Annotated in this window: 62 protein-coding genes; 58 read left to right on the top strand and 4 right to left on the bottom strand. The window is 62.1% G+C overall.

What is annotated here, in order from left to right; genetic code table 11:
- The 53 genes from tuf to KGZ40_00050 all read left to right on the top strand — a co-directional run.
- A partial coding sequence (tuf, locus tag KGZ40_00310; GenBank protein MBS3955965.1) for an elongation factor Tu occupies positions 1–585 on the top strand: 585 nt, incomplete at its 5' end.
- 36 nt (positions 586–621) lie between these two features.
- The gene (rpsJ, locus tag KGZ40_00305) at positions 622–930 is read left to right on the top strand and encodes a 30S ribosomal protein S10 (GenBank protein ID MBS3955964.1); all 309 of its coding nucleotides are present in this window, start codon (positions 622–624) and stop codon (positions 928–930) included.
- Between the two features lie 124 nt (positions 931–1,054).
- Positions 1,055–1,678, top strand: coding sequence for a 50S ribosomal protein L3 (rplC, locus tag KGZ40_00300; GenBank protein MBS3955963.1), 624 nt, complete (start codon positions 1,055–1,057; stop codon positions 1,676–1,678).
- 51 nt (positions 1,679–1,729) lie between these two features.
- On the top strand, positions 1,730–2,353 hold the full coding sequence (gene rplD, locus KGZ40_00295; protein ID MBS3955962.1) for a 50S ribosomal protein L4: 624 nt from the start codon (positions 1,730–1,732) through the stop codon (positions 2,351–2,353).
- Entirely contained in the window at positions 2,353–2,646 is a 294-nt protein-coding gene (rplW, locus tag KGZ40_00290; GenBank protein ID MBS3955961.1) for a 50S ribosomal protein L23, read from the top strand. Before rplD ends, rplW begins: the two co-directional genes overlap by 1 nt.
- Positions 2,647–2,792: 146 nt before the next feature.
- On the top strand, positions 2,793–3,623 hold the full coding sequence (gene rplB, locus KGZ40_00285; protein MBS3955960.1) for a 50S ribosomal protein L2: 831 nt from the start codon (positions 2,793–2,795) through the stop codon (positions 3,621–3,623).
- 32 nt (positions 3,624–3,655) lie between these two features.
- Positions 3,656–3,931 carry a 30S ribosomal protein S19 gene (rpsS, locus tag KGZ40_00280; GenBank protein ID MBS3955959.1) on the top strand — a complete coding sequence of 92 codons (276 nt, stop codon included), beginning with the start codon at positions 3,656–3,658 and terminating at the stop codon, positions 3,929–3,931.
- 3 nt (positions 3,932–3,934) lie between these two features.
- Entirely contained in the window at positions 3,935–4,276 is a 342-nt protein-coding gene (gene rplV / locus KGZ40_00275; protein ID MBS3955958.1) for a 50S ribosomal protein L22, read from the top strand.
- A 7-nt stretch (positions 4,277–4,283) separates the two neighbouring features.
- A complete protein-coding gene (gene rpsC / locus KGZ40_00270) occupies positions 4,284–4,982 on the top strand; it encodes a 30S ribosomal protein S3 (protein ID MBS3955957.1) in 699 nt (232 codons plus the stop codon).
- Between the two features lie 2 nt (positions 4,983–4,984).
- A complete protein-coding gene (gene rplP / locus KGZ40_00265; protein ID MBS3955956.1) occupies positions 4,985–5,410 on the top strand; it encodes a 50S ribosomal protein L16 in 426 nt (141 codons plus the stop codon).
- Complete coding sequence (rpmC, locus tag KGZ40_00260) at positions 5,411–5,626, top strand: 50S ribosomal protein L29 (GenBank protein ID MBS3955955.1); 216 nt, start codon at positions 5,411–5,413, stop codon at positions 5,624–5,626.
- A 21-nt stretch (positions 5,627–5,647) separates the two neighbouring features.
- A complete protein-coding gene (rpsQ, locus tag KGZ40_00255) occupies positions 5,648–5,911 on the top strand; it encodes a 30S ribosomal protein S17 (GenBank protein ID MBS3955954.1) in 264 nt (87 codons plus the stop codon).
- Positions 5,912–5,989: 78 nt separating this feature from the next.
- Complete coding sequence (rplN, locus tag KGZ40_00250; GenBank protein ID MBS3955953.1) at positions 5,990–6,358, top strand: 50S ribosomal protein L14; 369 nt, start codon at positions 5,990–5,992, stop codon at positions 6,356–6,358.
- A 15-nt stretch (positions 6,359–6,373) separates the two neighbouring features.
- Positions 6,374–6,697 (top strand): 50S ribosomal protein L24, encoded by a 324-nt coding sequence (gene rplX / locus KGZ40_00245; GenBank protein ID MBS3955952.1) that lies wholly within the window; start codon positions 6,374–6,376, stop codon positions 6,695–6,697.
- Positions 6,698–6,792: 95 nt separating this feature from the next.
- The gene (rplE, locus tag KGZ40_00240; protein MBS3955951.1) at positions 6,793–7,335 is read left to right on the top strand and encodes a 50S ribosomal protein L5; all 543 of its coding nucleotides are present in this window, start codon (positions 6,793–6,795) and stop codon (positions 7,333–7,335) included.
- 64 nt (positions 7,336–7,399) lie between these two features.
- Entirely contained in the window at positions 7,400–7,585 is a 186-nt protein-coding gene (locus tag KGZ40_00235; protein MBS3955950.1) for a type Z 30S ribosomal protein S14, read from the top strand.
- Positions 7,586–7,687: 102 nt separating this feature from the next.
- Entirely contained in the window at positions 7,688–8,086 is a 399-nt protein-coding gene (rpsH, locus tag KGZ40_00230; protein MBS3955949.1) for a 30S ribosomal protein S8, read from the top strand.
- Positions 8,087–8,113: 27 nt separating this feature from the next.
- Positions 8,114–8,650 (top strand): 50S ribosomal protein L6, encoded by a 537-nt coding sequence (gene rplF, locus KGZ40_00225; protein ID MBS3955948.1) that lies wholly within the window; start codon positions 8,114–8,116, stop codon positions 8,648–8,650.
- A 52-nt stretch (positions 8,651–8,702) separates the two neighbouring features.
- Positions 8,703–9,071: a 50S ribosomal protein L18 gene (gene rplR, locus KGZ40_00220; protein MBS3955947.1), complete on the top strand. Its 369-nt coding sequence runs from the start codon at positions 8,703–8,705 to the stop codon at positions 9,069–9,071.
- 13 nt (positions 9,072–9,084) lie between these two features.
- Positions 9,085–9,594 carry a 30S ribosomal protein S5 gene (gene rpsE / locus KGZ40_00215; GenBank protein ID MBS3955946.1) on the top strand — a complete coding sequence of 170 codons (510 nt, stop codon included), beginning with the start codon at positions 9,085–9,087 and terminating at the stop codon, positions 9,592–9,594.
- Positions 9,582–9,791, top strand: a complete 210-nt coding sequence (gene rpmD, locus KGZ40_00210) for a 50S ribosomal protein L30 (protein ID MBS3955945.1) — start codon at positions 9,582–9,584, stop codon at positions 9,789–9,791. The genes rpsE and rpmD overlap by 13 nt, the downstream gene beginning before the upstream one ends.
- 133 nt (positions 9,792–9,924) lie before the next feature.
- On the top strand, positions 9,925–10,371 hold the full coding sequence (rplO, locus tag KGZ40_00205; protein MBS3955944.1) for a 50S ribosomal protein L15: 447 nt from the start codon (positions 9,925–9,927) through the stop codon (positions 10,369–10,371).
- Entirely contained in the window at positions 10,368–11,618 is a 1,251-nt protein-coding gene (gene secY, locus KGZ40_00200) for a preprotein translocase subunit SecY (GenBank protein ID MBS3955943.1), read from the top strand. The genes rplO and secY overlap by 4 nt, the downstream gene beginning before the upstream one ends.
- 39 nt (positions 11,619–11,657) lie before the next feature.
- On the top strand, positions 11,658–12,302 hold the full coding sequence (locus KGZ40_00195) for an adenylate kinase (protein ID MBS3955942.1): 645 nt from the start codon (positions 11,658–11,660) through the stop codon (positions 12,300–12,302).
- A 9-nt stretch (positions 12,303–12,311) separates the two neighbouring features.
- A complete protein-coding gene (gene map / locus KGZ40_00190) occupies positions 12,312–13,058 on the top strand; it encodes a type I methionyl aminopeptidase (GenBank protein MBS3955941.1) in 747 nt (248 codons plus the stop codon).
- 87 nt (positions 13,059–13,145) lie between these two features.
- A complete protein-coding gene (gene infA, locus KGZ40_00185) occupies positions 13,146–13,367 on the top strand; it encodes a translation initiation factor IF-1 (protein ID MBS3955940.1) in 222 nt (73 codons plus the stop codon).
- Between the two features lie 117 nt (positions 13,368–13,484).
- Positions 13,485–13,598 (top strand): 50S ribosomal protein L36, encoded by a 114-nt coding sequence (rpmJ, locus tag KGZ40_00180; GenBank protein MBS3955939.1) that lies wholly within the window; start codon positions 13,485–13,487, stop codon positions 13,596–13,598.
- Positions 13,599–13,611: 13 nt separating this feature from the next.
- Positions 13,612–13,986 carry a 30S ribosomal protein S13 gene (gene rpsM / locus KGZ40_00175; protein ID MBS3955938.1) on the top strand — a complete coding sequence of 125 codons (375 nt, stop codon included), beginning with the start codon at positions 13,612–13,614 and terminating at the stop codon, positions 13,984–13,986.
- A gap of 3 nt (positions 13,987–13,989) precedes the next feature.
- Complete coding sequence (gene rpsK / locus KGZ40_00170) at positions 13,990–14,391, top strand: 30S ribosomal protein S11 (protein ID MBS3955937.1); 402 nt, start codon at positions 13,990–13,992, stop codon at positions 14,389–14,391.
- Positions 14,392–14,411: 20 nt separating this feature from the next.
- A complete protein-coding gene (gene rpsD / locus KGZ40_00165; GenBank protein MBS3955936.1) occupies positions 14,412–15,038 on the top strand; it encodes a 30S ribosomal protein S4 in 627 nt (208 codons plus the stop codon).
- 36 nt (positions 15,039–15,074) lie between these two features.
- A complete protein-coding gene (locus tag KGZ40_00160) occupies positions 15,075–16,013 on the top strand; it encodes a DNA-directed RNA polymerase subunit alpha (GenBank protein ID MBS3955935.1) in 939 nt (312 codons plus the stop codon).
- A gap of 17 nt (positions 16,014–16,030) precedes the next feature.
- Entirely contained in the window at positions 16,031–16,384 is a 354-nt protein-coding gene (gene rplQ / locus KGZ40_00155; GenBank protein ID MBS3955934.1) for a 50S ribosomal protein L17, read from the top strand.
- Positions 16,385–16,400: 16 nt separating this feature from the next.
- A complete protein-coding gene (locus KGZ40_00150) occupies positions 16,401–17,312 on the top strand; it encodes an energy-coupling factor transporter ATPase (GenBank protein MBS3955933.1) in 912 nt (303 codons plus the stop codon).
- A complete protein-coding gene (locus KGZ40_00145) occupies positions 17,309–18,166 on the top strand; it encodes an ATP-binding cassette domain-containing protein (GenBank protein MBS3955932.1) in 858 nt (285 codons plus the stop codon). The genes KGZ40_00150 and KGZ40_00145 overlap by 4 nt, the downstream gene beginning before the upstream one ends.
- Complete coding sequence (locus KGZ40_00140) at positions 18,163–18,960, top strand: energy-coupling factor transporter transmembrane protein EcfT (GenBank protein MBS3955931.1); 798 nt, start codon at positions 18,163–18,165, stop codon at positions 18,958–18,960. Before KGZ40_00145 ends, KGZ40_00140 begins: the two co-directional genes overlap by 4 nt.
- Positions 18,960–19,805, top strand: a complete 846-nt coding sequence (gene truA, locus KGZ40_00135) for a tRNA pseudouridine(38-40) synthase TruA (protein MBS3955930.1) — start codon at positions 18,960–18,962, stop codon at positions 19,803–19,805. Before KGZ40_00140 ends, truA begins: the two co-directional genes overlap by 1 nt.
- 74 nt (positions 19,806–19,879) lie before the next feature.
- Complete coding sequence (gene rplM, locus KGZ40_00130) at positions 19,880–20,314, top strand: 50S ribosomal protein L13 (GenBank protein ID MBS3955929.1); 435 nt, start codon at positions 19,880–19,882, stop codon at positions 20,312–20,314.
- 3 nt (positions 20,315–20,317) lie between these two features.
- Complete coding sequence (rpsI, locus tag KGZ40_00125) at positions 20,318–20,716, top strand: 30S ribosomal protein S9 (protein ID MBS3955928.1); 399 nt, start codon at positions 20,318–20,320, stop codon at positions 20,714–20,716.
- Between the two features lie 77 nt (positions 20,717–20,793).
- On the top strand, positions 20,794–22,128 hold the full coding sequence (locus KGZ40_00120; protein ID MBS3955927.1) for a phosphoglucosamine mutase: 1,335 nt from the start codon (positions 20,794–20,796) through the stop codon (positions 22,126–22,128).
- A 375-nt stretch (positions 22,129–22,503) separates the two neighbouring features.
- Complete coding sequence (gene glmS / locus KGZ40_00115) at positions 22,504–24,330, top strand: glutamine--fructose-6-phosphate transaminase (isomerizing) (protein MBS3955926.1); 1,827 nt, start codon at positions 22,504–22,506, stop codon at positions 24,328–24,330.
- Positions 24,331–24,333: 3 nt separating this feature from the next.
- Positions 24,334–24,831, top strand: a complete 498-nt coding sequence (locus tag KGZ40_00110; GenBank protein MBS3955925.1) for a holo-ACP synthase — start codon at positions 24,334–24,336, stop codon at positions 24,829–24,831.
- A gap of 28 nt (positions 24,832–24,859) precedes the next feature.
- Positions 24,860–26,395: an NAD(P)H-hydrate dehydratase gene (locus KGZ40_00105; GenBank protein MBS3955924.1), complete on the top strand. Its 1,536-nt coding sequence runs from the start codon at positions 24,860–24,862 to the stop codon at positions 26,393–26,395.
- Positions 26,396–26,475: 80 nt separating this feature from the next.
- Positions 26,476–26,943 (top strand): CBS domain-containing protein, encoded by a 468-nt coding sequence (locus KGZ40_00100; protein MBS3955923.1) that lies wholly within the window; start codon positions 26,476–26,478, stop codon positions 26,941–26,943.
- 6 nt (positions 26,944–26,949) lie between these two features.
- On the top strand, positions 26,950–28,071 hold the full coding sequence (locus tag KGZ40_00095; GenBank protein ID MBS3955922.1) for an alanine racemase: 1,122 nt from the start codon (positions 26,950–26,952) through the stop codon (positions 28,069–28,071).
- A 161-nt stretch (positions 28,072–28,232) separates the two neighbouring features.
- Positions 28,233–28,607 carry a hypothetical protein gene (locus KGZ40_00090; GenBank protein ID MBS3955921.1) on the top strand — a complete coding sequence of 125 codons (375 nt, stop codon included), beginning with the start codon at positions 28,233–28,235 and terminating at the stop codon, positions 28,605–28,607.
- Positions 28,608–28,644: 37 nt separating this feature from the next.
- Positions 28,645–30,642 (top strand): hypothetical protein, encoded by a 1,998-nt coding sequence (locus tag KGZ40_00085; GenBank protein MBS3955920.1) that lies wholly within the window; start codon positions 28,645–28,647, stop codon positions 30,640–30,642.
- Positions 30,639–30,971, top strand: a complete 333-nt coding sequence (locus KGZ40_00080; GenBank protein ID MBS3955919.1) for a hypothetical protein — start codon at positions 30,639–30,641, stop codon at positions 30,969–30,971. The genes KGZ40_00085 and KGZ40_00080 overlap by 4 nt, the downstream gene beginning before the upstream one ends.
- A gap of 35 nt (positions 30,972–31,006) precedes the next feature.
- Positions 31,007–31,585, top strand: coding sequence for a V-type ATP synthase subunit E (locus tag KGZ40_00075; GenBank protein MBS3955918.1), 579 nt, complete (start codon positions 31,007–31,009; stop codon positions 31,583–31,585).
- Positions 31,582–32,679, top strand: a complete 1,098-nt coding sequence (locus tag KGZ40_00070) for a V-type ATPase subunit (protein ID MBS3955917.1) — start codon at positions 31,582–31,584, stop codon at positions 32,677–32,679. Before KGZ40_00075 ends, KGZ40_00070 begins: the two co-directional genes overlap by 4 nt.
- On the top strand, positions 32,672–33,004 hold the full coding sequence (locus tag KGZ40_00065) for a V-type ATP synthase subunit F (GenBank protein MBS3955916.1): 333 nt from the start codon (positions 32,672–32,674) through the stop codon (positions 33,002–33,004). Before KGZ40_00070 ends, KGZ40_00065 begins: the two co-directional genes overlap by 8 nt.
- Positions 33,004–34,758 carry a V-type ATP synthase subunit A gene (locus tag KGZ40_00060; GenBank protein MBS3955915.1) on the top strand — a complete coding sequence of 585 codons (1,755 nt, stop codon included), beginning with the start codon at positions 33,004–33,006 and terminating at the stop codon, positions 34,756–34,758. Before KGZ40_00065 ends, KGZ40_00060 begins: the two co-directional genes overlap by 1 nt.
- On the top strand, positions 34,682–36,199 hold the full coding sequence (locus KGZ40_00055) for a V-type ATP synthase subunit B (protein ID MBS3955914.1): 1,518 nt from the start codon (positions 34,682–34,684) through the stop codon (positions 36,197–36,199). The genes KGZ40_00060 and KGZ40_00055 overlap by 77 nt, the downstream gene beginning before the upstream one ends.
- Before the next feature lie 9 nt (positions 36,200–36,208).
- A complete protein-coding gene (locus KGZ40_00050) occupies positions 36,209–36,850 on the top strand; it encodes a V-type ATP synthase subunit D (GenBank protein ID MBS3955913.1) in 642 nt (213 codons plus the stop codon).
- Between the two features lie 4 nt (positions 36,851–36,854).
- On the opposite strand, the gene KGZ40_00045 is transcribed toward KGZ40_00050, so the two are convergent.
- The 4 genes from KGZ40_00045 to KGZ40_00030 form a co-directional block, all read right to left on the bottom strand.
- Entirely contained in the window at positions 36,855–37,196 is a 342-nt protein-coding gene (locus KGZ40_00045) for a hypothetical protein (protein MBS3955912.1), read from the bottom strand.
- A 94-nt stretch (positions 37,197–37,290) separates the two neighbouring features.
- A complete protein-coding gene (locus KGZ40_00040; protein MBS3955911.1) occupies positions 37,291–38,046 on the bottom strand; it encodes a response regulator in 756 nt (251 codons plus the stop codon).
- A 3-nt stretch (positions 38,047–38,049) separates the two neighbouring features.
- Positions 38,050–39,618, bottom strand: a complete 1,569-nt coding sequence (locus tag KGZ40_00035; protein ID MBS3955910.1) for a HAMP domain-containing histidine kinase — start codon at positions 39,616–39,618, stop codon at positions 38,050–38,052.
- Positions 39,615–40,535 carry a PhnD/SsuA/transferrin family substrate-binding protein gene (locus tag KGZ40_00030; GenBank protein ID MBS3955909.1) on the bottom strand — a complete coding sequence of 307 codons (921 nt, stop codon included), beginning with the start codon at positions 40,533–40,535 and terminating at the stop codon, positions 39,615–39,617. The genes KGZ40_00035 and KGZ40_00030 overlap by 4 nt, the downstream gene beginning before the upstream one ends.
- A gap of 425 nt (positions 40,536–40,960) precedes the next feature.
- Between KGZ40_00030 and KGZ40_00025 the strand changes: the two genes are divergently transcribed.
- The 5 genes from KGZ40_00025 to KGZ40_00005 all read left to right on the top strand — a co-directional run.
- Positions 40,961–41,767, top strand: a complete 807-nt coding sequence (locus KGZ40_00025; protein ID MBS3955908.1) for a hypothetical protein — start codon at positions 40,961–40,963, stop codon at positions 41,765–41,767.
- A 25-nt stretch (positions 41,768–41,792) separates the two neighbouring features.
- Complete coding sequence (locus tag KGZ40_00020) at positions 41,793–42,362, top strand: hypothetical protein (GenBank protein ID MBS3955907.1); 570 nt, start codon at positions 41,793–41,795, stop codon at positions 42,360–42,362.
- A 34-nt stretch (positions 42,363–42,396) separates the two neighbouring features.
- On the top strand, positions 42,397–43,089 hold the full coding sequence (locus KGZ40_00015) for a molecular chaperone TorD family protein (GenBank protein ID MBS3955906.1): 693 nt from the start codon (positions 42,397–42,399) through the stop codon (positions 43,087–43,089).
- 4 nt (positions 43,090–43,093) lie between these two features.
- Positions 43,094–45,826, top strand: coding sequence for a molybdopterin-dependent oxidoreductase (locus KGZ40_00010; GenBank protein MBS3955905.1), 2,733 nt, complete (start codon positions 43,094–43,096; stop codon positions 45,824–45,826).
- Between the two features lie 56 nt (positions 45,827–45,882).
- The coding region (locus KGZ40_00005) for a 4Fe-4S dicluster domain-containing protein (GenBank protein ID MBS3955904.1) at positions 45,883–46,327 on the top strand (445 nt) is incomplete at its 3' end.

Here is a 46,327-nt window from a genome sequence, read left to right as displayed (position 1 = left end):
CCCCAGCCTGCCCGCGACATCGAAAAGCCCTTCCTCATGGCCGTCGAAGACGTCTTTACCATCACCGGCCGCGGCACGGTGGCCACCGGCCGCGTCGAGCGCGGCATCGTGAAGGTTGGCGATGACGTCGAGATCGTCGGCATCCGCGACACCCACAAAACCGTCGTCACCGGTGTCGAGATGTTTCGCAAGCTCCTTGACGAGGCGCAGGCCGGCGACAACGTCGGCGTGCTCTTGCGCGGCGTGTCGCGCACCGACATCGAGCGCGGCCAGGTGCTCTGCAAGCCCGGCTCGATCACTCCCCACACCGAGTTCATGAGCCAGGTCTACGTGCTCACCAAAGAGGAAGGCGGCCGCCACACCCCGTTTTTCGACGGCTACCGTCCGCAGTTTTACTTCCGCACGACCGATGTGACCGGTGTCGCGCACCTGCCCGAGGGAACCGAGATGGTCATGCCCGGCGACAACGTGGAGATACGCGGCGAGCTCATCGCCCCGATCGCCATGGAGGAGGGCTTGCGCTTCGCCATCCGCGAGGGCGGCCGCACGGTGGGCTCGGGCCGCGTTATCAAGATATTGAAGTGACCGAGACACGTCTCGTCTGACACGGAGGGTAGAGAGTTGGCGAACCAGAAGATACGGATCCGGCTCAAGGGCTACGACCACGAGATCGTCGACCAGTCGACGAAGATGATCGTGGACACCGCCCAGAAGACGGGCGCGAAGGTCTCCGGTCCGATTCCGCTGCCAACGGAGCGCAATCTGTACTGCGTCATCCGTTCGCCGCACGTGAACAAGGATAGCCGGGAGCACTTCGAGATGAAGACGCACAAGCGTCTCATCGACATTCTCGAGCCTACGCCTAAGACGGTCGATTCGCTGATGCGGCTCGATCTTCCCGCGGGCGTCGACATTGAGATAAAGCTGTAGGCAGGCGCTTCGCATCCGCCGAGCAGTTCTCGGCTGGGTGCGTGCGACAGGAGCGGTCCGCTGGCGAGCGCACTCAAGTGTGCGACCGAGAGGAGCCACGACCGCATGAAGGACGGAGAGAACGATGGTTACGACGATTCTCGGCAGGAAGCTGGGAATGACGCAGGTGTGGAGTGAGGACGATCGCCTCGTGCCGGTCACGGTGATTGAGGCCGGCCCCTGCGTGGTCAGCCAGATCAAGACGATCGCGCGTGACGGCTACGACGCCGTACAGATCGCATTTGGCGACATCAAGGAGTCAAAGGTAAACAAGCCTATGGCGGGTCATTTCGCGAAGGCGGGCGTGACGCCCAAGCGGCACGTTGCCGAGGTGCGCCTTTCTGAGCCAGATAGCGATGTGAAAGCTGGCGATCAGCTCACTGTCGCGATCTTCACGGCGGGCGGCGTCGTTGACGTGAGCGGCACGAGCAAAGGAAAAGGGTTCGCCGGCGTCATGAAGCGCCACAACTTCCGGGGAGGACCCGGCGGTCACGGATCACATTTCCACCGCGCTACCGGCTCGGTGGGACAGGCGTCTACGCCGTCGCGCGTTTTTCGCGGCAGGAAGATGCCTGGTCAGATGGGCAACGAGACCGTCACGGTCCGGAACCTTGAGGTCGTGAGGGTGGACGAGGAGCAAAACCTGCTTCTTGTCAGAGGTGCGGTCCCCGGTCCGCGCGGTACGCTGCTCACCATCAAGTCGGCGTAAGACGGTACAAGAACGGACTTAGGTACCGTCTCTTTCGAGGAGTAGGAAACGATGGCACAGGTAGAAGTTAAGGATACGGCTGGCAAGACGGTCGAAACCGCGCAGCTTGCCGATGGTGTGTTCGGCATAGAGCCGCATGTTTTCGCCATGCACCAGGTGGTCCGCAGTCAGATGGCGGCCCGCCGCTCCGGCACGCACTCGACCAAGACGCGCGGTATGGTGACCGGAGGCGGAAGGAAGCCATGGCGCCAGAAGGGCACTGGCCGCGCCCGGCAGGGAACGATCCGGGCACCTCAGTGGCGCGGGGGAGGCGTGGTATTTGGGCCAAGTCCTCGCAGCTACGCGTTCAAGGTTCCAAGCAAGGTGGTCAAGCTTGCGATGCGCTCGGCGCTCTCGGCCAAGACCGCTGAAGGCGTTTTGCATGTGATCGACGGCTTCGGTTTTGACGAGCCTTCGACCAAGCGGGCCGCCGCAGTGCTCGCGTCTCTCGGTATCGACGGACGCGTGACGGTCGTTGTTGAGGACAGTGATGTCAACGCGATCTTGTCACTGCGCAACCTTCCTAAGGTGCGGGTCATCACCGCGTCCGAGGCAAACACGTACGACCTCATCGACAACGTGGCCGTGCTCTTCACGCGACCCGCGCTGAGCTGGCTCGAAGGGGTGCTTGCATGATGCAGAACAGCGATCCGCGTGCTATCATTCTGCGTCCGGTCGTTTCAGAGAAGTCCTACGACCTGATTGCGCAGAACCGCTATACCTTCGAGGTCGACAAACGCGCAACGAAGCCGCAGATCGCTGATGCGATCGAGGAAATCTTCGGCGTGACGGTCACGAAGGTGAACACGATGAACGTCTCGGGTAAGCCGCGCCGCCTTCGCTGGCGTGCTGGGCATACCCGTTCGTGGAAGAAGGCCGTTGTTAGCCTGAAAGTGGGCGACACGATCGAGTTCTTCGAGGCCCGCTAGGGCCGTACCGGGAACGAGGTGACCGGGTTTCGGTGTGATGCCGGATGGAGCCGCCCGGCACCGTGGTAGTCCGGCGTCGGAGCCGCCGCGCGTGAGTGAGGCGCGCACGTCCCAGGCGGACCGGCCATCGGACGGAAGGAGAGAAGATGGGACTAAAGAAGTATAAGCCGACCTCGCCGGGTCGACGATTCCAGACGGTGTCGGACTTCGCCGACATCACGACGTCGACCCCGGAAAAGTCGCTGCTCGAACCTGTGCACAGGAAGGGCGGACGCAACAACAAGGGCCGGATCACGACCCGGCACCAGGGAGGCGGCCACAAGCGCAGGTACCGTCGCATCGACTTCAAGCGCAACAAGGACGGGATTCCAGCGAAAGTCGCTACTATCGAGTATGACCCGAACCGCTCCGCTCGAATCGCGTTGCTCCATTACGTGGATGGCGAGAAGCGCTACATTCTCGCTCCGCAAAAGCTTACGGTCGGTACGATGATCATGTCGGGTCCAGATGCCGACATCAAGCCGGGTAATGCCCTGCCGCTGAAGGACATCCCTACGGGTACGGTCGTTCACGCGATAGAGCTCCAGCCTGGGAAGGGTGCGGCACTAGCTCGCTCGGCCGGTACCTCCGCCCAGTTGATGGCGAAGGAAGGAGGCTACGCGATCATGCGTATGCCCTCCTCGGAGATGCGCAAGGTTCTCATCACGTGCCGCGCCACGGTGGGCGCTGTGGGTAACGCGGAACACGAGGGCATCTCGATCGGCAAGGCGGGCCGCAACCGCTGGAAGGGTGTCCGTCCCTCAGTGCGCGGGACCGCGATGAACCCGGTCGATCATCCGCACGGCGGCGGCGAGGGCAAGAACAAGACCGCCGGTCGCCACCCGGTGACGCCGTGGGGTGTGCCAACCAAGGGTCACCGGACTCGCACGAAAGGCAAGGCCTCTGACCGCCTGATCATCCGTCGTCGCAAGAAGTAGCGCCGGACCGTACGGAAGCTGGAGCCAGAATCATGAGTAGAAGTCTGAAGAAGGGACCGTACGTCGAGCCGCGGCTACTCGGCCGGATCCACGCGATGAATGAGGCCGGCGAGAAGAAGGTCATTAAGACTTGGTCGAGAGCGTCGACGATCTTTCCCGAGATGGTTGGTCATACCGTAGCCGTTCACGATGGCCGTAAGCACGTTCCGGTCTATGTGACCGAGTCGATGGTCGGCCACAAGTTCGGAGAGTTCGCGCCGACCCGCACGTTCCGGGGTCACGCGGCCGACAAGAAGGGCAAGAGGTAGCAGATGGAAGCGAGAGCAGTTGCACGCTACGTGCGGGTTAGCCCCCGCAAGGCTCGGCTTGTTGTCGACCTGATCCGGGGCAAGTCCGTAGATGAGGCCGCGGCCATCCTCACATTCACGCCGCGCGCGGCGGCCGAGGTGGTCGAGAAGGTATTGATGAGCGCGGTGGCCAACGCCGAGAAGAACCTGAAGATTCGCAGGGACAGCCTCGTCGTCGCAACCACGTTCGTAGACGAGGGTCCGACTCTGAAGCGGATCCGTCCGCGCGCCCAGGGTCGGGCGTTTAAGATCGGCAAGCGCACAAGTCACATCACTGTAGTAGTCAAGCAGCGAGAGGAGGCGTAGGAGCCGCATGGGCCAGAAAGTTTACCCTATAGGTATAAGGCTGGGAATCACTGAGCAGTGGCGTTCTCGCTGGTATGCCGGAAAAGAGTACGCCTCCACACTCGCCGGGGACCTCAAGATTCGCGAGTATCTGCATACGCGCCTACGCCGGGCCGCGGTGTCCCGCATCGAGATCGAGCGCAAGGGCGATAAGGTGGTCGTCGAGTTGTGGACCGCCCGCCCGGGCATCGTGATCGGCAAGAAGGGAACCGAGGTTGACGCGCTCCGCAAGGACCTCGAGAAGCTCGCGGGTTCGACCGTCTCGGTCAACATCGTTGAGATCAAGCGCCCAGAGCTCGACGCGGTCTTGGTCGCGCAGAGCGTCGCCGAGCAGCTCGAGGGCCGTGTCGCCTTCCGCCGAGCCATGCGCAAAGCGGTCACGTCCGCGATGAAGAGCGGTGCGCTTGGCATTAGGATCCAGTGCTCTGGACGTCTCGGCGGGGCCGAGATGGGTCGTCGCGAGTGGTACCGCGAGGGTCGTGTGCCGCTGCACACCCTGCGCGCCAAGATCGACTACGGAACGGCCGATGCTCGCACGACCATGGGCGCTATCGGCGTTAAGGTCTGGATCTATCGCGGAGAGGTGCTCCCAGGTCAGGAGTTGCCATCCCCGACCGACGCTCGTCCGTCGAGAGGGCGCCGCAATGATCGTGGAGGGAGAACGTAGAGATGTTGCTGCCTAAGCGAGTAAAGCACCGCAAAGTGCAGCGGGGCTCAAGGAAGGGTGTGGCCAAGGGGGGCACCGACGTTCAGTACGGTGACTTCGGCCTGAAGGCGCTCGAGGCGGCGTGGATCACCAACCGCCAGATTGAGGCGGCCCGTGTCGCGATGACGCGCTACATGAAGCGTGGCGGAAAGGTGTGGATTAACATCTTCCCCGATAAGCCGATCACGCAAAAACCCGCTGAGACCCGCATGGGTTCGGGCAAGGGAAGCCCCGAAAAGTGGGTCGCTGTTGTAAAGCCGGGCCGGGTGATGTTCGAGATCGCTGGCGTGCCTGAGGAGGTCGCCAAAGAGGCGATGCGCCTCGCGGCGCACAAGCTGCCGATCAAGTGCAAGTTTGTCACCCGTGCAGACGCTGGTGGTGAGGGATAGATGCAGATGACAGAGATCAAGAATCTCGCAGACTCCGATCTTGTGGAGAAGGTGAAGGAAGCACGTGCCGAGTTGTTCAATCTGAGGTTCCAGCTCGCCACCGGCCAGCTCGACAACCCCGCGAGAATCGGTTCCGTCAAGAGGAATATCGCTCGATTGCTCACAGAGATACGCGCTCGTCAGATCAGCGCGTCGAGCGACGCGCGAGCGTCCTAAGGAGACGGTGGAGGAAGAGTGATGACTACTACTGAGCGCAACAGGCGTAAGGTTCGTCAGGGCACCGTGGTGTCCGCCGCCGGCGATAAGACGTGCGTGGTGCAGGTCTCCGACCGCAAGCGCCACCCCCTCTACGGCAAGATGATCACCCGTAGCACGAAGTTTCACGCGCACGATGAGGACAACGCCGCCCAGGTAGGTGACGTGGTCCAGATTATGGAGACACGTCCGCTCTCAAAGCTCAAGCGGTGGCGGCTCGTCGAGATCGTTGAGAAGGCCAAGTAGGGACGGCGGTCGACGTGCGCTTCCACATCGGGAGCCGCACCTCTCGCGCGCCGACGCGGTTTCGGAGGAATAGCAGAGATGATACAGGCGGAATCACGGCTCAAAGTGGCCGATAACTCGGGCGCGCGCAGGGTGCTGTGCATCAAGGTGCTGGGCGGCTCGAAGCGCCGCTATGCCCGGGTGGGGGACACGATCGTGTGCACGGTCAAGGAAGCCATCCCCAACGGCACAGTCAAGAAGGGCGACGTCGTCCGTGCTGTCGTCGTTCGCACGAAGAAAGAGATACGCCGTCCCGACGGCAGCTACATCAAGTTTGACGAGAACGCTGCGGTCATTATCGACAATCAGGGCAACCCGCGAGGAACTCGAATCTTCGGTCCGGTAGCGCGCGAACTGCGCGATCGCCGGTATATGAAGATCGTCTCGTTGGCGCCCGAAGTCCTGTAGGAGGGCTGGGAACAGATGTCTAAGTCTCTCACCATCCGCAAGGGCGACCGTGTGAAGGTCATCACCGGCAAGGACAAGGGCAAGGAAAGCCGCGTCCTGCGGGTCTACCCCCACAGGGAGCGTCTTGTGGTAGAGCACGTCAACATGATCAAGAAGCATCAGCGAGCGACGCAACGCCAGCCCAAGGGCGGCATCCTCGAGATTGAGGGCACGATCCATGTGAGCAACGTGATGCTCATTTGCCCGTCGTGCGCCCAGGCGACCCGTGTGAGCCGGCGACGTGATGACGCCGGCCGCGTGCGCGTGTGCAAGAAGTGCGGCAAGGACATCGATAAGTAAGACGATGTCTTCATGAGCTCGCGCCCGGCGAAACCGGGCGCGAGGCGCCGGGTCGGAAATCCGGTGCGACCAAGAATCTACGGAGGTAGCACGAAGTGAAAGCCAGGTTCAAGGAGCGGTATCGGGACGAGGTTCTTCCCGTCCTGCTCGAGCAGTTTGGATACGAGAACGTCAACATGGTTCCTCGGCTTGAGAAGATCGTAGTGAACATGGGTGTGGGATCGGCGGTGCAAGACTCAAAGCAGCTCGACGCCGCGGCGATTGATCTGTCGATCATCACCGGCCAGAAGCCAATGATCACCCGGGCGAAGAAGTCGATAGCCGGGTTCAAGCTGCGTCAAGGCATGCCGATCGGCGTCAAGGTCACACTCCGCGGAGATCGCATGTGGGAGTTCTTCGACCGCCTGCTCTCCACGGCAATCCCGCGCGTTCGTGACTTCCGCGGGCTCTCGGCTACGGCGTTTGACGGTCGCGGCAACTACTCGATGGGCGTGACCGAGCAGCTCATCTTCCCCGAAGTCGACTACGACAAGGTCGATCGTGTCCGGGGAATGGACGTCACGTTTGTCACATCAGCGAAAACAGACGAGGAGGCCAAGGCGCTGCTTGGCGCGTTTGGGTTCCCGTTCAAGCGATAAGCGATAGGTGAGATCCGTTCGATTTGGCCCTGCAGGGCCAAATCGCGGCAAGGAGGTATTGGAAGTGGCCAAAAAGTCGATGATCGCCAAGGCGAAGCGCGCACCCAAGTTCGGTGTCCGTGCGGTCAATCGCTGCAATCGTTGCGGCAGACCCCGCGGGTTCTACCGGCAGTTCGGGCTGTGCCGCATCTGCGTGCGTGAGCTTGCGAGCCGCGGTGAGCTTCCCGGCGTCCGCAAGGCAAGCTGGTAAGCGGGACGTCCGAGGAGTCCCATTCAGCAGGCGTGTCTGCCACGGGCAGGGACGAACCACTGGAGCGGAGTCATTCGTGAGAACCATAGGAGGAACACCATCATGAGCATGACAGACCCCATCGCCGATATGCTGACTAGGGTTCGCAACGCGAACTCGGCGTTCAAGCCCTCGGCGACGATGCCCTCGTCAAAGAAGCTGGTGGAGATCGCCCGCATCATGAAGGAAGAGGGATACATCGAGGACTACCGTGTGATTCCGGGGGACGTGCAAGACTCCCTTGAGATCACGCTCAAGTACGGCCCGAAGCGCGAGCGCACCATTACCGGCATCCGCCGGATCAGTAAGCCGGGCTTGCGTGTGTACGCTAAGAAGGACGAGTTGCCTCGCGTGCTCGGCGGACTCGGCATCGCGGTCATCTCGACGTCGAGCGGCGTCATGACCGAGAAGGTCGCCCGCAAGGCTGGCGTCGGCGGCGAAGTAATCGCCTACATTTGGTAGCGGACAGGACAGAGAGGAGCGAGGGCCGTGTCTAGAATCGGCAAGCAGCCCATCCCGGTCCCGTCCGGGGTCGATGTGGGGATAGAAGGCTCAACGGTGACCGTGAAAGGTCCCAAAGGCGAGTTGCGGCAAACGTTTAACGAGGACATGATGATTACGCTCGATGACGGGGTGTTGACGGTCGCTCGCCCGAGTGACAGCCGCTCTCATCGCGCGCTCCACGGGCTGACGCGCAGCCTGCTGGCGAACATGGTCAGCGGCGTGTCCGAGGGATTCTCCAAGACCCTTGAGATCGTCGGTGTCGGCTATCGTGCGCAGCTAAAGGACACCAACCTTGAACTTGCGCTTGGTTTTAGCCACCCGGTGGTGGTCAAGGCCGAGCCCAACATCACCTTCGAGGTTCCAGTTCCTACGCGAGTCATTGTGCGCGGCATCGACAAGCAGCGGGTAGGGCAGGTCGCGAGCGAAATCCGCGATTTCCGTCCGCCTGAGCCCTACAAGGGCAAGGGCGTGCGTTACGAAGGCGAGCATGTTCGCCGCAAGGTCGGGAAGACCGCCAAGTAGTAGCAGGTGATCCGGCGATCGAGCCGGAGTTGAAGAGGAGTGCGGTGAAGGCATGGAACGACTGAAAGCAAAGACGGCTGGTTTGGCCCGTCGGCAGCGACGAGTCAGGGGCAAAGTGAGCGGGACGGCCGCGCAGCCGCGTCTGCGGGTGACGCGAACTAACGCGCATGTCTACGCGCAGCTGATCGATGACGTCAGCGGGCACACGATTGCTTCCGCGTCGAGCGTCGATCCCGAGATGCGCCCTTCCCTCGCGTCTGGTTCCAACATCGATGCCGCAAAAGCGGTCGGTGAGGTACTAGGGCGCAGGGCGCTTGAGGCTGGCGTGAACCAGGCGGTATTTGACCGCGGGGGCCGCCTCTATCACGGACGTGTCAAAGCCCTGGCCGACGGTGCCCGAAGCGCCGGACTGAAGTTCTAAGGGAGGAGACGGTATGGCTCGCAGAGAGGCCCCGGTCTCAGAGCTCCAGGAGAAGGTCGTCTATATCAACCGCGTGGCCAAGGTGGTCAAGGGCGGTCGTCGCTTCGCGTTGACGGCGCTCGTCGTCGTGGGTGATGGCGCCGGAAGCGTGGGCGTGGGCATGGGCAAGTCAGCCGAGGTGCCCATCGCCATCAAGAAGGGCATCGAAGACGCTAAGAAGAACATGTTCAAAATCCCGCTACAGAAAAACACTATCCCCCATGAAGTCATTGGCCAGTTTGGCGCAGGGCGGGTGCTCCTGAAGCCGGCGTCGCCCGGTACCGGGATCATAGCGGGTGGCCCCGTGCGCGCCTTGCTGGAGCTGGCTGGCGTGCAGGACATCTTGTCGAAGTCCTTGGGCACGGACAACGCTCTTAACATGGTCAAGGCTGCTGCCGAGGGATTGAAGTCGCTTTCCAGCCCACAGGAGATCGCGCGCCGTCGCGGTAAGAGCGTGGGCCAGGTGTACGGATGGGAGGAGTAGGCCCCGTGAGCGCCCAGACCAAGAGGATTCGCGTTCGTCAGTTCAAGAGCGTCATCGGATCGCCGGCGGACCAGAAGGCGACCGTGCGCGCGCTTGGACTCAAGCGCATCAACCACACGGTTGACCACGATGACACCGCCGTCATCCGCGGTATGGTTTTCAAGGTCAAGCATCTGGTGGAAGTTGAAGACATCTAGGAGATACCTAGGACTGGTTCCGAGAGTCAAAACGACGCCCGCAGGCGCGGGCACGACACGGTAGTCAGCCGACGGCGAGCGGTCGGCCCCGCGCAGGCAGTGTCTGGCGGGAGCGAGTGAGGAGATTCGTACGATGCAGATTCACGACCTTTTCCCGGCACCGGGATCACGGAAGAAGCCAAAGCGTGTGGGACGGGGCCACGGTTCCGGTCATGGCGGTCGCTCAGGACGGGGTAACAAGGGCCAACTCTCACGTGCTGGGGGCGGCAAAGGCCCTGGATTCGAGGGTGGCCAGAACCCGCTCCACATGCGGCTACCTAAGCTTCCCGGGTTCAAGAATCCCTTCCGAACCGAGTACGCGGTGGTAAACGTTTCGCGCCTTGAAGAGCGTTTCGAGCCTGGTTCGACCGTGGACATAGACGCCCTGTTCGAAACCGGCATCATCAAGTCCAAGTCGGTTCTGGTTAAAGTCCTTGGTGATGGCGAGATTACAAAGGCCTTGACCGTGAGAGTCGACAGGGTCTCAGGTCCGGCGCGGGCCAAGATCGAGGCCGCCGGGGGGACGGTCGATACCCCGTGATCACCGCCATCGCTAACGCATTCCGGGTTCCTGAACTTCGCAGGCGCTTGCTGTTCACCTTCGGCCTCGTCGCACTGTACAGGGTCGGCGCGCACATCCCGGTGCCCGGTGTTGATCTCGAACGGCTCCGAAACCTCATCGAAGGGCAGGCCGCGCTCGGTCTGCTCAATCTCTTCTCTGGCGGCGCACTCGCGAACTTCGCGATCTTCGCGCTCGGAATCATGCCGTACATCACCTCGTCGATCATCATGCAGCTCCTTCAGGGAGTCATCCCCAAGGTAGAGCGATGGGCCAAGGAGGGCGAGGCGGGTCAGAGGAAGATCACGCAGACCACACGCTATATGACGCTGGTTATCGCCACCGTACAGGCTATCGCGATGATCGGGCTCTTCCAGCGGGATCTTGCGCCGGTGGGTGTCACACTCGACCTTGTGACCCGCTTCGTCATCGTGGTCACGCTGGTCGCTGGCACTGCGCTCGTCATGTGGATGGGTGAGCTCGTCACGCAGCGAGGCATCGGTAACGGAATGTCCCTGATGATCTTTGCCAGCATTGTCGCGGGATTCCCTGCCGCGATCGTTCAGGCCGTAAGTCTCGATCTGGTACTTGCCGTCGCACTTCTGTTCATCTTCGTCTTCGTGGTCGCCGCGGTTGTGACGATCGACCGTGGCCAGCGCCGCATACCCGTGCAGTATGCGAAGCGAGTGGTGGGCAGAAAGGTGTACGGAGGTTCAGGCACGTATATTCCGCTTAAGATCAACGGTGCGAACGTGATCCCGATCATATTCGCCTCGGCGGTGCTGTTCTTTCCGGCCCAGATCGCCGCGCTGACAGGCGTGCCGTGGCTCGAAACCGTCGGCAACGCGCTTGCCGAAGGCTGGCTCTATCTCGCTATGTTCGCTGGACTCATCGTCTTTTTCACGTACTTCTACACCGCCCTGGTGTTCAATCCGATTGACCTCGGAGATAACCTGCGCAAGAACGGCGGGTTCATCCCCGGCGTGCGTCCAGGGAAGGCGACGATCTCGTATCTCGAGAAGACCATGAACCGGATCACACTGCCGGGCGCTATCTTCCTTGCGATTATCGCGATCGGACCGACAGCGCTCTTCCAGGGAACCGGCGTGACCGTACTCCAGCAGTTTGGAGGGGCGTCAATCCTGATCATGGTAGGTGTCTCACTTGAGTTCATGACGCAACTCGAGAGCCAGCTGAAGATGCGCCACTACGACGGGTTCTTCAAGTAGACAACGGAATGCCGCAATGAGCACGGAAGGGGTAAGAAGATGAATGTTGTCCTCCTTGGGGCGCCTGGCGCCGGTAAAGGCACCCAGGCCGAGAGGATGATCGAGACGTGGGGCGTTCCCCATATCTCTACCGGTGATATCCTTCGCAAAGCCGTGGCGGCGGGTACCCCGCTGGGGATACAGGCGAAGACCTATATGGACTCCGGTGAGCTCGTGCCCGATTTCGTCGTTATCGGACTGGTTAAGCATCGGCTTGCTGAGCCCGACGCACTCAGGGGGTTCATCCTTGACGGGTTTCCTCGCACCGACGCTCAGGCCGAGGCGCTCGACCGGGCTCTCGCCGAACTCGGTCGCGGTATCGACGCGGTCATCAGTATTGACGTCGCTCGTGATGTGATCGTTAGGAGACTCACCTCACGGCGCACGTGCAGGAAGTGCGGGAAGATATACAGTCTTGTCACCGATCCGCCATCCGATCCCGCGAAGTGTGACGCGTGTGGAGGCGAGCTCTACCAGCGTGACGATGACACCGTCGAGACCGTGACAAACCGGCTAGCGGTCTATGACAGGTCGACGGCGCCGCTCGTCGACTACTACCGTGCGAAGGGTCTGCTCAGGCAGATCGACGGCGATCGTCCTGCCGATGAAGTCTTTGCTGACGTTCGCCGGGCCGTCGAGAAGTAACACGGCCCCGTGATCATCTGCAAGTCGGCATCAGAGATTGAGACTATGCGCGAGGCGGGCAGGATCGCAGCGGCCGCGCTGGAAGCTGTCGGTGAAGCGGTATGCCCCGGGATTGCTACCGGGCATCTCGACCGTATCGCGGAAGAGGTGATCCGGTCGAGCGGCGCCGTTCCCGCGTTCAAGGGGTACCATGGCTTTCCCGCCACCATATGCGCGTCGCCTAACAACACGGTCGTTCACGGGATACCAGGGGCGGGAGTACTGGTCGAGGGGGACATCCTGTCTGTGGATGTAGGCGCGATTCTCGACGGGTACTACGGCGATTGTGCGGCGACGTTCACTGTGGGACGCGTGGAACCCGAGGCCTTCGCACTTGTAGAGGCCACCCGTCTGGCGCTTGAGGCGGGAATCGAGCGATGCCATCCCGGGATGCGGCTCTACGACATCTCAGCGGCGGTTCAAGCCGTCGCCGAAGCGGCTGGCTTCTCTGTGGTACGTGAGTACGTGGGTCACGGCATAGGCCAATCGATGCACGAGGAGCCCCAGATTCCCAATCACGGGCGCGCTGGGACAGGTCCGGTCCTGGCTGAAGGGATGGTGTTTGCGATCGAGCCGATGGTGAATGCCGGTGGCGCTGGGGTGCGGGCGCTCGACGACGGTTGGAGTGTCGTCACGGAAGACGGATCGCTGTCTGCGCACTTCGAGCACACGGTTGCGGTGACCGCGAAGGGGCCAATTGTGCTCACCGCTGCATGAGTATTGCGGATTCGATAGACTCAACCGACAGGAATAAGTATACTAACCATTTGCCGCTCGGAGAGCCTAGGGAGGATACAGCGCCACGTGACCAAGCGTGAAGACTCGATAGAGATGGAAGGCACGGTCCTAGAACCGCTGCCGAACGCTATGTTCAGGGTGGAGCTGGATAACGGCCACAAGGTTCTTGCGCACATCTCGGGCAAGATGAGGATGCACTACATCCGGATACTGCCGGGCGACAAGGTGGTCGTGGAACTCTCGCCGTACGATCTGTCCCGGGGCCGTATAACGTACCGGTACAAGTAGCGGGAGTCCTGAAGGCGGGCTGTGGATACGCCCGGATGCGTGGATATGACAGGAGAAACCTCGCACCTGCGGCTGGGTGTGTAGATAGATCGAACGATGCCGAAAGGGTAGGGCGTCATGAAAGTGCGACCTTCGGTCAAGACGATGTGTGATAAGTGCAAGATCATTCGCCGCCATGGACGGGTTCTCGTCATCTGCGAGAACCCGCGTCACAAGCAGCGGCAGGGTTAGGAGGGATCCGGGAGTGGCCCGAATCGCAGGTGTTGACCTACCGCGCGAGAAGCGAGTAGAGATTGGTTTGACCTACATCTATGGGATCGGTCTGACCACGAGTCAGACGATTCTGCGCGAAACTGGGATAGACCCGTCCACGCGCGTCCGGAACCTCACGGAAGAAGAGGTCGTCCGGTTGCGGGAGTTCATCGACCGCGAACTTGAAGTCGAAGGCGACCTGCGCCGCGAGGTCGGTCAGAACATCAAGCGCCTGATGGAGATTGGCTGTTATCGCGGCCTTCGCCATCGTCGCGGTCTGCCTGTCCGTGGGCAGCGCACGCACACGAACGCGCGGACCCGCAAGGGACCGCGCCGCCAGATCGGCGCGAAGAAGAAGGGCAAGTAGGGTATGGCTGCCAAGAAGAAGACTGCTCAAAAACGTGTGCGCAGGAGCGAGCGGAAGAACATCGCCGTTGGTCAGGCGCACATCAGGAGTACGTTTAACAACACCATCATCTCAATCACCGACCCCAACGGGAACGTGATCGCGTGGCAGTCCGCCGGCACCGCCGGCTTCAAGGGCTCACGCAAGTCAACGCCCTTCGCCGCTCAGCTCGCGGCCGAGGCGTGCGCCAAGGTCGCACAGGAGCACGGTGTTCGCAAGGTATCCGTGTTTGTCAAGGGTCCTGGCTCAGGCCGCGAGACCGCTATCCGCACGCTCCAGGCGGCGGGGCTCGAGATCGCGAGCATCCAGGATCGTACGCCCGTACCCCACAATGGCTGCCGGCCGCGTAAGCGCCGCCGCGTCTAGCACTCGGGAGGACCACCGATATGGCACGTTACACCGGGGCGGACTGCAGATTGTGCCGCCGCGAAGGAATCAAGCTCTTTCTGAAGGGCGACCGCTGCTACGCGGATAAGTGTGGCGTCGAACGACGGCCCTTCCCGCCGGGAATGGCAGGCAAGCGCCGCCCTCGCGATAGTGAGTACCGCGTTCAGCTTCGTGAGAAGCAGAAGGCCAAAAGGATCTACGGAGTGCTGGAAAGGCAGTTTCGCACCTACTACGAGATCGCCAACCGTCAGACAGGGATCACGGGCGAGAACCTGCTCCGCCTCCTTGAGAGCCGTCTTGACAATGTGGTGTACCGTCTCGGGTTTGCGAAGTCACGCGATGAGGCCAGGCAGGTGGTGCGTCACGGTCACATCACGGTGAACGGAAGGCGCGTCGACATCCCGTCGTACCGTGTCCGCCCGGGTGACACCGTTGCCGTTGGCCCGAAGGCAAAAGATCTCCTCGTCATCAAGACCGCGCTCATCTCTTCCGAGAAGATCGAGGTCCCCGGGTGGCTGGAGGTCGACATAGAGAAGCTTTCCGGCAAGGTACTGTCGCTGCCTGATCGTGATCAGATCGACGCGCCCGTCCGTGAGCAGCTCATAGTCGAGCTGTACTCGAAGTAACGACACAGCACGTATGAAGGCCAAGGAGGCTCTTGGATGACAGAGTTCATGAGACCGCGCGTGAACGTAGTGCCCGTCGACGAGCGGGTGGCCCGCTACGTCGTTGAGCCGCTCGAGCGGGGCTTTGGATACACGCTCGGCAACTGCATGCGTCGCGTGCTGCTCTCCTCGCTTGAGGGCGCCGCCGCGACATCGATCCGTATCGAGGGCGTGCAGCACGAGTTCGCCACCGTCGAGGGGGTGCGCGAGGATGTAACGGACATCGTCCTCAACATCAAAGGGCTCGTGTTTCGCGAGACCGGCATTGGCGCCGGTGACGCGGTAGCGACTCTCAGTGCGACCGGACCCGGAGTCGTAACGGGAGCGGACCTCAGGGTTCCAGCCGAGTTCGAGCTGGTCAACCCCGAACACGTTATTGCGACGCTCAACGGCAAGGGCAAGCTTGAGATGGGCGTGCGTGTCGGCGTGGGACGGGGTTATGTCTCGGCGGACCGCAACAAGCGTGTCGAGGACCCGATCGGTGTCATCACGATTGACTCGCTGTTCAGCCCAGTGTCGCGGTGCACCTACGTGGTCGAAAACACGCGTGTCGGCCAGCGTACCGACTACGACAAGCTGATCCTCGAGGTCGAGACCAACGCCGCGATCACGCCCGGCGATGCGGTTGCTCGCGCGGGCCGCATCATCGAAGAGCACATGCTGCTGTTCGCCGCGCAGGCCACGGGCTCGCTCCCTGATGGAACGATATTCGAGGACAGCGACGCGGACGGTGACACTCAGCTCGATACGCCGATTGAGGAGCTCGATCTTTCGGTTCGCTCGTACAACTGCCTCAAGCGGCAGGGCATCAACACGATCGGTCAGCTTGCGGAGTGCTCCGAGGGCGACCTGCTCAACATCCGTAACTTTGGCGCGAAGTCCATCGAGGAAGTCAAAGACAAACTCCAGCACATGGGCTTGGGACTGAAGGCATAAGTGGGAGACAGCTGAAGATGAGACATCTCAAGAAGGGCCGTAAGCTCGGAACGGACGCGAGTCACACAAAGGCGATGCTCCGCAGTCTTGCGATCGCCGTGTTCAAGAGCGAGCGGATCAAGACCACCGAGACCCGTGCGAAAGAAGTCCGTACGCTGGTGGACAAGGTCATCACATGGGGAAAGCGTGGCGACCTCCACTCACGGCGGCTCGCTCTCGCAGCGCTGGGCGACAAGGAAGTCGTACACAAGGTGTTCGCGGATATCGCTCCGCGTTTCGAAGGCCGCGACGGCGGGTACACGCGTATCCTGAAGCTCGGCCCGAGGAAGGGAGACGCCGCGCCGATGGTGATTCTCGAACTCGTCGAGTAGCCACTATCGGTCTCGGATGGCGCTATCGGCGCCACGGCGACGTACAGGGAGGGTCTCACCGCGAGGTGCATGGCCCTCCCTGTACGTCTCGGCACGGCAAGGGGTGCTGCGGGCGATGATCGTGTTCGACCACGTAAGCTACGTCTATCCTGGCGCGGACGAGAACGCTGTTGCGCTAGATGGCGTCACGTTCAGCGTGCGGCCTGGTGAGCATGTCGCGGTGCTCGGGGCGAACGGATCGGGGAAGTCGACCCTCGCAAGATTGGCTAACGGCTTGCTGACGCCGTCTGCTGGCCGCGTCACGGTCGATGGAATCGACACTGGTGATCTGGCCCGCGCATGGGATGTCCGCTCGAGTGTGGGCATGGTCTTTCAGGATCCCGACAATCAGATTGTGGCCACCACGGTTGAGGAAGATGTCGCCTTTGGCCCCGAGAACCTCGGCGTTCCCGCCCCTGAGTTGAGGACGCGTGTGGATGAGGCGCTTGCGGCCGTCGGACTTGCGGGTCTTGAGGCACGCGAGCCGCATCAACTCTCGGGCGGTCAACGCCAACGACTCGCGATCGCCGGAGCCCTCGCGCTCTTACCGGCCTACCTTGTGTTGGATGAGCCGACCTCCATGCTCGATCCGCAGGGGCGGTTGGATGTGTTAGAGGCGGTGAGTCGACAGATCGATGCGGGCCGGGGCGTATTGCACGTTACCCATCATCTCGCCGACGCGTCGGTAGCTGATCGCGTGATCGTTCTCACTGCCGGGCGGATCGCTTTTTCCGGTCATCCACGCGGGATCTTGGGCGATGAGGCAGCGCTTACGTCCCTCGGTCTGTCTCTGCCCCCGATAGGTCGTTTCGCCGCTGAACTGAGGTCCCTCGGCGTGCCCGTTCCCCTTGAGGCGATGGATGCCGAGAGCGTGGTGGCCGCGCTGTGAGACTCGCGCTCCGTGACATCGGATACACATACGCACAAGGGACCTCGTTCGCTGTGCGCGCGCTTTCTGGGGTGGGTCTCGAGGTGGACCGGGGCGAGCTCGTGCTTGTGCTCGGCGCGACCGGGTCGGGCAAGTCGACGCTACTGAGGATCGCCGCAGGACTGCTCTCGCCTGCCGAGGGCACCGTTATGCTGAATGGTTCGCCGGTCAGCCGTCCGCCAGAGATCATCGGGCGCGTGGGACTCGTGTTCCAGTCGCCTCAGACGCAACTATTCGCCGAGACGGTTGAAGAAGACGTCGCGTTCGGTCCGCGAAATCTCGGACGCGGCCATGATGCCGCGCTCGAAGCGGCACGGGAGGCGCTCGAGCGCGTAGGCCTCGATTGGCGCACTTTCGGCCCGCGGTCCCCGTTCGCGCTCTCAGGCGGCGAAGCGCACCGCGTCGCAATCGCGGGGGTGCTCGCGATGCGTCCGGAGATCGTGTTGTTCGACGAGCCCACCACCGGACTTGATGTGAGCGGGCGCCGCGCCGTGCGCGTGATCGTGGAGGAGTTGCGTGAGCGTGCGGGCGTTGCCATCGTCACCCACGACGTCGAGGAGTTTCTCGGTGTCGCCGATAGAGTGATCGTGCTATCGGAAGGGGTTCTGGCGTACTCGGGAGGGGCGGGGGCGCTCATCGACGAACCCGCGCGTTTCCAAGCCGCCGGCCTTCGGGTTCCCGAGGTGCTCCGGGCGCAGGTGATGGCTCGTGAGGCCGGAGTGCCGATGACGTGCTTTTCGCTCGATCCTCACGCGGCTGCGGCGCTTGTGGCCGGAGCGCGGGAGCGGAAGGGGAAGCGGGAGCGGAAGCGATGAAGCCCCCTGTACCGTTCGGTCAGTACGTGCCCGGCAACTCTGGGATCCACCGGCTCGAGGCGCGCGCCAAGATGGGGGTCGCTGCCGCGTTTACCGCAATGCTGTTCGCGGTCGAAGGGTTCGCCGGTCTCGGCGTCTCGGCGGTCATCACGGTCGCAGCCGTCGTACTCTCAGGTGTACCGCCGAGGCTCGTCTTGCGCGGTGTTCGCGTCGTCTCCTTCATTCTTTTCTTCACCCTGCTCGCCCATGCGTTGCGCTGGGACTCCGCGACGGTGGCTCTCGTGCGCGTTGGCCCGCTTTCTGTTGACGCTGACGGCTTGCTCACCGGGATGTTTTTTGCGACGCGCATCGTGTTGCTTGTGGTGGGCACGTCGCTCGTCGCGCTCACCACCTCGCCGGTGCGCCTCACTGAGGGGCTTGAACGGTTGATGCGACCGCTCGAGCGTGTCGGGTTGCCCGCCGGAGACATCGCGATGATGCTGACGGTCGCGCTAAGGTTCATCCCGACGACAGCAGAGGAGGCCGAGAAGGTCGTGGTCGCGCAGATGGCCCGCGGTGCGCGGTTCGATCGGGGAGGACCGATATCGCGAGCGAAGGCGTACGTGCCTGTACTCGTTCCGCTCTTCGTCGGCCTGTTCCGCCGGGCCGACGAGTTGGCGACGGCGATGGAGTCCCGGTGCTATCGTGGGGGCACCGGGCGCACGCGGCTTACGGAGAGGCGGATGGGCGCCAGCGACTGGACGGTGCTCGCCGCAAGCGTCGCGCTCATGGTGATGCTTGGAGTGACGCTCTAATGGTGCCGGGGACACAGGAATCTATCGATGCCACGAGCACCCTCGTGCTCACGCTCGCCTACGATGGCGCGCGCTTCGCGGGATTCGCTCGGCAACCTGGGCTCGACACGGTTCAGGGACGAGTCGAGTCTGCGCTCACCACCGTGTTTGGGCGTGCTGTGGAGACGACGGGCGCCGGGCGCACCGACGCGGGGGTCCACGCGCTCGGCCAGGTCGTCTCGGCCCCGCTATACGGTGAGAATCCGGACCCCCACGTGCTTGTGCGCTCTCTTAATGCGCTTGTGGGAGAGGGCGTGGCCGTCACCGGTGTCACGCGCGCGGTAGCTGGATTCTCGGCACGGCACTCAGCGATACGCCGAGAGTACCGCTATACCCTCGTGCCCGGACCGGTGCCGCCGCTCTTCTTGAGATCCACAGCGTGGTGGGTGAAGCGCGCACTCGACGTTGGCGCGATGCGTGACGCGGGCGCGCTCCTTATAGGCGAGCATGATTTCCGTTCGTTCTGTGTGGCCGAGAGCGCCAAGGGGCGTGTCACGAGACGCCGGATAGAGAAGCTTGAAGTCTACCCTGACGTTCAGCTCGGCGAGCGTGCTATCGTGGTGCGTGTTGTAGGCAATGCCTTCCTGCATTCGATGGTACGCGTAATAGTCGGTTCCCTCGTCGAGGTGGGGAGCGGGAGACATCCGGCGGGGTGGATCGCCGACGCGCTCGAGTCACGGGACCGGTCGGCGGCCGGACCCACCGCTCCGCCGCACGGACTTGTGCTCTGGCGCGTGGAGTACGCCGAGGACCCATGGATACGCCCGGGTGCGTGTGAAATTGACACGCCGGATGGCGGTGGCTAAAGTGTAAGGGTTCGTTTCAAGGCCCCGTGAAACCGTGACGCGAACACACATGATCGTATCCGTTTGGAGGACCATTGAAGACCTATCATGCCAAACCCGGCGAGGTCGAGCGCGAGTGGCTCGTTGTCGACGCCACCGATATCGTCCTGGGGAGGCTTGCAAGCCAGGTGGCCCAGATTCTCAAAGGCAAGAACAAGCCACGGTACACTCCGCACGTGGACACAGGTGACTTTGTGGTCGTGGTGAACGCCTCGAAGATTCGCTTGACAGGCAACAAGCTCGCTGAGAAGTCCAAGTTCCGCTACAGCGGTTTCCCCGGTGGCCTCAAGGAGGTTCCGATTTCGAGGATGCTCGAGCGGCACCCCGAGCGCGTCGTCCAGCTCGCTGTCAAGGGTATGCTGCCCAAGAACACGCTCGGTCGCGCCATGCTCAAGAAGCTGAAGGTGTACGGTGGCCCCGATCATCCCCACGAGGCTCAGCAGCCTCGTGAGATCACTCTGGAGGGTTAGAGCATGGCTGAGAACAAGGCAGTCTACCTAGGTACCGGCCGACGCAAGACCTCGGTGGCGCGGGTACGTATCGTTCCCGGTACGGGCGTCTACACCGTCAACGGCCGTCCTGCCGCTGACTACTTCGGCCGCGACGCGTATGTCACCTACATCGAGCAGCCGTTCAAAGCTACTGAGACGGCGGGCAGATTCGACGTGATCGCCAAGATTCACGGTGGCGGAGTTTCGGGCCAGGCTGGGGCGTTGCGCCACGGTATTGCCCGCGCGCTCCTCGAGGCCGGCGATGAGTACCGTGGTGACCTCAAGCGTGCCGGATTGCTGCGCCGCGACCCGCGGATGGTCGAGCGCAAGAAGTACGGCCTCAAGAAGGCCCGCAAGCGCCCGCAGTTCTCGAAGCGCTAGGCTTTCTATCACGAGATTCGACTGCCGGGACCCGTCCATCGTGGCGGGTTCCGCGCGTAGAACGGGAGGAATTCACCATGGCGCGTCTGTTTGGCACCGATGGTGTGCGCGGAATCGCTAACGCGGACCTCACTCCGGAGATCGCTTTCAGGCTTGGGGAAGCGGCGGGTCACTTCCTTGGTGACAAGGGGGCTGGCCGCATTGTGGTGGGACGAGATACGCGGCGTTCTGGCGAGATGCTCGAAGCGGCGCTCGTAGCGGGCATCTGTTCTGGCGGTGCCGATGCGCTCATCGCTGGCATCGTGCCAACACCCGCGGTCGCACACCTTACGCGCACGCTCGGAGCCGATGGCGGGGTGGTGATCTCGGCGTCGCACAATCCCGCGACCTACAACGGCATCAAGCTGTTCAGCCGGGAAGGGTTCAAGCTCCCCGATGAGCTCGAAGACCAGATCGAGAAGTTCATGATCTCGGAGCGCGACTGGGAGAGGCCCGTTGGCGCGGGGGTGGGCCGGGTGCGTGAGCTCGCCGACGCCGTTGACCTCTACGTCGCGCATGCGATCTCGTGCATCGATGGCGATCTCACCGGAATGACGATAGCGGTCGACTGCGGTCACGGAGCGGCTTCGGTCGCGACCCCGCGGACCTTGCGCGAGCTCGGGGCGACCGTTGTCGCGCTCAACTGTGCGTGGGATGGGATGGACATCAACGACTCGTGCGGATCGACCGATCTGGCGCCCCTCACGGAGCTTGTGCGCTCGCACACGGTCGACTTTGGCATCGCGCACGATGGTGATGCCGATCGAGTCATCGCGGTTGACGAGACCGGGGCCGAGGTAGATGGTGATGCGATCATGGCGGTGTGCGCCGCGTATCTGAAGGAGCGTGGGGCGCTCGCTGGCAACACAGTGGTGAGCACCGTCATGTGTAATCTCGGCTTCGAGGTCGCTATGCGTGAACGTGGGATAACGCTCGTCAAGACCAAGGTTGGTGATCGTTACGTGCTCGAGCAAATGCGGGCGTCCGGGGCGCTTCTTGGCGGAGAGCAGTCGGGGCACGTCATCTTCATGGAGCACTCGACCACGGGTGACGGTCTTGTTACGGCGCTCAAGCTCGCCGAGGTCATCCGTCAGACCGGCAGACGTCTCTCGGAACTTACGAAGGTGATGACCCGGTACCCGCAGGTGTTGATCAACGTTCCGGTGGCCGATAAGGGCCGTCTCGGCGCAAGCGCCGCTATCAGCGCGGCGATACACGCCGCCGAGGACCGGCTCGGCGAGGAGGGCCGTGTGCTCGTTCGAGCGAGCGGGACAGAGCCGCTCGTGCGCGTCATGGCCGAGGCCGCTGACGCTAAGATCGCCTCCAAGATCGTCGATGAGCTCGTGGATGTGGTTCGCGCGGAGCTCGGCTGAGGGAGTGGGGCTGATATAATCTCGCCGGAACACTCGGCGGGTCGTGTTTGCGGAATGGAGGTGGGCCGGGAACGAAGTGAGCGTGAGAAAGCGCCAGGGCTGACGGTACAAGCACCGCGAGAGCGGTGGTCAGCCGACGAGGTGAGAGTCTATCGAAGTATTCGGCGGATGGCTCTCCGGCTCGACCGGAGTCGTGACGTCACCGGCAAATCCCGCGGGCGATCGCGGGGACAACACGGTGGCGGTCCGGTATCGACATGAGTTCATGGGGCCGTGGCGCCCACGACCCGGCAGACATCCGAGCCGCGGTCTCTACCGTACACCTAGCAGTCGTGCGCTCGTCGCGCGCGGCGGATGAGAAAGGTCATCTGACCCATGTGTGGAATCGTCGGATACACCGGTCCACGGCAAGCGACCGACGTGCTGCTCGGGGGGCTTGCTCGTCTTGAGTATCGCGGGTACGACTCGGCCGGCATAGCGGTCGTGAACGATGGCGGGCTTGGCGTCATGCGCCGCGTTGGTAAGCTCGTCAATCTGACTGACGCCGTCGCGGCGGCTCCGGTTCCTGGCTCGGTCGGGATCGGTCACACCCGCTGGGCGACGCACGGACGACCGAGTGAGCAAAACGCGCACCCTCACATCGACTGCACCGGACGGATCGCAGTCGTGCACAACGGCATTATCGAAAACTATCTCGAGCTGCGTGAGGAGCTCGCGCGAGCGGGTCACATTCTCAGAAGCGAGACCGACACCGAGGTGGTTGCGCACCTGGTGGAGGCGTACTTCGAGGGCGATCTCGTCGAGGCGGTCCGCAAGGCGATCAAGCGGCTGACCGGCGCGTACGCACTCGGCGTCGTGCACCTTGATCACCCCGGCACCATCGTCGCTGCGCGTAAAGACTCGCCCCTCATCATCGGAATCGGCACGGGCGAGAACATCGTCGCGAGCGACATTCCGGCGGTCCTTGAGTACACGCGAGAGGTGCTCGCGCTCGCGGATGGTCAGGTGGCGAAGGTCACAAGTGATCGAGTCGAGGTCACCAGCCCGGACGGTGAGCGGGTCGAACCGGAGATGCTGTACGTCGAGTGGGATCTGGAGGCCGCCGAGAAGGGAGGCTACGACGACTTCATGCTCAAAGAGATCTACGAGCAGCCGACAGCGATTCGCGAGACGCTTCGAGGGCGCATGGGGGCCGACGGCCGGATACAACTTTCAGAGCTCGCAATGACGCCCGAGGAGGTCGCGATGATAGATCGCGTCGTCATCCTCGCATGCGGCACGTCGTTTCACGCGGGCATCGTCGCAAAGACGCTGATCGAGCAGTGGGCGCGCATTACCGTTGAGGTTCAGGTCTCCAGCGAGTTTCGCTACTCGGATCCAATCGTTGGTGATGAGACGCTCGTCGTCGCCATTACCCAGTCGGGCGAGACGGCCGACACGCTCGCCGGCGTTCGCGAGGCGCGCGAGCGCGGCGCAAAGGTGATCGCCATTACCAACGTCGTGGGTTCGCGTGTGACTCGTGAGGCCGACGGTGTCCTCTACACGCACGCGGGTCCTGAGATAGGGGTTGCCGCCACCAAGACGTTCACCGCGCAGATCGCGGCGCTTACGGTGCTCGCCCTCAAGCTGGCGCAGGCGAAGGGATCGCTTCCCGACGAGCGCGTCGAGAACCTGTGGACCGAGCTCACCCGGATCCCGGACATCGTAGAGGCGATCCTGCAAGACCTCGACTCGGTCGAGGAGTGCGCGACGGCGTACACTGACGTCTACTCGACGCTTTTTCTCGGCAGGGGGATTGGCGTCCCGGTTGCGATGGAGGGCGCGCTCAAGCTCAAGGAGATCAGCTACATCCACGCCGAGGCGTACCCTGCGGGCGAGATGAAGCATGGGCCGATCGCCCTAATCAGTGAGGACGTGCCGGTGGTGGTTGTCGCGACACAGGGACACACGTACGAAAAGGTCGTGAGCAACATCCAGGAGGTCAGAGCTCGAGGGGCCGAGGTGATCGCGGTGGCGACGTACGGTGATGACTCCATCCGCCAGCACGCCGAGCACGTCTTGTACGTTCCGGCAACGCCCGAAGCGCTCTCGGCGATTCCCGCGTCGATCCCGCTTCAAGTGCTCTCGTACCGCATAGCGAAGTTACGCGGATGCAACGTGGATCAGCCGCGCAACCTCGCCAAATCGGTCACCGTGGAGTAGCGCATGGCGGTCACCGGACTCGGGGTCGACATCGTCGAGATCGAGCGCATGCGCTCGGCGCTTGAGCGTACGCCGCGAATGCGCGAGCGCATCTTCTCGGCCGAGGAGCGCGCGTACTGCGATTCGCGCCGCAGGCCCGAGATCCACTACGCGATGAGGTTCGCCGCCAAGGAGGCGGTCTTAAAGGCGCTCGGCACCGGCTTTTCCGGGATGCGCTTCACCGACGTCGAGGTCGTTCGCGATGAGCGCGGCAGGCCGGCGCCGAGGCTTTCGGGGCGCGCTGCTGAGGTCGCACAGGAACGCGGGATCGTCGAGATGCACCTTTCACTGTCGTTCACGCACTCGACCGCGGTAGCCTCGGCCGTCGCGATCACCGTGGAGGGCAGACCTCGCCCTGCCGACAAGCCCGTGGATCCCAAAATGCGCCTCGCTGCTTCATTTAAAGAGGCGCGAGCGCTGCTCGACGAGTCTGCGGAGGGGGATACTCGTTTCACACCGTGAGACCGCACCAAGATGACGGGAGCGAGGCGTGTTGTACGCACTCAACGCCGGGACCGCGCGCGTCGCCGAGGAACGTGCGGCGGCTGAGCTGGGAATTGAGGTCGCGATCCTCATGGATCGGGCGGGCACGGCGCTCGCTCGTGAGGTCGCTCGACGGGCACCCGATGGGCCGATTGCGGTCGTTGCTGGGAAGGGTAACAACGGCGGAGACGGTTGGGTCGCCGCAAGACGTCTTGCCTCGGCGGGGCGTGACGTCACCGTGTTCACCCCAGTCGATCCGGCGGCAATAAGGGGGCCTGCTGGCGAGGCCGCACGCGCCGCTGCCGGTGCGGGAGTTGTGACTCGCGTCGTCATCTTGGAGGGGTCGCCCGCGCCCGATGCGCTCCGCGGGCATGCACTTGTCATAGACGCGCTCTTCGGTACCGGTTTCCTGGGACCGGTCCGCCCACCGTTTGTCGCATGGATTGACGCGATCGGCGCTTCAGGCGCCGTGGTCGTGGCCGCGGACGTGCCGTCCGGGGTGGACGCATCAACCGGAACGGTTCTTGGTTGCGCCGTCAGGGCTGATGTGACGGTGGCCTTCTCGGCTCCTAAGACCGGCACGCTCGTCTATCCCGGTGCTGAGTACGCCGGAGAGGTGGTCGTCGCTGACATCGGAATCCCGCAGGAGTACCTCGGCCAACCGGGTGACCTCGAGCTCTGGGACCCGATCGACTACCGCGCGTTGCTGCCAAGGCCAGCCTTCGATTCTCACAAGAACTCACGCGGCCGGGTGCTCATCGTGGCCGGATCGGGCGCGTTTCCCGGAGCGGCGGCTCTCACGGCGATGGGCGCGCAGCGGATGGGTGCCGGGTATGTGGCTGTGGCCGCTCCAGAATCAATCGTTCCCGTCCTCCAAGCCATGCTCACGTCGGCCGTGGTGATGGGGCTTCCGGAGAGCCGGACGCGCACGCTCGCATCGAAGGTGATCGACGCCGTTCTCGATGTTGCTCGAGAGTTTGACGCTGTGGTGCTTGGCCCGGGCATGACCGTCGCTCACGGCGCGGTCCACGTCGTCAGGGCGCTTACGGAATCGCTCGACGTGCCGCTCGTGATCGACGCGGACGGGTTGAACGCTCTCATCGACACGGTGGGAGCGATAACGGTGCGCGAGGCGCCCACCATTATCACTCCGCACCCCGGCGAGCTCGCGCGACTGCTTGGGGTGACCCCCCAGACCGTGCAATCGGATAGACTGATGTACGGAGGCGTACTGAGCGGACCCCGGCTCACGTGCGTGCTCAAAGGGGCCCGCACTGTGGTGAGCGGTTGTGGACGTCAGGTCATCACGGTTGCGGGAGGTCCCGCACTCGCGACAGCCGGTACCGGCGACGTTCTCGCGGGGATTGCCGGATCACTGCTTGCGCAGGGGCTTGAGCCACTCGAAGCGGGGGCACTCGCAGCGTATCTCCACGCGCGAGCGGGTGATCTCGCCGCAGCGGAGTTGACCGCTCTTTCGGTGGTCGCCGAGGATATCCCGGCGTACCTTCCTAGAGCAATCCGCGAGCTTGACGAAGAAGCGTGATGTTTGACGGGGCCGCACGTGAGCGATTGGAACCAAGGTGCGGTGTCGGGCCGGTCGAGAACCTGGTTTAGGAGGGAGTGATGATGACTGAGAAGACGGTACGGGAGATCATGACGGCCGAGCCGGTCACGGTGACGCCGGAGATGACGGTCACTGACGCGGCGCGCCTTATGGTCGAGCACGCCATCGGGGCGCTGCCGGTCATGGAAGGCGACGTTATCATCGGCATCGTGACCGAGGGCGATCTCATCATGCAAGACGTGAAGCTGGAGTTCCCAACGTACCTCCACCTTCTCGACGGCTACATCCTGTACCCGGGAGCTAAGGCGCGATTCGAATCCGAGCTCAAGAAGGCCGTCGCCGCGAACGTGCGGGACGTGATGACGCCCGATCCGCTCACCGTCCAGGCTGACGCCACAGTCGAGGACGCCGCCACGCTCCTCGTCGATCGCGACGTGAGCCGCCTGCCGGTACTCGATGGCGGCCGCCTGGTCGGGGTTGTGAGCAAGTCCGACATCGTTCGCTCGCTCGTGGCCGAGGCGGAGTGACCTTCAGTGGGGTATGAGCGCTGGGCTCATGTAGACATCGATCTTACTGCGATCGCGAAGAATGTGCGCGCGCTTAAGGGGCTCACGCGCCCGGGCACGCTGTTCATGGCGGTCGTGAAGGCTGATGGATACGGACACGGTGCGCTTCCCGTGGCTCGAGCCGCGCTGGCGGCGGGGGCTGACCGTCTCGGAGTGGCGACCGTGGAGGAAGCTCTCGAGCTGCGTGAAGCAGGAGTTACCGCTCCCGTGCAACTTCTTTCAGAGCCGCCTGCAAGTAGCGTTGACCTGTTGCTTGAGAGCGATATCGTGCCCACCGTGACGACACGCGGATTCGCCGACGCGCTCGGACGTGCGGCCGCGTCGCGAGGCGTTAGGGCACGCTACCACCTCAAGATTGACACCGGGATGAACCGGATCGGTGTTGCCGCCGGTGACGCGCCGGCGTTTGCCGCGGCGCTCACTGAGTTTTCTGCTCTCACACTCGAGGGCGTCTTCACGCACTTCGCCACCGCCGATGTTCCCGGTGACTGGGATTTCGAGAACCAGCTGACGCGGTTCTCGGCGGTGCTCGACCGCATGCGCAAGGAGGGTATCGACCCTGGCATCGTGCACGCGGCGAACAGCTCGGCCACGATCCTGCGTCCGGATTCCCACTTCGACATGGTGCGCTGCGGGATATCGATCTACGGCCTCCACCCATCGTCGGCGACGCGCGAACTTGTTGATCTCACGCCCGCGATGTCGGTGCGCGCGAGGGTGACCCTCGTCAAAAGGATTGGGATGGGAGAGGGCGTGAGCTACGGCCTCACGTGGCGCGCGGCGGCTCCGACTACCGTGGCGACGTTGCCCCTCGGCTATGCCGACGGAGTTCACCGCGTGCTCTCGAACTCGATGAGCGTACTTGTTAAAGGCGAGCGTTGCCCCCAGATAGGCCGGATCTGCATGGATCAGCTCATGGTGGAGATTGCGCGCGGGGTGGATGTGCGCGAAGGCGACGAGGCGGTCATCATCGGTACGCAGGGGGCCGCGTCGATCACCCTTGACGAACTCGCCGGCCTCGCCGGCACCATCAACTACGAGCTGGCGTGCGCGTTGGGGATGCGCATGCCGCGCGTATACACCACGTAGCGCTTTCTCGGTCGCCTCCTATACGTGCCGGGCCCTTTGGCGCCGTCTATCCGCTCTTGGCAGGAGTTTGCGGCGCGTTTGGAGAAATACAACATAAGAAACGTGCCGCGTTGGTCCGGCGACGCGCGCGCCGGGTCACCGCGTGAGCGCGGGAGGTGGACGTGGACGAGAAGGTGTTAGAGGAGATCCAGTTCCACACGGAGACAGTTGCCAGTGACGCCAACTCGCCGCTCCATCTGATCCGCGAAAAAGAGATGGAGATTTCGGGACGGGTGCTTGCCGCCAAGAAACACGCCGAGGAGATCGTCGCCGAGGCGCGCCGTAGCGCGGTTGCGGTCCTTCAGGAGGCCCAAGAGGAGGGCTCGCGGCTTTCCGCAGAGCGGGAGGTGGAAGTTCGAAGCGAGATCGAGCGCGAGACGCTTCGGATTTTTGCGCAGGCGGACGGCGACGTAGCCGCCCTCGAAGAGGCTGTCAGATCACGTTTCGACACGGGTGTTGATTTCATAGTGGGGGCTGTGGTGCGCGGAAAGGCGTGATGTCACATCGGCGGATGTGAACGGGGAGGTGCGTGTCGTGCTCGTCCCGATGGCGAAGGTCGAGATCATTGGCCCCAAGTCCGAATTCTTCGACGTCCTCAGCCTCCTGCACGAACAGGGCAAGCTGCACATAGAGGACCTTTCCAAGAAGATCAAGGCCGGCCAAGTTCCGCTCAACCAGATGGAGGTGCACGAACAACAGGAGATCGACCGTGAGCAGATGGAAGACCTGCTCCTCAGGGTCAGGTCGATCGTCAAAGCTCTTGAGCATGACAGGGTGGTTATCGATCCGGCACGCCGCCGAGCCGAGTACGATAGGATGTTCGCTCTCACGGCGAGCGGGCTTGCGAGCGAGGTCTCCTCGGTAGTGAGCGAAGTCGAAAGCAACGCCGCGCAGCTGGCGTCGACCCGCACAAACTTCGAATCTGAGCTCGGGCTGCTCAACAGGTACGAGCCGATCCTGCAAAAGATTCAGCCTCTGGCGAAGCAGATCGTCACGACCGGCGCGTACGAATCGGTCGCGCTCCTCGTCGAGCGACGGTACAAGTCCGCTCTGGAACTCCTCAAAGGTGAGCTCGACAAGATCACGCGCAAACAGTGCGAGATTGTCTCCACCGATGTCGACGAGGACACGACGGCGGCTATCGTCGTCTTCAACAAGACGTTTTCCGATCCCGTACACAAGTTCCTCGCGATGGAGAACGTAAATCAGATACGTCTTCCATCCGCGTTCGAGAACATGCCGTTCGATGTCGCGTACGACACGCTCAAGGAGCGCCGTGCGCATCTTCCGGCGCAGATTGAGAAGGTCTCGCTCGAGCTCGAGGAGATGTCCAAACGGTGGCTCCTGCGTCTCACCGTCATCCGCGACGTGATGATCGACAAGATCTGCGAGATTGAGGCGATTCCCAAGTTTGGCCGTACTGAGTACGCCTTCGTCATCGACGGCTGGATCCCGGTGGCCGATCTCGGGGAGCTAGAGCGTGCCATCGCATCCCGGTGGGGCGATAGGATCATCGTCAACCGGACCGAGATAACCGAGGAGGAGTACGCCGAGACGCCCGTAGCGGTCAAGAACCCCAAGGCGATCGCACCGTTCCAGCAGCTCATAAAGGTGCGCGGTGTACCCCGCTACGGAACCGTCGACCCGACGTGGATGCTGTTCATCTTCTTTCCGGTCTTCTACGGGATGATCGTCGGGGACTTCGGGTACGGGCTGATCATGCTCGGTGTGATTCTGTGGTTGCGAAGAAAGTTCAGGGGCAACGAGCTCGTTCAGGTTGCGACATCCATCCTTGGTCCAGCGGCGACGATGGTGGTCGCGTTTGGTCTCGCATACGGAGAGGGGTTCGGTGACGTGCCGTATCGGCTCGGCTGGATCCAGGTCGATTACGCGACCCATTCAAGCACATGGTTCGGGGTGATCCCGACGTTTCACAGGGTCGACCTGATCATGCCGTTTATGATCATCGCACTTGTCGTCGGGGTGCTCCATGTGGTGTTCGGGCTCGTGATAGGGGTCGTTAACGCGATAAGGACGCGTCACAAGAAGCACCTCTACGAGCGCGCGGGTGTTCTGACGGTTCTCATCTCAGTCCTCGTACTGATCGGACTCGCACAACAGGGCGCCCAAATCACCTTAGGTGAGACGGGTCAGCTCATGGCGCAGACCGCAGTCGCACTGTTGGCGGCAGCGGGGTTCATCTACGCGATCAGGGGCGGTGGCATCATGGGCGCCATCGAGACGATCGAGTCGTTCGTGCACGTCGCGAGTTACATACGAATCATGGCGGTCGGTCTGGCGGGCGCGATCTTTGCCGATGCCATCAACCAGATCGTCTCGATCATAGGCAACCCCCTCCTCGGTGCTTTCGTGGGAATCGTGTTGCACGCGCTGCACATAGTCATAGCGTCGTTCAGCCCGATGATCCACGCGCTGCGTCTCAACTTGCTCGAGTTCTTCGGCAAGTTCTACGAGACCGGCAAGCAGCCGTACAGCCCGTTTACGAAGACCGGAGGTGAGGAGATAGCATGATCGACAAGAGACGTGTTAGGTGGGTGTTTGGCGCAACGTTCCTGGTGACGGTGCTTGCGCCTGCGACAGCGTTGGCGGTGGAGGGACCGGTTGGTGAGTACCAGTCGTACGTTGCCAAGGCGATCGGCGCGGGCCTTGCGATGGGTCTTTCCGCTCTCGCGGCAGGATACGCTCAGGCAAAGATCGGATCGGCTGGAGCTGGAACCCTCGCCGAGCGGCCCGAGGTCGCGGTGTGGGTCGTCGTGTTGCAGGCGCTCCCTGAGATCATCGTCCTTCTCGGCTTCGTAGCGGCGGTGCTGATTGTCAACATGCCAGTCACTCCCGCGTGATTCTTTGGCGATGTGCGTGAAGGGGGACGACCTGGATGGCGCTTGAAGATATCTTCCGCGCACTCGAAGAGCAGGCGTCACAAGAGTGCGAGGACATCCTCGAGGCTGCTCGCTTGCAGGCGGAAGCGATCGCCGCAGACGCCGAGGACCGGGCGTCTCGCGCTTGTGCCGCGTGCGTCGACGAGGCTGATAGCGTACTCAAACGGCGGTTGGCGCGCGAGACCAACGCCGCGCGTCTCGAGGCGAAGAAGCGGGTTGCCGCAGTCAAGCAACGCGCGATCGACGAGGCCTTCGAGCGCGCCGGTGTCGCGCTCGCCGAGGCGCGGCGCTCGGAAGGGTATCCCGACGTGTTTAGAGCGCTTATCGCTGAAGCGCTTGAGGGTGTCGAGGGCGTGCCCACGGTGCTGATTGATCCCGCGGACGAGGAGCTTGCGCGCGCGGTGCTCGAAACCTTAGGAATCTCGACGGTCGTTGAGGCCACCGCTACGACGAGTGGGGGTGTTGCTGTCGTTACGGGCAACGGCCGGATTGTGCGACGTAACACGTTCGAAGATCGTCTCGAGAAGGCTCGCCCCGACATCGAGTCACAAGTCGCGGAGATCCTCTTCTCATGAGTTCGGTGAGGCTCGAGACGCGAACCCGGCACCGTCCCGGCGGAGGGGACTACGGATACTCAAACGCGCGCATCCGCGGGATGCGATCGCGGCTGTTGCGCCGCGACTTCCTGGACACGTTGATCGCTGGTACCGATTTGAGGCGTCTTGTGCAAGATCTTGCGGAAACCGAGTATGGCCCCGATCTCGAAGAGGCGCTGATCCAGGGGCTCAACGCGACAACTGTCGATGCGGCCCTCAAGAACAACATGGTGCGAACGTTCCAGAAGGTTCTCGGTTTCTTAAACGAAGAAGCCGAGCATCTTGTCACGACCCTTCTCGGCAGGTGGGACGTGTTCAACGTCAAGACGCTCCTGCGGGCCAAACAGATGGGGCTCAGACACGAAGAGCTGGTCGACGGGTTGCTCCCGGTGGGTACTCTTGGGCCGGTCGATCTCCAAGCGCTCGCGTCCGTGCCTGACGTCCGTGCGGTCGTCGACACGATTGTCACGTGGGGACTGCCGATAGCCTCCGCGCTCAGGGAGGGGCACGCGGTCTATCTCAAGAGCGGAGAGCTTGCCGAGCTCGAGCTTGCCCTCGATCGCTACTACTCTGCCTGGGCGAGTGCCCGGTTGCGCGGCAGGAACGCCAACGCCACGATGGCGCGTTCGATCCTCCAGATGCAAATCGACATCTCCAATCTCGTCATGGTGTTCCGGCTTCAGAAGGAGGACACGGAGAGCGTCGACGCGACCCGCTTCTTCCTGGAGGGTGGGCGAACGATCACCCCTGATCTCTACGTCACGCTTGCGCGGATGTCCGATGTGGACGAGGTGCTCGACAAGATGCGGGGCACCCGTCTTGGCACGACTCTCGACGATGTCGCGATGTCCTTTCTCGAGACGAACTCGATCTCGGTCTTCGAGCGGGCGCTTGAGGATCTCTTGACCCGCCGGACCCTCGCGCTCGCGAAGGGCGATCCGCTTGGGGTAGGTGTCGCCATCGCGTATCTGTGGGCCAAGCAAAACGAGGTCACCAATGTTCGCATCATAGTGAAGGGCAAAGCGGTCGGCATGCCCGTTGATCGGGTGAGGAAGGAGCTCATTCTTGTATAAGCTCGTCGTGTTAACCGATCCGGACACGGCTGACGGCTTTCGGCTGGCAGGCGTGGACGTCGCGGTAGCCGACTCGGATGAGGCCGCCCGCAAGAGGCTCAACGCGCTACTCGATGATGAGACGAGCGGCATCATCGCGGTCAACGAGAAGATGATGGCCGCCATCGACGAGCGCACGCAGCGCAAGATAGATGGCATCTACCGGCCAATCGTCATCTCACTTCCCATCAAGGAAAAGCTTGAGATCGGCGAGGACCACAGGGCGTACCTCGCCCGCCTGATCCGCAGGGCGATCGGGTTCGACATCACACTGAGGCGAGGCTGATGATTGCAGGAACGATATCCAAGATCACCGGGCCTGTTGTCGTCGCGTCCGGAATGCTGGGCGCAAAGATGTATGACATCGTCCGTGTGGGTGAAGAAGGTCTCATGGGCGAGGTCATCCGGCTCGAAGGAGACCAGGCGACCGTTCAGGTGTACGAGGACACCTCAGGTCTTACCGTCGGCGACCCCGTGGAGTCGAGCGAGGGGCCGCTCATGGTGGAGCTAGGACCAGGGTTGCTGTCTTCGATCTACGACGGCGTACAGCGTCCCTTGCCGGTGATAGCCGCAGAAAGTGGAGACTTCATCGAGCGCGGAACGGTAGCCTCCGCCCTCGATCGCGAGCGGATATGGGAGTTCACGCCGACGGTCGCGGTTGGCCAGCACGTTGTTCCTGGCGACGTGATAGGTACGACCCCTGAGGGTCAGACGATCGTCCACAAGGTCATGGTCCCCCCCGGGACAGCCGCGGGAACGGTGGCATGGGTGACCGATGACGGCGGGTACACGGTCGACGCTGTGCTCGCGAAACTCGAAGACGGCACCGAAATCACGATGTCGCAGTGGTGGCCGGTCCGCCAAGGGAGACCATACGCGCGCAAGCTTGACCCGGCACGTCCCTTCATGACCGGGATGCGGATCCTCGACACGCTCTTCCCGATAGCGCTCGGCGGAAACGCGATCATCCCTGGTGGCTTTGGCACGGGCAAGACGGTCACTCAGCAATCGCTCGCCAAGTGGGCGGATGTCGACATCATCGTCTACGTGGGATGCGGCGAGCGGGGAAACGAGATGACAGAGGTCCTTGTCGAGTTCCCTGAACTGGAGGACCCGCGAAGCGGAGCGCCGCTGATGGACCGTACCGTGCTCGTGGCAAACACCTCCAACATGCCGGTCGCCGCGAGAGAGGCGTCGATCTACGTAGGGGCGACGCTCGCCGAGTACTACCGGGACATGGGTTACGACGTGGCGATGATGGCCGATTCGACCTCGCGGTGGGGAGAGGCGCTCCGTGAGGTTTCGGGTCGGCTCGAAGAGATGCCCGGCGAGGAAGGGTACCCCGCGTACCTGGCAACTCGGCTCGCAGCGTTCTACGAGCGCTCGGGTCGCGTGCGCGCGCTCGGCAGTGATGAACGGACCGGTTCGGTCACGATGGTCGGCGCTGTCTCGCCGGCTGGTGGTGACATGTCCGAACCGATGACGCAGAATTCCCTGCGCGTCTCCGGCGCGTTTTGGGCGCTCGACACGTCGCTTGCGCATCGCCGGCATTTTCCCGCCATCTCATGGACCAAGTCCTACACGCTCTACCTCGGCCAAGTGCGCACGTGGTACGAGGAGAACGTTGCGAGCGACTGGCACGCGATGCGAGAACGGGCGATGGGCATTTTGCAGAAGGAGACCGAGCTGCAAGAGATCGTCCAGCTCGTCGGCCCGGACGCGCTTCCCGAATCCGAGAAGATCATTTTGGAGATCGCGCGCATGTTGCGCGAGGACTTCCTCCAGCAGTTCGCGTTTGACGACATCGACGCGTACTGTCCGCCCGAGAAGCAGTATCTGATGCTTAAGGCGGTTCTCGCTTTTCACGATGCGGCGGTGGGGGCGCTCAACAGGGGAGTGTCGCTCAGGCAGGTGCTTGAGTTGCCGCACAAAGAGCGTATCGCGATGATGAAGACGACACCCCATGACGAGGCCATCGAAAACCTGCCCGCACTGGCGAAGAGCATCGCCGAGGACATCGCCGGAATCGAGGTGTACTGACGTGACGCCAGCGACGGCGAAAGCACGCGGGAACCAAGGTTCACTTGTCTCAACGGACTACCGGACTATCAGCTACGTCACGGGGCCACTCGTCTTCGTGGAAAACGTGCGCGGGGTCGCGTACAACGAGATGGTCTCGATCAGGATGCCGGACGGCGGGCGTCGCAGCGGGCAGGTTCTCGAGGTGAGTGGCGAGACGGCGGTCATCCAAGTCTTCGAGGGCACCCAAGGAATCGACGTTGACGCGACCGAAGTGCGGTTCTTAGAAGAGGTCGCTCGCGTCAGCGTGTCGCCGGATCTGCTCGGCAGGATCTTCAACGGGACAGGCAAGCCGATCGACGGCGGAGCGCCGATCATCCCGGAGGCCCGCCTCGACATCACGGGAGCGCCGATCAACCCGTACACCCGCGAGAAGCCGGCGGACTTTATCGAGACGGGCATCAGTGCCATTGACGGACTCAACACGCTCGTGCGCGGACAGAAGCTGCCGATCTTCTCGGGCTCGGGCCTTCCCGCCAACGAGCTCGCCGCGCAGATCATCCGTCAAGCTCGCGTCAAGAGCGGCGAGGAGTTCGCGATCGTGTTCGGGGCGATGGGGATCACCCATCGGGAGGCCGCGTACTTCATGTCTCAGTTCGAGGGTACCGGCGCACTTGAGCGTGTCGTGTTCTTTCTCAACCTCGCCGATGACCCCACTGTCGAGAGGCTTCTCACCCCGCGCTGCGCGCTGACCGTGGCCGAGTACCTCGCGTTCGAGAAGGACCTGCAGGTGCTCGTGGTTCTCTCGGACATGACGAACTACTGTGAGGCGCTACGTGAAGTGTCCACCGCGCGTGAAGAGGTTCCGGGCCGGCGCGGGTATCCCGGCTACATGTACACCGACCTGTCGACGATCTACGAGCGCGCGGGGCGCATCAAGGGACGGAAGGGATCGGTGACGCAGCTTCCGATCCTGTCGATGCCCGATGATGACATCACTCACCCGATCCCTGACCTCACCGGCTACATCACCGAGGGGCAGATCGTGCTCTCCCGTCAGTTGCATCGCCGTGCGGTGTTCCCGCCCATCGACGTGCTTCCATGTCTATCGCGCCTGATGAACCTCGGCATTGGAGAGGGCAAGACGCGCGACGACCACCGGGCTGTGGCGAACCAGCTGTACTCGGCGTACGCGCAAGGCCGCGACCTGCGCAAACTTGTCGCGATAGTGGGTGAAGAGGCGCTCTCCGACAGCGACCGCGCATACCTGCGATTCGCTGACGAGTTCGAGAAGCGTATCGTAGGCCAGGGCGATGAAGGCCGCACCATCGAGCAGACGCTCGATATAGGGTGGGAGCTCATGGCGGGGCTGCCGATGAGTGAGCTCAAGCGCGTCCGCGATTTCATCGAGAAGTATCACCCCAGCGTCTCCGCGGAGGCGGGGCTCAACGTCCGGTTCTAAGGAGCGAACATGGAAGAGGTGCGGCCTACGCGGGCCGAGTTACTGGAGAGGAAACAGCAGATCACCCTTGCCGAGCAAGGCATGGACCTGCTCAAGCAGAAGCGCGACGCCCTGCTCATCGAGTTCATGGGAGTGATGGACGAGACGCTTCGGCTCTCCGAGTCACTCCAAAAGACCGTCTCGGAGGCGCAGTACTCGCTCGCGGTCGCCAAGGCGGTCGACGGAACGGTCGCTCTCAGGAGCGCGGGCATGGCGACGACGAGTGAGATCGTCGTTGACATGACCGGGACCAAGATCATGGGCGTCTCGGTACCTGTGGTAACGAAAGGCGAGAGTCCGATCCGGTCGTCGTTTACGCGGGGTTACGCGGTGACGGGAGTGTCGTCCCGCGTGGACGAGAGCGCCGATAAGTTCGAGCGCATACTCGATGTCATCATCGAGTATGCCGACATCGAGACGCGGCTCAAAAGGCTAGGCGAGGAGATCCAAAAGACGAACCGGCGTGTGAACGCGCTCGAGCAGGTGACAGTGCCGCAACTTCGTCAGCAGGTCGCGTATATCCGCCAGACGCTCGACGAGCGCGCGCGTGAGGATCTCTTCCGGCTCAAGAAGGTCAAGAAGAAGATTGAGCGCAGAAAGGCCGTGCGGTAGCGCGTCAGCTCCTGTTTCGCACGATCTGGGCGACGTCTTGCAGGACGTCGACCGCGCTACGTGAGTGGGTCCGCAGTTCTCGGCCGAAGACGAGGATCCGCCGCATATCGTGCATCCGCAAGCTGCCGAAGTGCAGGTCGTCCCAGTCGGCACGCGCGGCATACGCCCACAGCTCACCGAGTACCCACTCGATTTGGGCGATCTCCTCGCCGGTGAGTGACGTCCACTCAGCGCCGAGTCCGTGGCGGACACGGTCGATGGCACGCTCGGTCGCCTGCGCTTTGCGAAGCTGGAATGCTCGCATGCCGAGATCTTCGTCTGAGATATCCGGGCGCCTGGGCGTCATCGGCACCACCTCCCTCGCTCTAGTCTTCGCGGCCAGAGGTTTGGTTCCTGCGGCTGACAGGGTGCGGAGATGTCTTCGATGGAGGAGCCCGTGCTCACTTCAGTCCTGCCGCTGTTCTGATCTGGCTGACCAACCCTCGGCTGATTGGGATCTGAGTCCCATCGGCATCAGATAGGGTTACCCGGTAGAGAGAGGAGGAAGCCCACCTCCCGGATGCGATTCTTCCAAGGTTGACCAAGTACGATCGATGGACTCTCATGAAGCCATGCGGAGCGGCCGCGGTCGCCTCTCCTAGCGTCAAGCGACTCAGGCACTTCTTGTCGTAGGTGTGCACGTACGTGTAGTTTTTTGCTCCTTCGACGAAGTAGACATCTCTTGAGGGAATCAGCAACGACTCGCCTGAGCCTAGGAAGCCGGGGAACAGGTATTCTGCGGGAGAGGGGTTTTGGTGGTCCACCGAGCGTCGCAACAGGGCGGCGATGCGGCACTTGAGTTCAGAAATCTCGAAGGGTTTGACCAGATAATCGTCGGCTCCCAGAGTGAAACCCGAGATTTTGGCCTCAGGTGAGCCTTTGGCGGTCAGCATCAGTATCGGAATGTTTGCTGTGTCAGCATCGCCCCTGACGCTACGGAGGACTTGCCAGCCGTCAACCTCCGGCATCATTACATCAAGTATCAAAAGGTCAGGGTGGGTGCTCTTAACAACACTCATGGCCATCGCGGGCTTGTTGAGTGTCTCGACCAAATAACCTTCTCTGGAAAGCACCATACGGAGCCCTTTGAGAAGGTCAACGCTGTCATCGATAATCAGCACTTTTCCGCCGCCGGCAACCGGATGTTCTTCAGCCATTTCTCACACCTCCGCTTCCTTAATGATCTTTACAGTCGACGGTCCATGGCCTTGGGGGTTGATTTCATCGGTGCTGAGAAGAGGAATACTCAGGGTGAACACCGTTCCCACGCCACCGTTTCCCGCTTCGAAGCCGAGTGTCCCCGAGTGGGCCTGGGCGATCCTCGCGCTGATCGCGAGCCCGAGACCTAAACCGGCTGTGTCGCGATTGTCGCTATGATCCAGACGGCCGAACATCTGGAACACTCTTGACCGGCTTGCGTGGGGAATTCCTGGCCCCTGGTCTTCCACCTGGATGACAGCATCATCATTGTCGCGGAAAGCCCGGACTGTCACTGTGCTTCCGGTCGGCGAATACTTGGTTGCGTTAGACAGGAGATTATCCAGAATCTGTCGGATTCGCACTCTGTCAGCGTGTACAAGTAATGGCCGATCGGGTCGATCGGGTGCACCAAGATCTACGCGCAAGTCATGAGTGTCACTCAATCGCGCAGCATCCTTCGCCGCTTCGCGGACGACCTCGGCCAGATCGACCGGTTTCATCGTGATCCGCATCACTCCGCGATCGAGCAGCGCCGTGTCCAGCAAGTCATTGACGATGGAGTTCAGTCGAGACGCGGCGGCGGCGATGCCATCGATCACCTCTGCGGAGTCCTCATCGGCTTCGCGCTCCCTGCTGGAAACCAATACATCGCTGTACAAGGTCACCACGGACAATGGTGTGCCCAGTTCGTGAGCGATGACCGCCACGAAGTCAGATTTGAGCTGGGCTTCCTCCTCGGTCTTCTTTCGCAACCGAGCCTCACCGATCTGTGCTTTCCGGGCGTCCCTGAGAGCATCCCGCAGTTCCGCTTCACCTTTCTGCAGCTGCTGCGCAAGGTTCTCGATCGAGTCCCCAAGCAATCCGATCTCGTCGTTCCTCTTGAGTCCCAAGAATATGTCACGCTTGCCGTCGGCCAGTCGCCGCGCCGCCGTCTGAATGGCCTGGATTGGCTCGATCACCGTCCGCACTGTAAGCCAGGAGAACCAAAGAGCGGACACCAACACGACTGACAGGGTGACCAGTAGCGCGACCACCATCGCAGCACCGAGCGTCTCGATGAGAGAGCGTTCCCCGAACGCGAGCCGTACACTACCGTAGTGCACGTCACCAATAGCGATGTGATGCCTAATTGAGTGCGGGCCGAAGAGCCGGTCAATGATGGGCGTGGAAGCTGGCGAGGTGTCCACTGTATGCAGGTCGCCTATGGTCGCCAGAACACGGCCAGAGGTGTCAGAGAATTCGATGCCCACTATGTCTCCGCGTCCAGCGAGGGACTGCAGGATCCCTAGTTGCCCTTGTACGGCGGGAATGTCTCGGTCGATCACCATCGGCATCAAGCTCGCCGCCATGGCGCCAGCGACATCTTCCATGTAGACATACCGGGCACGATAGTCCGAAACGACGACGTACGCGCCGGCACCGAGACCGAGCATGACGCCGAACAAAGCTTGCCCTAGGATGGTCATGCGCACGAATCGAAGGGCAAGAGATCTGCTCTTTCTTTCACGCGCGACGGATGTACTGCTCATTGCTTGGCGCTCTCCATAGGCGCAGTTCTGTCTCGGGCGAAACGTAGGAGCATATAGGGGAAATCGTAATCCTCTTGCCTCGGTCGCGTGAATCCCCCGAGAATCGCGTCATCGCCGTCCGGTGTGTAGCTTACCAGCGCATCGATGATCCATTCGGCTTCGGCGTCACTGAGCTCCGGGGAGACGACAAAGGGAGGCATGGCGAAGCGCTCAGAATAGTGGAGTACTCGAAAGGAACCCTGTGGCCAGGAGGCGAGCTGACTAAGACTCACCGTGGTCGCATCGGCTGAACCGTTCAGAACCAGTTGAAGATTTGCATCCTGGCTGGATGTCTCGTCGACTTCGCGAAAGAACTCCTCTGCGTCACCGAGCCCCTCTTGCTGCAGCAGCCATCGTGCATAGGCGTTTCCAGGTATCGAACCGCCCACGCCGGGAGGGGAGAGCGCCAGACGGGCGCCCCTCAATTCCTGCAGGCTCAGGTATGGGCTGTTGGCATGTACGACGAACACGGCCCGCTCAGACGTCCGCCCCCGGATGATCGGCGTCGCAAGGTGGGAGACGTCCCCTTTCTTCTCTCGGACCAACAGAAACGCGTATGTCGACATGAAGGCCGCATCCACATCGCTGTCCTCAGCAAAGATGTCCTCAGCGCTCTCGCCCGGGGCCAGGAATCTTACTTGGATCGGAACCCCGGTAGACTGGCTGACATGTTCGAGCGCCTCTGTAAACGAAGGCCATGCGGCCCAACCGCCGACAAGCCGTGTGACGGCGATGGTGAGGGATCGGCCTGACGGTGGTGAGTCTTCGGTCACGGAGGAGTCCACACTGTTCCCCGCGCTCGAAATGAACGCAAGTAACACCAGCGTCATCGCTGTTGTAGTTGCCAAAGAAAGCCGCAGCAGCCGCCTCGCGTCCATGCCCCTGTTCCTTTCAGTTCAGGTCCGGGTCATCTACGTGTGAGAAGACGTTGTGATTGTTGCGAGCGTACGATGCGCCCACCGATCAGTCGTAGTCCTAGCATATCAGCCGCAGGCCTTCCGGCGGTGGGAGCCGCCTCGCATGCGGGTCGCAACGGTCACCGCCGCCCAGGCCGCGCGAGCAGGCCACTCAATCGTCGGTTCGCGTTCCGGACACGCATTCTGTCACCGCCTGTCCGCAGTTCATCATCTGTAGCGGTCCACGGGGCGGCGATGGCCTGCCCTCGTGACACCATGAAGACGCTGCAGGCGTTCCGGTGTTTATTTCGATGTCGAGAACACCGGAAAGACCCCCGAAGGGAGGTGTGTGGGCACCGTCTGCGCATCACGCGGGAACTGACCAGCGAGCGAACGGGAGGTGAACTATGAGAGCGACCATTATCGCGGTTGTGCTGATGCTTGCCGCTTCGTCGTCCGTCGCCGTCGTATTCGCGGCCGATGGCTCGACGATCCCGCACGGTGGCTACAGCATGGCGACGGACTCATGTCTGCAATGTCACGATATGCATGAGGCTTCCGGGGATTACGTGCTTATGAGGGAGACGACCGTCACCGACGTGTGCGCGACGTGTCACACCCTCTATCAGTCGGCGCCCACGGGTGCCTATGACCCCGGGTTCTCCGGCACTTCCGCTGCTGCGGTACCGAACCTAGCAGCATACAACGTGCCCATTTCTGATCGGCTCACGCACGAAGGCCACCGGCTTGGATTGGGGAACAACCACATTCCCGGCGGCAGCGGGGCGTTGACGGCGATCCAGTACCTGAGCTATCCGGCGACCGTTTCCGCGACCGCTTTCACGGCTACAAGGGGCTTGTACTGTGCCAGCTGTCACACTCCTCATGGAGCCTTTGGGAACGTGATGCCGGCTACTTTCAGTCCGGCGTTGTTGTCGTCTCGACCCAATCATTCCGCTCAAGACTTGAGTGCGACCCTCACGGGATCGTGGCTTACCCAGGGCGGAGATTGGTGCGCGGCGTGTCACGACAGGAGGGCATCGGGGGACGTCCATCGGAACCACCCGGACTACGCGTGTCTGACGTGTCATGGGAATAGTGTCGCCACAACAACTACAGCAGACTTTCCGCACACGTCATACACGGATGCGATGTTGACGATGGAGCCCGACGGATTGTGCCTCCAATGTCACGTCGCCGGCCTCCTGCCCTAGTGAACCGGAAAGGAGGATTCGACTCATGTCTACACTGAGTAGCCGACTACTGGTCATGGCTATTGCGGGTACGGTCTTTGTCGCGGGCTTCGGGGCGTCTGCTGTCATCGCCAGTTTCGCCGGGGTTAACTCACATGCGGCGCATCTAGACTCCGCCACTGTGACTAATGCGCAGTGCATTGGGTGTCACGGACAGATGGCTCTCGAGCGATCACTCGATCCACAGACATTCACTGCCCACAAGCGTCACCTGTACTCGGCATTCTTAACCTACCAGACATCTGCCAACGGGTGCGCGTCGTGTCACCAGTCGACGAATACGTGGGATGCCGATGGGGCGACCATGGGTAAGCAGGTGGATCCCGAGTCGTGCCTGGGGTGTCACGGCGGATTCACCGTGAACGCGCACGGCGGAATCGACTTTGCGCTCACTGATCCGCGAGGGTGCACGATTTCGGGATGCCACGTCGATCCGCAAGCCATACATGCCACTGTGGACAACGTGAACAGGTTTTTTACTCGCAGCAGCACCTACTGCACCAAGTGTCATGGAGGCCTGGACTTCTATGCGGCTGAGGAAACGAACCGTTTCTGACTTCCAAAGACTGGAGTCATGAAAGATGCCGAGCATGAACGATACGATCCTATCGATCAAGGAAGAGGCGACGGGCCGAGAGGTCGCTTACGCACTGTTGGGACGTTTGTTTGAACGCGAACTCGGAGTGGAGGATGCGCTTTCGATCGGCGGCGGCGAAGGTGGACACGCATTGCGTGCATTCGCCCAGGCGGGAATCGCACCGGAGTCTGCCAACAGAGTCGCGGCCACCCTGGTTGCGTGCGATGAAGGACTTGTCGAGCGTGTTGCGATCGAGTACGCACGACTCTTCTGCGGCCACGACAGGATCTACGCGAACGCTTCGTGTTGGCTGAGTGACAGGCCCCGCCTGATGGGTGACGCGTGGCGCGATGTTCTCGACTGCTACCACGATGAAGGACTGGTTCCGCGCGAGGAAGACATATGGCTGGCTGATCATGTGGGCGCCGAGCTCTATTTTGCATCGGTCCTATCCGGCCGCGTGGCGCGAAGCGGTTCAGCGAACACAGCGAACAGCTTCCCCGATGTGCTTGTGAACTACCTTGGGACACACGTGATGACGTGGATTCCCAGGTTCTTCGACAGGGTCGCGGCCGACCCGCGAGCCGAGTTCTACGCCGATGCGGCACGTGTCGGATCAGAGTTCTTGAGAGTGGATGCGCAGATGCTTGGCATAGACGTCTGTCTAGCCGGATTAGAAGGCCGAATAGAAGAAGTGAGGAGGTAGATTGATGTCCACCACAACACCCTTGACACGTCCCATGTCACGGCGCTCGTTCACTAAACTGATGGGCGCGTTGGGCGTCGGCGCGAGCATTGGCGCGGGCGCGACCAAGTATTTCGTTGAGGCCCAGGAAGCTAGAGCGAGTTCGGTGTTCAGGGATTCGGTAGGGATTTGCCGGATGTGCGGCTCGCAATGCGGTCTCATCGGCAGAGTGAGCAGCGGGCGGTACGAAGTGTTTGGAAACCCAGCGCATCCGTGCTCGAATCAGTTTGGTGACGGCACGGGAACGCTATGCGTGAAGGGGTACGGCAGTCCCCAGAAGGCGCTGAGTCCAGATAGAGTTCTGTTCCCGATGAAGCGCACCAACCCTAGAAAGGGTCCCAACGAGGACCCGGGCTTCGTGCGCATAAGCTTCGCCGAGGCATATGAGTTGTGCGCGAAGAGCCTGCTGGAGACGATAGAGCAGCATGGCCCGAAAGCGGCGATGGTTCTCTCGCGCCGGAATGACTGGGTCAATCGACTCAGGGACGCACTGGGGACGCCGAACCACATGTCGCACCAGTCGACGTGTTTTACCACGTACACATGGGCATGGCCGGCAATGGTGCCCCAAATCGCCCGAGGCGGACGTACGTGGACGCATGATTACGCGCACTCCACGTATCTGCTCTCGTTCGGTCATGACCAGGTAGGGCGTGCCCAGAACCCAACGGTCGCTGGCGTGATCAAGGCGCTTGATAATGGGGCCAAGTCGGTGGTCTTTGATCCGCGGTTGAGCAACATGGCTGCGAAGGCGCTCGCTTACGGTGGTCGCTACTACGCGATCAAGCCGGGAACTGACCTCGCGGTCATGTGGGCCATGATCAAGTGGATAGTGGCTAACCAGAAGTGGAACGCGAACTTCATCGACATCTATGTCAACGCTACCGACTGGACCGATTTCCGTGCCTTCGTGGATACGAATGGGTTTGCCGCAGGTGAACTTACGTCGACAGCAAGTGTCGCGGATGTCGCCGCATGGGCAGAAGCGAAATCCGGTGTGCCTGCCGCTGACATCCTTCAAGTCGCCTTGGAGTTCACCAACGATGGTGTCTACACGGATCATCGCCCTCATGTGATGAGCCACAAGCGTGACGGCGCCGCAGGGCCAAACTATGAGAACTCGTGGCGCCAGGCGTACGCTACTGTGGTGCTCGACGTTTTGGTTGGCTCGATTGATCGGCGGGGAGGCAATCTGTTAGATCGGCAGCTTCCGTCGTGGACAGGGGTCAACACCGCGTTTCCGCTGCCGGCGGGCGGCTTTCCCGCTCACGAAGTTGACCCTGCGACCGGGCAGGCGTTTCCGCGCGGCGATTTCCGTCAGTGGTGGCCCGGTACTTCGCCCGACCACGGCTCCTTTGAAACCGGCTTTGACCAGATGGACAAGGATCATCCGTATCCCGTCCGTTGGGTATTCAATCACCACTACAACACGCCGTTTATCTCTTGCGACACGAACATGACGGTGCGGGCGCTCGAGAAGTGCTTCATCGTCAACCACTGTTACTACGCCGATGCCGGGGTGTGGATGTCTGACGTTCTGCTCCCTGAGCCCTCGTACAACGAGAGGGATTTTCTGGTCCGAAGCGGTGGGACCCAGGCGATGAGCAACTATGGGTACGTGGCATTCCAGGAGCGCTCGATCACGACCACGATCGGGCAGTCGGTCTCTTTGGCTGGTGCGATCAGGGAAATCGGAGTCGCCGCGGATGCGGTGGTGGTCGGCAGGAATACGTATCAGCAGGCGTGTCAAGCCTACGCTGATGCACGGGCGGCCGCCAATCCCGCATGGGCGACGGCAAACCCGAACTTCATGACCAATCGAAACAGCCTGAGGATGTTCTTCACGACCAACGGGTTGCTGACAGGACCGGCTTGGAGCGGCGGGGCGCTCAACAATCGGAGACTGGCGGACCTGGCTGTTCACGCACCCTCCATCGCGCTGGGGTGGGATTCAGGCGTAACCAGCATGACAACGTTTGCCTCCCGTGCGGGAATCGCCGGTGACAGGACGGGAATCAGGCCTACGCCTGCAACGGCACCCGTCTGGGTCGACTACTCGGCGCTTAGCACCGCAAGTCGGGTGCGGTTGGATGTACGCGCTCGAGCTCATGCCGGAATTACGAGCGCCTACGCTACAGTGCCGGACGCTAATGGTGCGGCAACGCTTATCGAGCGTTTCCCGGGGTGGGCGCCTCCTCGCGTGGGGACGGGAGCCATCACACTTCCGAATCCGGCACTGGGAGAGTTCTGGCTGCTGACGAATCGTGAACCCATGCTCATCCATACCGAGGGTAAAGCTGATGAGTTGATGGTCGAGCTGTCGGACAAGGGACGGATCGAGATCCACCCGACCTCGGCATCCGCTCTCGGTCTCGTCCAAGGCGATGAGGTCATAATTACCACACCGCAGATTCCGGGCGCGAGAGAGCGAGGCGTTATCAGGGTGACCGAGCACATCCGCCAGGACTGCATCCTCATACCGCATGGTTGGGGCACGTGGGCCCTGTCGCATTCGAGGGCGCTTGATTCGCTTGGAAATCAGACACAGAGAGCATTTGGACTCAATGCGTCTGCCGGTGTCGGGGCGAACGACAACACGCTCGTCACAGCGTTGCCATTGCCGATTCAGGTTGCACGGCGCGATCCCTCGGCATCAGCTCTGATGACCGACGTCAAGGTACGAATCGCAAGAGCGTAGTGTCGGGTTGCATGCGCTGCATGCGTGCAATGGATCACGAAGGAGGTGCATAACCGGTGGCGAAGGGATTTGTCGTAGATCTCAAGAGGTGTGTTGGCTGTAAGGCGTGTGTCGCGGTCTGCAAGATTCGTTACGCTTCGCCGAGCGGTGTCAGCCGCCGCAGCGTCTACACAAGGGATATCGCGAATTCCCGCGTGTTCGTTTCGATAGCATGCAACCATTGTGAGGAGCCATCATGTGTGGCCGCGTGTCCTAAGGGCGCGTTGTCCAAATCCGCTGCCAGCGGAGTGGTGACGCTGAACACATCCGCGTGCGTAGGCTGTCGTCGCTGCGAGTGGGCGTGTCCGTACGGTGCCATGGTGCTTCAACCGGACACCAAGAAAATGGATAAGTGTGACGCATGCGCTGGGTTTAGCGTTGCTGCGGGCGTGCCATCTGGCCCTCGTTGCGTTGAGGCGTGTCATGCGAAAGCGCTTGCCTGGGTTGACAAGGGCAGTGATT

The sequence above is a fragment of the Clostridiales bacterium genome (assembly GCA_018333995.1).
Lineage (GTDB): Bacteria > Actinomycetota > Coriobacteriia > Anaerosomatales > SLCP01 > JAGXSG01.
This window is presented reverse-complemented; position numbering and strand designations above follow the sequence as displayed.

Bases quoted from the DNA above. Each gene is read 5' to 3' on its own strand.
- KGZ40_00060 (MBS3955915.1), top strand. From the start codon at position 33,004: ATGATTGCAGGAACGATATCCAAGATCACCGGGCCTGTTGTCGTCGCG.
- rpsQ (MBS3955954.1), top strand. From the start codon at position 5,648: ATGACTACTACTGAGCGCAACAGGCGTAAGGTTCGTCAGGGCACCGTG.
- rplP (MBS3955956.1), top strand. From the start codon at position 4,985: ATGTTGCTGCCTAAGCGAGTAAAGCACCGCAAAGTGCAGCGGGGCTCA.
- rplB (MBS3955960.1), top strand. From the start codon at position 2,793: ATGGGACTAAAGAAGTATAAGCCGACCTCGCCGGGTCGACGATTCCAG.
- rplO (MBS3955944.1), top strand. From the start codon at position 9,925: ATGCAGATTCACGACCTTTTCCCGGCACCGGGATCACGGAAGAAGCCA.
- rpsC (MBS3955957.1), top strand. From the start codon at position 4,284: ATGGGCCAGAAAGTTTACCCTATAGGTATAAGGCTGGGAATCACTGAG.
- glmS (MBS3955926.1), top strand. From the start codon at position 22,504: ATGTGTGGAATCGTCGGATACACCGGTCCACGGCAAGCGACCGACGTG.
- KGZ40_00055 (MBS3955914.1), top strand. From the start codon at position 34,682: ATGACGAGGCCATCGAAAACCTGCCCGCACTGGCGAAGAGCATCGCCG.
- rplD (MBS3955962.1), top strand. From the start codon at position 1,730: ATGGCACAGGTAGAAGTTAAGGATACGGCTGGCAAGACGGTCGAAACC.
- KGZ40_00140 (MBS3955931.1), top strand. From the start codon at position 18,163: ATGAAGCCCCCTGTACCGTTCGGTCAGTACGTGCCCGGCAACTCTGGG.
- KGZ40_00160 (MBS3955935.1), top strand. From the start codon at position 15,075: ATGACAGAGTTCATGAGACCGCGCGTGAACGTAGTGCCCGTCGACGAG.
- rpsH (MBS3955949.1), top strand. From the start codon at position 7,688: ATGAGCATGACAGACCCCATCGCCGATATGCTGACTAGGGTTCGCAAC.
- rplC (MBS3955963.1), top strand. From the start codon at position 1,055: ATGGTTACGACGATTCTCGGCAGGAAGCTGGGAATGACGCAGGTGTGG.
- KGZ40_00070 (MBS3955917.1), top strand. From the start codon at position 31,582: ATGAGTTCGGTGAGGCTCGAGACGCGAACCCGGCACCGTCCCGGCGGA.
- truA (MBS3955930.1), top strand. From the start codon at position 18,960: ATGGTGCCGGGGACACAGGAATCTATCGATGCCACGAGCACCCTCGTG.
- KGZ40_00050 (MBS3955913.1), top strand. From the start codon at position 36,209: ATGGAAGAGGTGCGGCCTACGCGGGCCGAGTTACTGGAGAGGAAACAG.
- rpsK (MBS3955937.1), top strand. From the start codon at position 13,990: ATGGCTGCCAAGAAGAAGACTGCTCAAAAACGTGTGCGCAGGAGCGAG.
- KGZ40_00020 (MBS3955907.1), top strand. From the start codon at position 41,793: ATGTCTACACTGAGTAGCCGACTACTGGTCATGGCTATTGCGGGTACG.
- rpmC (MBS3955955.1), top strand. From the start codon at position 5,411: ATGCAGATGACAGAGATCAAGAATCTCGCAGACTCCGATCTTGTGGAG.
- rplQ (MBS3955934.1), top strand. From the start codon at position 16,031: ATGAGACATCTCAAGAAGGGCCGTAAGCTCGGAACGGACGCGAGTCAC.
- KGZ40_00110 (MBS3955925.1), top strand. From the start codon at position 24,334: ATGGCGGTCACCGGACTCGGGGTCGACATCGTCGAGATCGAGCGCATG.
- rpsD (MBS3955936.1), top strand. From the start codon at position 14,412: ATGGCACGTTACACCGGGGCGGACTGCAGATTGTGCCGCCGCGAAGGA.
- KGZ40_00010 (MBS3955905.1), top strand. From the start codon at position 43,094: ATGTCCACCACAACACCCTTGACACGTCCCATGTCACGGCGCTCGTTC.
- KGZ40_00030 (MBS3955909.1), bottom strand. From the start codon at position 40,535: ATGGACGCGAGGCGGCTGCTGCGGCTTTCTTTGGCAACTACAACAGCG.
- KGZ40_00015 (MBS3955906.1), top strand. From the start codon at position 42,397: ATGAACGATACGATCCTATCGATCAAGGAAGAGGCGACGGGCCGAGAG.
- rplV (MBS3955958.1), top strand. From the start codon at position 3,935: ATGGAAGCGAGAGCAGTTGCACGCTACGTGCGGGTTAGCCCCCGCAAG.
- rplR (MBS3955947.1), top strand. From the start codon at position 8,703: ATGGAACGACTGAAAGCAAAGACGGCTGGTTTGGCCCGTCGGCAGCGA.
- KGZ40_00045 (MBS3955912.1), bottom strand. From the start codon at position 37,196: ATGACGCCCAGGCGCCCGGATATCTCAGACGAAGATCTCGGCATGCGA.
- KGZ40_00120 (MBS3955927.1), top strand. From the start codon at position 20,794: ATGGCGCGTCTGTTTGGCACCGATGGTGTGCGCGGAATCGCTAACGCG.
- rpmJ (MBS3955939.1), top strand. From the start codon at position 13,485: ATGAAAGTGCGACCTTCGGTCAAGACGATGTGTGATAAGTGCAAGATC.
- KGZ40_00195 (MBS3955942.1), top strand. From the start codon at position 11,658: ATGAATGTTGTCCTCCTTGGGGCGCCTGGCGCCGGTAAAGGCACCCAG.
- rpsS (MBS3955959.1), top strand. From the start codon at position 3,656: ATGAGTAGAAGTCTGAAGAAGGGACCGTACGTCGAGCCGCGGCTACTC.
- rplW (MBS3955961.1), top strand. From the start codon at position 2,353: ATGCAGAACAGCGATCCGCGTGCTATCATTCTGCGTCCGGTCGTTTCA.
- rpmD (MBS3955945.1), top strand. From the start codon at position 9,582: ATGGGAGGAGTAGGCCCCGTGAGCGCCCAGACCAAGAGGATTCGCGTT.
- KGZ40_00150 (MBS3955933.1), top strand. From the start codon at position 16,401: ATGGCGCTATCGGCGCCACGGCGACGTACAGGGAGGGTCTCACCGCGA.
- rpsE (MBS3955946.1), top strand. From the start codon at position 9,085: ATGGCTCGCAGAGAGGCCCCGGTCTCAGAGCTCCAGGAGAAGGTCGTC.
- rplN (MBS3955953.1), top strand. From the start codon at position 5,990: ATGATACAGGCGGAATCACGGCTCAAAGTGGCCGATAACTCGGGCGCG.
- KGZ40_00100 (MBS3955923.1), top strand. From the start codon at position 26,476: ATGATGACTGAGAAGACGGTACGGGAGATCATGACGGCCGAGCCGGTC.
- KGZ40_00035 (MBS3955910.1), bottom strand. From the start codon at position 39,618: ATGAGCAGTACATCCGTCGCGCGTGAAAGAAAGAGCAGATCTCTTGCC.
- KGZ40_00080 (MBS3955919.1), top strand. From the start codon at position 30,639: ATGATCGACAAGAGACGTGTTAGGTGGGTGTTTGGCGCAACGTTCCTG.
- KGZ40_00040 (MBS3955911.1), bottom strand. From the start codon at position 38,046: ATGGCTGAAGAACATCCGGTTGCCGGCGGCGGAAAAGTGCTGATTATC.
- KGZ40_00075 (MBS3955918.1), top strand. From the start codon at position 31,007: ATGGCGCTTGAAGATATCTTCCGCGCACTCGAAGAGCAGGCGTCACAA.
- rplX (MBS3955952.1), top strand. From the start codon at position 6,374: ATGTCTAAGTCTCTCACCATCCGCAAGGGCGACCGTGTGAAGGTCATC.
- KGZ40_00025 (MBS3955908.1), top strand. From the start codon at position 40,961: ATGAGAGCGACCATTATCGCGGTTGTGCTGATGCTTGCCGCTTCGTCG.
- rpsI (MBS3955928.1), top strand. From the start codon at position 20,318: ATGGCTGAGAACAAGGCAGTCTACCTAGGTACCGGCCGACGCAAGACC.